52 protein-coding genes (1 of these 52 only partly in view) are annotated in these 54,506 nt (G+C 64.4%); 18 read left to right on the top strand and 34 right to left on the bottom strand.

The window, feature by feature from the left end; all coding sequences use genetic code 11:
* Positions 1-152: 152 nt before the first annotated feature.
* Together C7C56_RS28250 and C7C56_RS28245 are read left to right on the top strand one after the other, a co-directional pair.
* Entirely contained in the window at positions 153-1,328 is a 1,176-nt protein-coding gene (locus C7C56_RS28250; protein WP_146204520.1) for a hypothetical protein, read from the top strand.
* Positions 1,329-1,422: 94 nt separating this feature from the next.
* A complete protein-coding gene (locus tag C7C56_RS28245) occupies positions 1,423-2,469 on the top strand; it encodes a hypothetical protein (RefSeq protein WP_146204519.1) in 1,047 nt (348 codons plus the stop codon).
* Between the two features lie 607 nt (positions 2,470-3,076).
* On the opposite strand, the gene C7C56_RS16660 is transcribed toward C7C56_RS28245, so the two are convergent.
* From C7C56_RS16660 to C7C56_RS16645, 4 genes are all read right to left on the bottom strand, one after another.
* A complete protein-coding gene (locus C7C56_RS16660; RefSeq protein ID WP_106758494.1) occupies positions 3,077-5,527 on the bottom strand; it encodes an alpha/beta hydrolase family protein in 2,451 nt (816 codons plus the stop codon).
* A gap of 75 nt (positions 5,528-5,602) precedes the next feature.
* The gene (locus C7C56_RS16655; protein WP_106758493.1) at positions 5,603-8,434 is read right to left on the bottom strand and encodes an AAA family ATPase; all 2,832 of its coding nucleotides are present in this window, start codon (positions 8,432-8,434) and stop codon (positions 5,603-5,605) included.
* Positions 8,435-8,436: 2 nt separating this feature from the next.
* Positions 8,437-9,243, bottom strand: a complete 807-nt coding sequence (locus C7C56_RS16650) for a hypothetical protein (protein ID WP_229458824.1) — start codon at positions 9,241-9,243, stop codon at positions 8,437-8,439.
* On the bottom strand, positions 9,236-10,606 hold the full coding sequence (locus C7C56_RS16645) for a hypothetical protein (RefSeq protein ID WP_229458827.1): 1,371 nt from the start codon (positions 10,604-10,606) through the stop codon (positions 9,236-9,238). Before C7C56_RS16645 ends, C7C56_RS16650 begins: the two co-directional genes overlap by 8 nt.
* 362 nt (positions 10,607-10,968) lie before the next feature.
* Between C7C56_RS16645 and C7C56_RS16640 the strand changes: the two genes are divergently transcribed.
* Positions 10,969-11,367, top strand: coding sequence for a GntR family transcriptional regulator (locus C7C56_RS16640; protein WP_106758491.1), 399 nt, complete (start codon positions 10,969-10,971; stop codon positions 11,365-11,367).
* The gene (locus C7C56_RS16635) at positions 11,360-12,184 is read left to right on the top strand and encodes a hypothetical protein (RefSeq protein WP_146204518.1); all 825 of its coding nucleotides are present in this window, start codon (positions 11,360-11,362) and stop codon (positions 12,182-12,184) included. Before C7C56_RS16640 ends, C7C56_RS16635 begins: the two co-directional genes overlap by 8 nt.
* On the opposite strand, the gene C7C56_RS16630 is transcribed toward C7C56_RS16635, so the two are convergent.
* The gene (locus C7C56_RS16630; protein ID WP_181373207.1) at positions 12,141-12,938 is read right to left on the bottom strand and encodes a helix-turn-helix transcriptional regulator; all 798 of its coding nucleotides are present in this window, start codon (positions 12,936-12,938) and stop codon (positions 12,141-12,143) included. The two genes, C7C56_RS16635 and C7C56_RS16630, sit on opposite strands and share 44 nt — an antisense overlap.
* Positions 12,939-13,094: 156 nt before the next feature.
* Between C7C56_RS16630 and C7C56_RS16625 the strand changes: the two genes are divergently transcribed.
* The 4 genes from C7C56_RS16625 (at position 13,095) to C7C56_RS16615 (ending at position 15,360) form a co-directional block, all read left to right on the top strand.
* The gene (locus C7C56_RS16625) at positions 13,095-13,793 is read left to right on the top strand and encodes a serine hydrolase (RefSeq protein ID WP_106758488.1); all 699 of its coding nucleotides are present in this window, start codon (positions 13,095-13,097) and stop codon (positions 13,791-13,793) included.
* A 24-nt stretch (positions 13,794-13,817) separates the two neighbouring features.
* A complete protein-coding gene (locus C7C56_RS16620; protein ID WP_106758487.1) occupies positions 13,818-14,000 on the top strand; it encodes a hypothetical protein in 183 nt (60 codons plus the stop codon).
* 190 nt (positions 14,001-14,190) lie between these two features.
* Positions 14,191-14,358 carry a hypothetical protein gene (locus C7C56_RS28940; protein ID WP_181373206.1) on the top strand — a complete coding sequence of 56 codons (168 nt, stop codon included), beginning with the start codon at positions 14,191-14,193 and terminating at the stop codon, positions 14,356-14,358.
* A 213-nt stretch (positions 14,359-14,571) separates the two neighbouring features.
* Entirely contained in the window at positions 14,572-15,360 is a 789-nt protein-coding gene (locus C7C56_RS16615; protein WP_106758486.1) for a TorF family putative porin, read from the top strand.
* Between the two features lie 43 nt (positions 15,361-15,403).
* Here the strand turns inward: C7C56_RS16615 and C7C56_RS16610 are convergent, their stop codons facing one another.
* Complete coding sequence (locus tag C7C56_RS16610; protein ID WP_181373205.1) at positions 15,404-16,162, bottom strand: substrate-binding periplasmic protein; 759 nt, start codon at positions 16,160-16,162, stop codon at positions 15,404-15,406.
* 120 nt (positions 16,163-16,282) lie between these two features.
* Complete coding sequence (locus C7C56_RS16605; RefSeq protein ID WP_106758505.1) at positions 16,283-17,014, bottom strand: DUF3108 domain-containing protein; 732 nt, start codon at positions 17,012-17,014, stop codon at positions 16,283-16,285.
* A 411-nt stretch (positions 17,015-17,425) separates the two neighbouring features.
* Between C7C56_RS16605 and C7C56_RS16600 the strand changes: the two genes are divergently transcribed.
* A complete protein-coding gene (locus tag C7C56_RS16600) occupies positions 17,426-18,145 on the top strand; it encodes a PhaM family polyhydroxyalkanoate granule multifunctional regulatory protein (RefSeq protein ID WP_229458823.1) in 720 nt (239 codons plus the stop codon).
* A gap of 203 nt (positions 18,146-18,348) precedes the next feature.
* Here C7C56_RS16600 and C7C56_RS16595 read toward each other — a convergent pair whose 3' ends face one another.
* Genes C7C56_RS16595 through C7C56_RS16575 form a run of 5 tightly spaced genes read right to left on the bottom strand, consistent with a single transcriptional unit; the run spans position 18,349 to position 22,690 of the window.
* Positions 18,349-19,683 carry a sulfite reductase subunit alpha gene (locus C7C56_RS16595; protein WP_106758483.1) on the bottom strand — a complete coding sequence of 445 codons (1,335 nt, stop codon included), beginning with the start codon at positions 19,681-19,683 and terminating at the stop codon, positions 18,349-18,351.
* Positions 19,680-20,687: an FAD:protein FMN transferase gene (locus C7C56_RS16590; protein WP_106758482.1), complete on the bottom strand. Its 1,008-nt coding sequence runs from the start codon at positions 20,685-20,687 to the stop codon at positions 19,680-19,682. The genes C7C56_RS16595 and C7C56_RS16590 overlap by 4 nt, the downstream gene beginning before the upstream one ends.
* Positions 20,688-20,690: 3 nt before the next feature.
* Positions 20,691-21,494 carry a DUF4198 domain-containing protein gene (locus C7C56_RS16585; protein ID WP_106758481.1) on the bottom strand — a complete coding sequence of 268 codons (804 nt, stop codon included), beginning with the start codon at positions 21,492-21,494 and terminating at the stop codon, positions 20,691-20,693.
* Positions 21,495-21,510: 16 nt separating this feature from the next.
* A complete protein-coding gene (locus C7C56_RS16580; RefSeq protein ID WP_106758480.1) occupies positions 21,511-22,026 on the bottom strand; it encodes a DUF2271 domain-containing protein in 516 nt (171 codons plus the stop codon).
* 19 nt (positions 22,027-22,045) lie between these two features.
* Positions 22,046-22,690 (bottom strand): PepSY-associated TM helix domain-containing protein, encoded by a 645-nt coding sequence (locus C7C56_RS16575; RefSeq protein ID WP_106758479.1) that lies wholly within the window; start codon positions 22,688-22,690, stop codon positions 22,046-22,048.
* Positions 22,691-22,944: 254 nt separating this feature from the next.
* Here C7C56_RS16575 and C7C56_RS16570 point away from each other — a divergent pair, with 254 nt between their 5' ends.
* A complete protein-coding gene (locus C7C56_RS16570) occupies positions 22,945-23,496 on the top strand; it encodes a DUF4166 domain-containing protein (RefSeq protein ID WP_181373204.1) in 552 nt (183 codons plus the stop codon).
* Between the two features lie 6 nt (positions 23,497-23,502).
* Here C7C56_RS16570 and C7C56_RS16565 read toward each other — a convergent pair whose 3' ends face one another.
* The 3 genes from C7C56_RS16565 to C7C56_RS29960 all read right to left on the bottom strand — a co-directional run bounded on the left by C7C56_RS16565 (position 23,503) and on the right by C7C56_RS29960 (position 25,829).
* Positions 23,503-24,270, bottom strand: a complete 768-nt coding sequence (locus C7C56_RS16565) for a 2OG-Fe(II) oxygenase (protein WP_106758477.1) — start codon at positions 24,268-24,270, stop codon at positions 23,503-23,505.
* A gap of 582 nt (positions 24,271-24,852) precedes the next feature.
* On the bottom strand, positions 24,853-25,326 hold the full coding sequence (locus C7C56_RS16560; protein WP_106758476.1) for an RES family NAD+ phosphorylase: 474 nt from the start codon (positions 25,324-25,326) through the stop codon (positions 24,853-24,855).
* Positions 25,323-25,829, bottom strand: coding sequence for an Xre family toxin-antitoxin system antitoxin (locus C7C56_RS29960; RefSeq protein WP_229458822.1), 507 nt, complete (start codon positions 25,827-25,829; stop codon positions 25,323-25,325). Before C7C56_RS29960 ends, C7C56_RS16560 begins: the two co-directional genes overlap by 4 nt.
* Positions 25,830-25,978: 149 nt before the next feature.
* Between C7C56_RS29960 and C7C56_RS16550 the strand changes: the two genes are divergently transcribed.
* From C7C56_RS16550 to C7C56_RS16535, 4 genes are read left to right on the top strand one after another with little or no spacing between them, the layout of a single operon-like run.
* Positions 25,979-26,689, top strand: coding sequence for an SOS response-associated peptidase (locus tag C7C56_RS16550; RefSeq protein WP_106758475.1), 711 nt, complete (start codon positions 25,979-25,981; stop codon positions 26,687-26,689).
* 19 nt (positions 26,690-26,708) lie between these two features.
* Complete coding sequence (locus C7C56_RS16545; protein ID WP_106758474.1) at positions 26,709-28,055, top strand: cytochrome P450; 1,347 nt, start codon at positions 26,709-26,711, stop codon at positions 28,053-28,055.
* A gap of 41 nt (positions 28,056-28,096) precedes the next feature.
* Entirely contained in the window at positions 28,097-29,818 is a 1,722-nt protein-coding gene (locus tag C7C56_RS16540) for a B12-binding domain-containing radical SAM protein (protein ID WP_181373203.1), read from the top strand.
* Positions 29,815-30,429 carry a phosphatase PAP2 family protein gene (locus C7C56_RS16535; protein ID WP_106758472.1) on the top strand — a complete coding sequence of 205 codons (615 nt, stop codon included), beginning with the start codon at positions 29,815-29,817 and terminating at the stop codon, positions 30,427-30,429. Before C7C56_RS16540 ends, C7C56_RS16535 begins: the two co-directional genes overlap by 4 nt.
* A 4-nt stretch (positions 30,430-30,433) precedes the next feature.
* Here C7C56_RS16535 and map read toward each other — a convergent pair whose 3' ends face one another.
* Genes map through C7C56_RS16490 form a run of 11 tightly spaced genes read right to left on the bottom strand, consistent with a single transcriptional unit; the run spans position 30,434 to position 41,590 of the window.
* Positions 30,434-31,270 carry a type I methionyl aminopeptidase gene (gene map, locus C7C56_RS16530; protein WP_106758471.1) on the bottom strand — a complete coding sequence of 279 codons (837 nt, stop codon included), beginning with the start codon at positions 31,268-31,270 and terminating at the stop codon, positions 30,434-30,436.
* Positions 31,271-31,289: 19 nt separating this feature from the next.
* Positions 31,290-31,874, bottom strand: coding sequence for a TetR/AcrR family transcriptional regulator (locus C7C56_RS16525; RefSeq protein ID WP_106758470.1), 585 nt, complete (start codon positions 31,872-31,874; stop codon positions 31,290-31,292).
* Positions 31,875-31,901: 27 nt separating this feature from the next.
* The gene (locus tag C7C56_RS28935) at positions 31,902-32,789 is read right to left on the bottom strand and encodes a fatty acid desaturase family protein (RefSeq protein WP_181373202.1); all 888 of its coding nucleotides are present in this window, start codon (positions 32,787-32,789) and stop codon (positions 31,902-31,904) included.
* Between the two features lie 50 nt (positions 32,790-32,839).
* Complete coding sequence (locus C7C56_RS28930) at positions 32,840-33,634, bottom strand: hypothetical protein (RefSeq protein ID WP_181373201.1); 795 nt, start codon at positions 33,632-33,634, stop codon at positions 32,840-32,842.
* 18 nt (positions 33,635-33,652) lie between these two features.
* Positions 33,653-33,784 (bottom strand): hypothetical protein, encoded by a 132-nt coding sequence (locus C7C56_RS30330; protein WP_267874716.1) that lies wholly within the window; start codon positions 33,782-33,784, stop codon positions 33,653-33,655.
* A 9-nt stretch (positions 33,785-33,793) separates the two neighbouring features.
* Positions 33,794-36,526: an FG-GAP-like repeat-containing protein gene (locus tag C7C56_RS16515; protein WP_106758469.1), complete on the bottom strand. Its 2,733-nt coding sequence runs from the start codon at positions 36,524-36,526 to the stop codon at positions 33,794-33,796.
* Positions 36,527-36,551: 25 nt separating this feature from the next.
* Positions 36,552-37,649: a hypothetical protein gene (locus tag C7C56_RS16510; RefSeq protein WP_146204517.1), complete on the bottom strand. Its 1,098-nt coding sequence runs from the start codon at positions 37,647-37,649 to the stop codon at positions 36,552-36,554.
* The gene (locus tag C7C56_RS16505; protein ID WP_106758467.1) at positions 37,646-39,199 is read right to left on the bottom strand and encodes a GH3 family acyl-acid amido synthetase; all 1,554 of its coding nucleotides are present in this window, start codon (positions 39,197-39,199) and stop codon (positions 37,646-37,648) included. The genes C7C56_RS16510 and C7C56_RS16505 overlap by 4 nt, the downstream gene beginning before the upstream one ends.
* On the bottom strand, positions 39,189-39,950 hold the full coding sequence (locus C7C56_RS16500; protein WP_106758466.1) for a hypothetical protein: 762 nt from the start codon (positions 39,948-39,950) through the stop codon (positions 39,189-39,191). Before C7C56_RS16500 ends, C7C56_RS16505 begins: the two co-directional genes overlap by 11 nt.
* Entirely contained in the window at positions 39,922-40,572 is a 651-nt protein-coding gene (locus C7C56_RS16495) for a hypothetical protein (RefSeq protein ID WP_146204516.1), read from the bottom strand. Before C7C56_RS16495 ends, C7C56_RS16500 begins: the two co-directional genes overlap by 29 nt.
* Positions 40,556-41,590: a Rieske 2Fe-2S domain-containing protein gene (locus tag C7C56_RS16490; protein ID WP_106758464.1), complete on the bottom strand. Its 1,035-nt coding sequence runs from the start codon at positions 41,588-41,590 to the stop codon at positions 40,556-40,558. Before C7C56_RS16490 ends, C7C56_RS16495 begins: the two co-directional genes overlap by 17 nt.
* A gap of 127 nt (positions 41,591-41,717) precedes the next feature.
* On the opposite strand from C7C56_RS16490, the gene C7C56_RS16485 reads away from it, so the two are divergent.
* On the top strand, positions 41,718-43,901 hold the full coding sequence (locus C7C56_RS16485; protein ID WP_106758463.1) for a TonB-dependent receptor: 2,184 nt from the start codon (positions 41,718-41,720) through the stop codon (positions 43,899-43,901).
* 5 nt (positions 43,902-43,906) lie between these two features.
* Positions 43,907-44,587, top strand: coding sequence for a Fe2+-dependent dioxygenase (locus C7C56_RS16480; protein ID WP_106758462.1), 681 nt, complete (start codon positions 43,907-43,909; stop codon positions 44,585-44,587).
* A gap of 453 nt (positions 44,588-45,040) precedes the next feature.
* On the opposite strand, the gene C7C56_RS16475 is transcribed toward C7C56_RS16480, so the two are convergent.
* From C7C56_RS16475 to C7C56_RS16455, 5 genes are all read right to left on the bottom strand, one after another.
* Positions 45,041-46,144 carry an ABC transporter substrate-binding protein gene (locus C7C56_RS16475; RefSeq protein WP_106758461.1) on the bottom strand — a complete coding sequence of 368 codons (1,104 nt, stop codon included), beginning with the start codon at positions 46,142-46,144 and terminating at the stop codon, positions 45,041-45,043.
* A 187-nt stretch (positions 46,145-46,331) separates the two neighbouring features.
* Positions 46,332-46,547: a hypothetical protein gene (locus C7C56_RS16470; RefSeq protein ID WP_106758460.1), complete on the bottom strand. Its 216-nt coding sequence runs from the start codon at positions 46,545-46,547 to the stop codon at positions 46,332-46,334.
* Positions 46,548-46,635: 88 nt separating this feature from the next.
* Positions 46,636-48,315, bottom strand: coding sequence for a response regulator (locus tag C7C56_RS16465; protein ID WP_106758459.1), 1,680 nt, complete (start codon positions 48,313-48,315; stop codon positions 46,636-46,638).
* A gap of 212 nt (positions 48,316-48,527) precedes the next feature.
* Positions 48,528-50,195 (bottom strand): FAD-dependent 5-carboxymethylaminomethyl-2-thiouridine(34) oxidoreductase MnmC1, encoded by a 1,668-nt coding sequence (gene mnmC1 / locus C7C56_RS16460; RefSeq protein WP_106758458.1) that lies wholly within the window; start codon positions 50,193-50,195, stop codon positions 48,528-48,530.
* 4 nt (positions 50,196-50,199) lie between these two features.
* Positions 50,200-50,763, bottom strand: a complete 564-nt coding sequence (locus C7C56_RS16455; protein WP_106758457.1) for a DNA-3-methyladenine glycosylase I — start codon at positions 50,761-50,763, stop codon at positions 50,200-50,202.
* Between the two features lie 115 nt (positions 50,764-50,878).
* Between C7C56_RS16455 and C7C56_RS16450 the strand changes: the two genes are divergently transcribed.
* Both C7C56_RS16450 and C7C56_RS16445 read left to right on the top strand, forming a co-directional pair.
* The gene (locus C7C56_RS16450; protein WP_106758456.1) at positions 50,879-51,343 is read left to right on the top strand and encodes an OsmC family protein; all 465 of its coding nucleotides are present in this window, start codon (positions 50,879-50,881) and stop codon (positions 51,341-51,343) included.
* Positions 51,343-51,963 carry an FMN-binding negative transcriptional regulator gene (locus tag C7C56_RS16445; RefSeq protein ID WP_106758455.1) on the top strand — a complete coding sequence of 207 codons (621 nt, stop codon included), beginning with the start codon at positions 51,343-51,345 and terminating at the stop codon, positions 51,961-51,963. The genes C7C56_RS16450 and C7C56_RS16445 overlap by 1 nt, the downstream gene beginning before the upstream one ends.
* Here C7C56_RS16445 and C7C56_RS16440 read toward each other — a convergent pair whose 3' ends face one another.
* The 3 genes from C7C56_RS16440 to C7C56_RS16430 all read right to left on the bottom strand — a co-directional run.
* Positions 51,964-52,974, bottom strand: coding sequence for a LacI family DNA-binding transcriptional regulator (locus tag C7C56_RS16440; protein WP_106758454.1), 1,011 nt, complete (start codon positions 52,972-52,974; stop codon positions 51,964-51,966). It abuts the gene before it with no gap.
* Between the two features lie 72 nt (positions 52,975-53,046).
* The gene (locus tag C7C56_RS16435) at positions 53,047-54,309 is read right to left on the bottom strand and encodes a sugar MFS transporter (protein ID WP_106758453.1); all 1,263 of its coding nucleotides are present in this window, start codon (positions 54,307-54,309) and stop codon (positions 53,047-53,049) included.
* Positions 54,310-54,389: 80 nt separating this feature from the next.
* Positions 54,390-54,506: the 3' end of a glucokinase gene (locus tag C7C56_RS16430; RefSeq protein WP_229458821.1), read on the bottom strand. It continues 858 nt past the right edge of the window; 117 of the gene's 975 nt are visible here — the last part of the coding sequence; its start codon lies off the right edge, out of view — the gene reads right to left on this strand; it ends in the stop codon at positions 54,390-54,392.

The raw sequence follows: 54,506 nt of genomic DNA, 5'->3' as shown, positions 1-54,506 counted from the left end.
TAATTTCTCAAGTGGTTGATTGTAACCGACTTTTGGTGCGACAGCCCTGATAGAACCATAAATCAGCGTCCCATTTTGTGCCTGCTGCGTTAAAATAGAATTTTCAGAATTTTAAAAAACCCATGATTTTGAATAATTCGATCGGAATTTAAATGAAAGTTATATCAGTTATTGAAGATAACGTGGTTGAGGGAGCAAGTCATCTTCTTGAAATGCCAATTAGTGAATATTTGGATTTGGCCCGAGTAATTGTTGAAAAAAATGAATTTCAACGTAAGCGAGTAAAAACATCAAAAACAACATACTCACTGTTGAGAAAAGATTTAATCACCGGGTGTGTGATTCCACCTATTGTTCTGGCACATCGGCGAAACAATAAAAACCACAATGACGCTGTTGATATGGTGACAGCGCTCAACAAGAGTCCAGAAGAATTTATAATTTTAGACGGACTGCAGCGGAGTTTCACACTTATTGATATTGCGAGTGAGTTGGAAGGCGAGAAACTTGCTAGTTTTTTACAAAGACTTGTTCGTTGCGAAATATATGATGGTGTTAATAGAGCCGGAATTCTCTATCGTATGCTAACACTAAATACCGGCCAAACGACAATGTCCCTTAGGCATCAGATTGAAATAATGTATTTGGATTACTTGGATCACGACATAGATGGCGTTCAATTAATACGCGAAGTGGATGGTGTTTCTGCGAAAAAAATTAATGAGTACAATTTTCGGGAAATGATCGAGGGATTTAATTCCTATGTGGAACGTAATGAAATGCCAATGGACAAGGCGGATGTTTTGGATAACATCTCGGGATTGGAAAATTTGGCTCGAGAAGACAATGATACCGATCTATTCGCGGAATTCATATCAATTTGGAACGTATTCATTACGTCGATTTCAGATCTCGATATTGAAGCCGAAGTCGACGAGGATGATATCGAGGAAGATGACCGAGACGATGAAACAAAACGTGAAGAGATTTATGTATGGGCGAAAAATGGCGTCCGAATGTTTAAACGCCCTCAGGCCGTTTCTGGTTTTGGCGCAGCACTTGGATTATTAAAAGACGAAGAACAATTTGATCGCTTTGAAGAAATAGAAATTAATTTAGTAATTGGCTCTGAGCCTCAAAAATTCCTATTGGCTTTTAATGAGGCAATTGTCGCAATTAACGAAGAGGCACGAAAAATTGGTAATGCCCAACGATTATTCTTCAGAATGTATTTTAAGATTCTATTTATGAAGGACTCCGGTGCGTATATGAATCTCTACAAAACCATTGGCCTTGCCTTAAATGGGGCTCGCAGATTGGGTATATAGTATGTACCTCCCATATCGATCAGTAGCAGCGATTAATATTAAAATTGGTGTCGAACGAACAGCCATAGCGGTCCCTCAATTTAGTTGGAAGTACTTGAGCAAAGCTACGGCTTTCGGTGGTGTAGATCATATAGTCATTCGCCTACGTCGTAAGGAACGCCCTAAAGAAAATCAAATAATTGAATTAAAAAATAAGAAAATTACGGTAGGGTTTATTATTCCTGGAGCCGCGCTTTTATCGACCTCGCATAAATACGTGAGGAATGCAATGTTTGGTCCATTTGCCATTATTGCTATTGATCATATTATAAAAATGGCAGGGCAAGAGATTAGTGAAAAAATAAAGGAATTTCCAAAATATTTTGATGGAATGAAGCGTCCTTTAACTCTCGACCAATTTATTGATCAAAACTGTTTTTATTGTGTTTTTAATGCGGAATGCGAAGCAAAAACGGCTGAAGAGTTCGTCGATTTCTATTTTCCCCAACTTATAGAAAACGGATTTTTTGCAGACAGTCAGGCTTTCGCATTGGGAAATCGATCGACACGACAAGTAAGTATTTCTGATTCGTTGAATCTAAAAAAAGCTTCAACAGACTTTCCATTTTTACGGAAGGCGCTATTTGAGCTTATTCCTCACGAAAAAAACTCATTTTTTGCTTTTTTTTATGCATGGCAAGTTGTGGAATTTTTCATGCAAATTGAATTTGAGAGAAAAATTCAGATATTTGTAGAGAAATATAAAAATAGAACCAATATTGTGCGTGCAAGAAAATCGCTTGATGTAGTTAATGAATTTGCAAAAGAGAAAAATCGCGTGCGTAGCGTGTTCTCCAAAAATGATGAAATTCTTGTTGCTGCAATTAATCGCTTGCATAAAAAAATTGAATCTAATTTGGACTTTATCGATTCGCAAGAAAAAATTTCTGAGGTTGATAATGAAATGAATGAAACAATTAAAAATAACGAAGAAGCGGTCGATAGCATGCCTGATGACACGGATTTCGCGTCAAAGTTGTATTACATTAGAAACATAATGTTTCATTCATTTTCAAGCATCGATAAATTTAACGATTCTATGAGCGAAATGATGGAGTGTTTATTATTGTATTTGGCGAACAAATGTTCACATCAGGGGTAGGTAAAATCGTGGGCCCAATGCAGTTTCGATTGGAAATTGACAAGCTGCGCTTTGCGCCAACCAGGTGCGCGGTTGCCTACAAGTCGCAATGACAACTGAGTTTTCGGTGTGGTCAAGGGCGGGCGGAGCACAGCGCAGCGCACCCTTGAGGGCATCGAAAGTGCCTTTAGCTCAAAGGCTTAGGGGTGGATGCTGGTTGGTGATTAAGCTGGCTGGCGCTCTTTTATGAGCAGGTAGGTGCGCAGGATAACTGAAGGGCTCGTGGACTCAGGAGCATAGAGCCGAGGGGCACACTGACAGGTTCCGCAATCGCACATTCAGAAACACTCGCAACCGACGTCCCGCACGGAGGCGTAATTAATTAACAGCACGGCACAGGTCCCGCAATCGTACATTACCGTGGCGCTGTCCAAAGTGAGGCGGACAATGTCATTGTATTCCCGAGAAGGCTCCCGAATGTACTATTGCGGGCCCCTATGCCTCTGCTGGCGCCGCGCCCTCAAAAAAGCCGAGGACGCGGCCGCGCCGAGGCTGTGATTTGGCTGTGATTTGGCTGTGATTTGGCTGTGACTCGGCTGTGATTCGGCTGTGACTGCGCCGCGCGCCCTTACGGCTTGGCGTTCTTGACGTACTTGTCGAGCCAGACGTTGGTTTCGTACAGCATGTGCATGATCGACTCGCGCGCGCGGTAGCCGTGGCTCTCGTTGGGCAGCATCACCAAACGTGCGGTGCCGCCCAGCCCTTTGACGGCCTGGAACATGCGCTCGCTCTGCATCGGGAAGGTGCCCGAATTGTTATCCTGCTCGCCGTGGATGAACAAGATCGCGTCCTTGATTTTCTCCGCATTGTAAAACGGCGACATGGTCTGGTACACGTCCTTGGCCTTCCAGAACTGGCGGTCCTCCGACTGGAAGCCGAACGGCGTGAGCGTGCGGTTGTAGGCGCCGCTGCGGGCGATGCCGGCCTTGAACAGGCGCGTGTGCGCGAGCAGGTTGCCGGTCATGAAAGCGCCATACGAGTGGCCGCCGATGGCGATCCGGTGGCGTTCTGCGACGCCGCGCCGCACCACCTCGTCGACCGCGGCCTCGGCGTTGGCAACGAGCTGGGGCAGATAGCTGTCGTTTGGCTCGGCCTCGCCGGCGCCGACGATCGGCATCGACGGGTTGTCGAGCACCGCGTAGCCCATCGCCAGCATCGCCGCCGGCCCCCAATAGCTGACCGCGTTGAAACGGTGCGGCGAACCCGTGGTCTGGCTGGCCGCGCTGGCGCTCTTAAACTCCTGCGGATAGGCCCACATCAGCAAGGGCAGCGGACCGTCGCGCTTGGGCTCGTAGTTCGGCGGCAGCATCAGCGTCGCCGTCAGGTCGACGCCGTCGGCGCGCTTGTAGCGGATCTGCTCCTTCTGCACGTCCTTCAACTGCGGCGTCGGGTGCGCGAAGCTGGTCAGCGCGGTCAGCTGCGACGCGCCATCGCGTTTGAGGTCGCGCACATAGTAGTTGGGCCGCTCCTTGGGCGACTCGCGCGTGGTCAGCAGGCGGGTGGCGTCGGCGTCGAGCAGCGCGACCACGTTCTCGTAATACGTGCCGCTGCTTTGGAACAGCCGTTCCTTGGCCTTGGTGGCGAGGCTAAAACGGTCGACGAACGGCCGGTCGCCGGCGTCCGAGGCGCCCTCGCCCGACAGCAGGATGGTGTCGCCGGCGCCGATCAGCAGGCGCGGACGGCCCGCGCCGTCGGGCATGGTGACCGGCTCGCCCGGCTGCTGGTATCGGTCCTCCATCGAGTAGTCAAACAACAGCTCCTGCGGCGCGCCGGCGCGGTCGGGCTGCACGCGCCAGGTCTTGACGGCGCGCGTCTTGTACCAGGCCTCGGTCAGCAGGGCGACGTCGCCGCGGCCCCAGCTCACGTCGTAGTAGCGCATGCCCAGCTTGGCCAGCGGCGCCGGTTTGCCGGTGAACGGCGCGGCCTGGGTGTAGACGATGTCGCGCACCTCGGCCGCCTTGGCCGGGTCGCCGCCGTCCTGCGCCTCGGCCCACACCAGCGTGGCCGGCGCGTCGACCCGCCAGCTGACGCTGCGCACGCCCGCCGAGACCGCGTCGTTGCCGGGTGGCAGACCCTCCTCGAGCGGCTTGTCCGCCACCAGGTGGACCACCTTGCCGCCCAGGTCGCGCACCTCGGTGCGGCGCCCGAAGGCGCTGGCCGGCACCACGTACGAAAAGGGGCGCTGCATCGCGTTCGTCAGCAGATGCCTGCCGCCGGGCGCGGCCGACACCGACAGGAACAGGTCGGGCGCGCCGACCATGCGCGCCTTGCCGTCGAGCGCGACGAGCGCGATCTGCGAGGTCGCGTAGTGCTCGAACAGCTGGGCGTCGGCCTCGTTCTTGAGCAAGTCCTGGTAGGTGCGCAGCTGGCGCACGCCCACGCTTTTCTGGCTGTCCTGCAGGCTCGGCCCGCTCGGGATGCCGGTCGCCACCGGCGCCTTGCCCAGCGCGGCCGGGCGCAGCTGCACCAGCAGGGTTTTGGAGTCGGGCATCCAGCTGAAACCGGTGCCCGACAAATGCGACAGCGCGTGCGTGCCGAGCCGCCTGGCGCGCCGGGTGCCCACGTCGAGCAGCCACAACTGGACCTCGGACGCGGCGCCCTCCTTTTCGGCCAGCGCGACGTGGGTGAAGGCCAGGTGGCGCTGGTCGGGCGACCAGGCGCTCGCGGCCAGCCGCAGCGTTTGCGGCAGGCCGCTAACGGCCATCCGCTTGCCGGTGCCGATGTCGAGCAGCGCCAGGCCGCTGCCGAACGAGAAGCGGCTCGGCGAATAGGTGCGCGGATTGATGCGCAGGCCGGCCAGCTTGAGCTCGGGCTGGGCCACTTCGGCGATGCCCGGCAGCGCCGGCGAATCGACCATGGTGGCCAGGTCGCGCCTGGGCGAGAGCCCGACGCCGGGCGCGCGCGGCGCGTCGACCACCGCCTGCAATGGCGCGGGCGGCAACTGGTACTGCGCCTGCGCTTGCGACACCGCGGCAAGCAGGGAAAGGGTCAGCGGGACGAGCGATAAACGGTTGCGCATGGGGACCTCGATTGGGGTTGAGGTCGTATCTTGCGCACTTGCCAAATGCTTGTCAACGGGAACGTTCCCCCGTGTTTACGCGGCCGCCTTGCCCGCCGGCGCCAATCGCCGCTGGAGCACGAAGATCGGCTGCGCCCACAACATGTCCTTCTTCTTTTTGCTCGTGATGAGCGTCAGTTCGGACGGGTCGTAGACGTCGGTGTTGTGCGTCAGCGGCGTCGTCATCAAATACTGCGCCTCGGTGTTCTTGAGGAACTCGCCGACCAGCTGGATGTTGCGGATGTCGAGGTGGGCGAACGGCTCGTCGATGAACACGAAGCCGCCCGAGCCCTCCTCCGACTTGAGCAGGCCGATCAGCAGCACCAGCGACTTCATGACCTGCTGGCCGCCCGAGGCCTCGCCGTCGTTCATCCCGATCTGGTCCTTGCCGTCGAACTTGAAGCGCACGTGCAGGCCGGCCTGCGCCAGCTGCACGTCGTCGTTCTCGAGCCGCACCGGGTCGGCGTGCACCTCGATCCCGGCCAGTTCGCCGAGCTCCTTGATGTTCTTGCTGTAGGACTTGACCGTGTAGCGCAGGCGCTCGATGTAGGCGCCGCGCGCGTTGCCGGTGGCCTCGATCGCGCGGTTGTTCTGGTAACGCCGCTCGTCGGTCTCGTTCTGGCGGCCCTGCAGCTGGTCGCCCAGGCGGTGGTGCTGGTCGATGACGGTGGCGTCGAGCTCCCAGTCGTCACGCGCGAGGCTGTGCTGGAGCGACGACACGCGCAGGTCCACCTGGTGCGCGTTCTGGTGTTCGGCCACCAGCGAGGCGCGCCGCGCGGGCCGGCGCCAGCCCTGCGGCAGGTGGCGCCAGCTGCGGCGCAGCTGCAGCAGCGCCTTGGCCTGCTCGGCGCGCTGTTCGATCTGCTTCTTGTGGCCCAGGCGCAGGCCCGCCTCGGCCTCCGACAGCACCACGCGCGCGTTCTGCCAGACCGCGTCAGCGCGGGTGCGCGCAACCGTCGCGGCCTTGGTCAAGGCCTGCAATTCGCCGAGGCGCGAACCGACCTCGAGGCGCTCGGCCTTGAGCGGGGCGCTGTTGCGCGCGGCCTCCTCGAATTCGGCCTGGCGCGCCGTCAGCTCCTTGGCCGCGTCGACCCCGGCGATGCGCGCCTTGAGCGCGCCCACCTCGGCCGCCAGCTTGCTGATGGCGAGCGTGAGCACGTCCTCTTTCGACTCGAGCGCCGGCAGCGATTTTTGCAATGCCTCGAGGCGCTGGGTGCGCCCGGCCGAACCAAACCGGTAGCGCGCCGCCTCGACAAACAGCGAGCGTCCGCCGCGCCGTTCGCGGTGGTAGGCGTCGGGCGTGATCCATTCGTCCACGTTCGACAGCTTGAAGCCGGCGTCGACCGAATCGACGCGGCTGATGCGCGCGAGCTGGTCGATCAGCCACGACGGCGCCGGCGCCGAAAAGCGCACCACCGACAGCAGGCTGTCGTCCTTCGAATTGGGCGCGGCCACGCATTCGGGCACGATGAAGTGGCGATAGCGCTCGGTCTCGGCCAGCCGGTACGCGGCCGGCGCGTCCTTGGCCCGTTCGAGCAGCACCACCGAGGCGTAGCCGCCCAACACGCCCTCGACCGCGCCCTGCCACTTGGCGTCGGTCACTTCGACGATATCGGACAGCATCGCGTGCGCGATGCCGGCGTCGCGCAGCGCGCGCCGCATGCCGCGCACCGCCTCCGGCTCCGGCATCGCGGTCTTGCCCTGCAGCGCGGAGATGGTCTCCTGGTCGGCCCGGATCCGGTTCGACAGCGTCTCGCGCGCTTGCTTCTGGCGCGCCAGTTCGGCGTCCTTTTCCTCGAGCTGCGCGGCCACCTCGGCGATGTCGGCGCCCGAATCGGCCGCCAACTTTTGCAGGCGCTCCTTTTGTTCGAGCAGGCCGTCGAGCGGCTTGAGCTTGCCGTTGATCAGGGTCAGGCGGCTCGCCAGCACGCTGCCCTCCTGTTCGAGCAGCGTCTCCTGCTGCTGCGCGTCGGTCAGGGCGCGCGCCTGGGTGGCGAGCGCGTTGCGCTTTTCGATCAATTGCGAATCGGCCTGCGCCATCGGTTTGCGGGCGTCGCGCAGCGCGCGGCTGACCGCGGCCGCCTTTTCGCGCGCCTCATGGTACTCGAGGCTTGGCAGCACCTCCTCGAGCAGGTTGCGGCGCTCCTTGTGCAGGTCCTCCCACTGGTGGTAGTTGGCCACCCGCAGGCGCAGGCCCTCGAGGTTGGTGCGCGACGCTTCGAGCTCGGACTCGAAGCGTTTCAGTTCGGTCTCGGTGTCGCGCTGGTGGCGCTTGGCCTCGTCGTAGGCGTCGAGCACCTCCTTGTCGCCGAACACCTGGAACACCAGGTCGAGCAACTGGCGCGGCGCGTATTCGCACAATTTGTCGGTCTCGCCCTGCTCGAGCGCCAGCACCTTGGCCATCGCGGGCGACAGGCCCGCGTTGGCCAGGCGCTTGCGGTAGTTCTCGACGCCGAGCCAGTCGGTGGCCTCGCTGATGTCCTCGATCTGCACGCAGCCCGGGCGCATCAGGTATTGGCGCTTCCAGTCGCCGCCGTTTTTCTGGATTTGGCAGAACAGCGTGACCTCGTCGTCGCTGAAAAACCCGGAACTGCGGAACGGCCGGTTGGACAACTGGCGGCCGACCGCCTTGTTGTCGACCACGGCGCGGATCCACGCGGTCTGCTGCCCCGAGTGGCGCGCGTAATGCTTGTAGGTGCGCCCCATCGAGCAGTCGAGGCCGAACAGCGTGCGCAGCGCGTCGAGCAGCGTGGTCTTGCCCGAGCCGTTCTGGCCCGCGATGGTGATGATCTTGGCGTCGAGCGGGATGTTTTTGATCCGCTGCCAGTAATCCCAATGAACCAGTTCAAGCGATTTAATGTGGAACATGATCAGTCTCTGGTTGGGGTGTCGTTGGCATCGGGCGGCGCTTCGGGCGCGGCTGCGGGCGCGGCCGGTTCAAGCTCCGGCCCGGAAGCCGGCGCGGACTCCGGCGCGCTCTGCGCTTCAGCTTCCGCCGCGGCTTCCGTTTCGGCTTCCGCGGCGGCGGGCCGCCGCAGCGCGACCACGGTCGCCGGCGCGCGCTTGAACACGTCGGTCAGCGCGCCGTTGATGATGCGTTCCTTGAGCACGTCGGTGTCCATCATCAAATCGAGCAGCGGGCCCTCGAGGATCACGTCGCCGCGGCGCTCGATGAAGCCGAGCTTGGAGAGCGAGCCGAGGTTCATGTCCATGCGCGTTTTTTTGCCGAGCTTGTCGCCGAAGTCCGACAGCAGCGCGGTGTACGAGATGCCGATCGAGGTGTCCTCGGCGCGCGGCATCGGCTTGTCCTTGTCGAACAGGTCGTTCTGGTCGTCCTCGGCGTTCTGGTGCGACTCCTGGCGTTCGCGCTTGGGCAGGATGATCTGCGCCCACAGCACCACCAGCAGCGCCACGCCGTCGCGCGTGAGGCCAAAATTATTGTTCTGCCAGATGTCCTTGGCGCCGAAAATCTTCGGCTCGACAGAGCGGTGCAGCGCCAGCGTGACGTGGTCCGCGTAAACGTTGTCGAGCAGCTTGAGCCCCGACTCGAGCAATCGTTTGTCGACCTCGGCGCGGAAGAATTCGTCCGACAGCACGCGCTTGACCATCTTGTCGTCGCGCCGCAGGGTTTGATGCGTGAGCATGCGCGCAATCAGGATTTGGGAATCGTCATTCATCGTCCGGGGCGCTTTCGAGGTCAAGTGAGAGCGTAGCGATCGACATCGCCGCTACGTGCGGGTCGTTCAGTTGGATCATCTCGTCGACCGCCGAGAACGTGATCGGCAAGCGCGCCAGCTGCGCGGTCGCGCCCTGCAGGCTGGCCTCGGAGGCGTCGCCCAGCAAAGGCAGCAGCGAGGCGCGGTACGAGGCCACCGCGAAGCTGGCCGGCAGCAGCGAGTCCTGGATCGGGATCGACTTCGGGCCCTCCTCCGAAAAACTCGGAAAATTGCCCAGGTTGGCAAAGTCCGACAGCCGCGCGAGCCAGTCGTCGAGTTCGGCCTGCATCGCCGGCGCGTCGTTGACGGTCAGCGGCGCGTCCTGGCCCTCGGGCAGCCCCTCCTGCGCGACGGCGGCGTTGCGCTCGGCGAGCAGCTCGGTTTCGGCGACGTCGATCATCTCTGCCGGGGTGCCAAACAGCGGCACCACCGGACGGTCGATCGCGCCGACGGCCAGCTGCGACAGGTCCTCGTGCGCCAGCAGCCAGCGCTTGACGTCGGTCGTCGACAGGCCCGACTGGCCAAGGTGCACGCGCTGGCGCTCGATCTGGTTGAGCGCGCGCGAGAACATACCCTGCATGTTGAGCAGCGCGCTCTGGGCCCGGCCGATCGCCTGGGCCGCCTTGTGGGTGGCCGAATCGGCGCGCTCGTCGGAGGTGATCGCGCGCAGGATGAGCGAGCCCTTCTCGACCCAGTCGCAGGCCATGTGCCACTTCGCCTGCGAGGTGCGCAGCTTGAATTCGGAGCCCGAGGCGATGGCGTCGCGGAACTCCTCGGTCAGGTCGACCAGGCGCCCGAGCAGGTGCTTGAGCTGGTCGACGGTGACCCCGCCGACGGCCTGCGCGCCGGCCACCTGCGACAGCAAAAAGCCCATCTCGGCCTCGTCGTCGGCCTTGCCCATCGACAGCAGCGTGTCGAGCGCCGAGAGCACGTTGCGCGCCATCGGCGTGACGCGGTACACGCTGGCCTGGGCGTCCCACGCGAGCAGGCCGTGCGAGCGCAGGCGCATGAGCACCGTCTCGAGGCTCTCGGCGACGAGGTAGGACAGCTTGAGGTTGATGTCGGCGCGCGAGAACGCGGCCGTGCTGGTGTCGGCGGCCAGCTCGCGCAGCACCAGCAGGCGGATCAGCACGCCGTCGCTGCCGCCGTGGAACAGCGCCGTGAACGCCGTCAGAGTCGGTTGCGCGCGCTTGAGGTGGAACACCTGCTCGATCTCGTCGGCGGAAATGCCGGCGTTGAAGTGCGACTGCAGTGAATCGGCGTCGACCGGGCCTGTTGTGAGTGGGTCAGCGGCCAAAGCCGCACCTGCCTTTAAATCCATGATTGTGATCCGGTACCAAGTTCTAGCGCGAGGCGACGTCTCGCCGGCCGAAGCGCTCGAAAGTAAAAAATTTTCACCACGGCGAAATCGAGCTCGTTACACGGGGGCGTGGTACACCACGCCAATTCCCCCGTTCCACCCCTGGCACCCTCGCACCACCGGGCACAACAACAGCATCGCGGGGGCGTCAGTATATCAGCTTAGCCTTGGTGGCCAGAAAGGAAACGTCCCGCCACGCGGCGCGCAAGCCCCCAATTGCCAAAAAATCCACCCTGCGCCAAAAGAAATTCCGATATCGCTTGCGCGGCCGGGGCTAATCCGGCTATTCTTTGTACTACATTCAACTAGTACATGTGGTGGAAGACATGGAAATGACCGTCGACGTCGCCGGCGTTGAACCCGTGTACGAGCAAATCGTGCGCCAGGTGCGGCAAGGGGTGTTGCAGGGGGCATTGCGGGACGGAATGCCCATTCCGACCATCCGGCAGCTCGCGCACGACCTCGACCTGAACCCCAACACGGTCGCCAAGGCCTACAAGATCCTCGAAACCGACAGGGTCATCCTGACGGCGGGAAAGAAAGGCACCTTCATCAACCGCGATGCGCTCGCCCATATTCACACCCTCAACCGGCAACAGGCGGCGTATGCGATGGCCTCCCTTGTGGGATCGCTGCGCGAGCGCGGACTGTCGGAGACCGACATCGGTGCCGCCTTTGCGGCGGCAGTGGCCAAGCCAGAACAACAAGGAGAAAAAGATGACTGAATCGGCGACCAAGTTAATGATCCACATGATAGCGGCGAGCCAGATCGCGATGCTCTATTGGCTCACGGCGGCACGGATGATGCGGCTCGTCGACGCCACCTTCTTCCATAAAAATCCCGCCTGGCTGGCCGACCATCCCGAATTCAAACAGCGCCACGCGACGCCAAAAATCGCGCTTTGGAGCCTGTATGCGCTGGGTGCGGCTTGGTTCGCCCTGCTCGCCTATTCGGCGGCGCAATCCGACCGGCCCGACCTGCTCACCGTGCTCACCTTCGCGCCCACGCTGGCATGGGCAGGCCTCATGCTTTGCTATGCCGGGGTCGGGCACTACCGCGTGTACCGCAAAATCCCCCTGCCCGAAAGGCGCAGCGCGCAATTCGAGCGCAGGTCGCTGCGCGATTTTGTCCATCCCGCCTGGACCACGACGTGTTTCGCGCTGTACGCCGCGGCCATTCTCGCCTACCTCGCGGGGCACCACCTCGGCCTGATTGCGACCCATGTGCTGGCCGGCCGCATGGCGGGCTTCGCGGTCATTGTGCCGGTCGGCGTGGCGACGCTGCTGTACTGCGTGCGGCGCAAAAGGCAGCCCATCGACGACGCCTGGGGCCCCGCCTACCGGCAGATGGAAGTTAGGGGCAACGTCGTCGCCTTGTATGGCTGCCTGATCGTCGTCGGCTGGGGCATGTCGCAGGATTTCTTCGGCACGGCAGCCCTAAGCGGCGCGCTGTTTTTCACCGCCGTCAATCTGGCGATGCAGATAATCTGGCTCGGTTTCATGGATAGCCGGGCGGTGAAACTGATTCTGGACCGCGCTTAGCGATCGTGGCGCCGACCGTGGAACTGATCGTGGCGCCGATCGTGGCGCCGTTCCTGGCGGGCGGCGCGGGAAGGGCCAGATGCCGTTCCATGTCGTCGGACGTCATCTTGCGCCCGATGATGCCGAGCCGGGCGCGGATGTTCTGGATCACTTCGCGCACCGTGCTCGTGCTCAGCTGGAAGCGGTCGGCGATCGTCTTCGGCAGCAAGCCCTGCGCACTCAGAATCGCGATCTGCATCTCACGGCTCGTCAGCGGCAGCAGTTTCGACGGCAACTCGGTGCACACGCAGAGCCGGCACGCGCGCTGCCACTGGTACAGCAGGCCCGGCACCAGATACCTGGCCCACTCGGCGTCCTCCGGGGTGAACGGCTTGGCCGCGTCGTGGCGGTAAAAGGTGATCCAGGCCAACCCGTACGAACTGCCCAGCCCGGCCAGCATCAGGTGCTGGAAGCCGTATTTCTCGAGGTAGTCGGCCATTAAGCGCCCCGCGCGCGCGCCGGCCACGCTGCCCGTCTCGCGCTCGCCCAGGTCGCGGTAGTCGCACACCGAAATGGTCTGCACCGTCCGCGGATAGGCGGCAAACAATTGCCCCGCGACGTCCTCGTCGGCCACGTCGGCATACTCGGCGACAAAATGCGCGTCGATTTTGTGGCTGCCGAGCACTTGCGCCAACGTGACCACGCCGTCGGCGCCGCGGCGCCCCGCGCAAGCGAGCATGGCGTCGAAGTCGATGTGCTCGCGCAGGGTTTTCAATGCACTTTCCAACATGGTTCATTCCCTCATCTTTGGGGGTAGTTGCCCGAACTACCGGATGGGAAGATGCCAGCACCAATCTCAACGAAGGAGAAAAACACCGTAATTCCCGCCAACATTGGCAGTACGATCAAGTTTACGGGCGGAATTAGCCTGTTGAATTTGTTTGAAAGCAAAGATAAGACGATTAATCCGCGCGGCTACACGGTCGAGCAGTGGCTCGCCCAGCCGATCCACCCGTATTTCCCCGCGCTGTGGCAGCAGAAGATGGACCCGAGCATCAAGAAGATCACCTTCCGCCACCTGCTGCAGCACCGTTCGGGCTTCCGCTCGCTGGGCAAGGAAGACCTGGGCGCCGATCAACAGAAGCGCATGTTCGACTACCTGGCGGCCGGCATCGAAGGCGCCGATTTCGACCAGCGCAAATATGCCAACGCCAATTTCTCGCTCGTGACCTACCTGGTCCCGATGATCGCCCACCCGGACTTTCTGGCGCGCGTGAACCAGGAGGCCTCCGACAAGAAATGGCGCGCGGAGGGCATCGAGATCCACAAGCGCGTCGCCGACGCCTGGGAGGCGCATATGCACGGCAATATCTATGGCAGGATCACGCCGGCCATCAAACCGAGCTGCAACCCGACGGTCGAATACGCCAAGATCAAGCAGGCGTGGGCGCCCGACTACGCCTCCGCGGGCGACGCCGGCAACGGCGTCACCCACGACTCGCGCGTGATCAACGGCTATTGCCAGGCCCAGGGCGGCTGGTACATCGAGAGCCGCGAACTGGCCGCCTTCGTCGCCAACTTCAGCGCCGCCAAGACGCTGGTCTCGGGCGCCACCCGCGATCTCATGTAAGACGACGACAAGGCCGACGAGCGCGTGGTCTGGTCGTTCACGATCGCCGACCAGGACATCAAGAAAAAGTTCAAAATCAGCCAGCTCGCCTACATGGGCGGCGACCATGGCGGGGCCCATGCCTCGATCCTGATGTTGCCAAACGGGTACTACGCGGTCGGCATCATCAACTCCAACGACATGAGTTCGTACAGCCTCAGAGGCTGAGAGTTTTTCGGGCGTGCCCGAGCAACCCGCCAGAAAGCGGCAGATCGAGGCGCAAAGCACAGCCATAGCGGGCTATGGCGAGCATTTGCAACGACGAACTGGCGCTTTCTGGCGTGCTGAGCGGGCATGATCGAAAGACTCTCAGCCTCTCAGGCGGCTGCTGCTGCGCGCCTTCAAGACCGGGCTCGGCATGCCCGAGGACGCGCGCTGCCCGGCGGCGGCGCAGTCGCTCGCGGCCGCCGACGCCAAGGTCGGCCCGCTGCGCGTGGCGCTCAAGGAGGCGCAAAGCGAATTCAAGGACGCGGTCGAGGACGGCATCAAGGGCGGCCACTACGCCAGCGCCGTCAAGGTGGCCTAGGCCAAGCTCGCGGCGGCCCCGGCCAGAGCGGGCGCGCTGCGCGCCGAGGCCGAGAAGATGGTTTGTCTGATTTAAGCCACGACGGCGCCTGCGAGCGGGCGCCGGCAGTGTGGTTTTCCGATCATCAACAGCGCGCTCCATTTGCCTATGGCAAATTTGCTGTGTAGTATCAATTCACGGGCTATTGTGAAATGGATTGAGGGGACGCTGGTGATGAAGCCGACTTTGAACACGTTGATGCTCGCGCCGGTGCTGGCGCTCGCTGCCGCCTTCGCGCAGGCACAAACACCGGAACCGGCGCCTTCCGCCGAGCTCGCCACGACGACGGGCAACGTGACATTGGCGAGCCAATACATTTCGCGCGGTTACCAGCAAACCTGGGGCAAACCCGCGCTGCAGGGCGGGCTCGATTATGCGCACCCGAGCGGCTTTTCCATCGGCACCTGGGGCTCGACCATCAGTTCGAAAATGATCGAGGGCGGTTCGCTCGAATTGGATCTGTACGGTGGCTATGCCGGCAGCATGAGCGACATCGGCTACACCGCGATGGTGTACTACTATATTTATCCGGGCGCGAAAATCTCGTCGGTCAACGTCAAATACGACTACGGCGAACTCTCGCTGGGCGTGAATTACAAGATATTCAGCGCCAAATACAATCACACATTCACCAAAGACTACTTCGGCTTCAGCGATGCGCGCGGGACCGGCTATCTGGACCTGAACACCAACTTCGACGTGGGATCGGGTTTCGGCCTCCAGTTCCATTTCGGCATGGGGCGTGTGCGCAACTGGCCGGACTACGATTGGCGCGATTACAAGATCGCCCTGACCCGCACATTCAGCAACGGCTGGATGGCGATGGCCGCGGTAACCAAGGGCAATGCGCCGTCCGGCGTGTACGACAATTATCCGGCCACCACGCCCAATTCTTCCGGCGTGACCGAGATCTCGCAACCGCTCAAGACCAACGCCGTCATCAGCGTCACGAAATCATTCTGATCGCGGCGCCCGCGCGGCGCCGGTTATCAGACCTGGCCAAGGTTCACGTCCCGCTCAAATCGAGCTGCTTCATGTAGTCGCCACCGATTTTTTTGATGTCGATTTTTTGCAGGCCGGCGTCGAATGCCTCCTGCATCTCCTTGCCCGCCGGCGTGCGCTTGAAGCACACATGCAGCGTCAGTTCGCCCAAAGGTTTCGGACTGAAGACCGTCTCGTTGCGCATGGGCGAACGCAACAGCAGATAGCGCAACACCTCGCGGTCGATCGCGATGGCGGGCACTTTCTTGGAGATCAAGCGGCGCAGATTGAATGTGTCGCTCGCGGCATTCTCAACCGGCTGTTTCCCCTGCTTGACCATGGCATCGAATGCCTCGCCGTTCGAATAGCCTTCGACCACCCCGATTTTGACCGCGTTAAGGTCACTGAGCGCGTTCCATTGCACCGGCGTGTCTTTCATGGTCGCCAGGCCGAGCATACTGGTGCCGATCGACTTGGAAAGGTGGCAAGCCTTGGCGCGTTCCTCGGTGTAATACTCGGGGAAGTAGCCTGCGAAAGCGGGATCTTTCTCCCCCTTTGCCAAGGTCACGGTCCACTCGAAATAGTCCACGGATAGGGAGTACCCGGCGTTTCTGGCGGCAGCGGAGGCAATGACGGTGGATAGGCCGTCTTTCGGGACGATTTTGCCGACGTAGGGCAGCCATTCGAGTGTGGCCAGACGCATCGGTCTGGGGCCGCTGTCGGCGCCCGCAGGCAGGCAAAGCAACAACGGAAAACACAGTCCCAGCGCGCGCGTGATATGCATGACGTCTCCCCGGTTTGACTTCATTGACGCGCCGTCGTGGCGGCGGGTCCGTTCCATCCAAGCCTATCGCAAATCATGTCAACGCTCAATAACAATCCGAGTACTGTGTTGCCGGGGAAGCTATTTCTTGACGATTTTGTCGAGAATCTGCTCGATGCGTTCGCCCTCGTTGTCGGCGAAGCGCACGCGCACGGGATACCACTCGTGGCCCGGGGCGAGCCACAGGTCGATGGTCTGGTCGTGGCCGTCGGGCGATTGCAATTTGCTGAGGTGGATTGCCGCCACCGGGCCCATGCCGGTGCGCACGGTTTCCTGCTTGATTACCTTGAAGGTCCAGGTCTCGGCGTCGCGCCGGCCGGCGACGAAAAACGTCCATTGCGAGCCGGGCGTGAATTTTTCGGGGGCGGCGCGCGCCACCGCGGCCAACTGCCACTGCGCCGTGTTGCGGTCCTGCTCGCCGCCCTTGAGCGGGTAGGTCTGCTTGCTCAGGGAGAAACTGAGCCGGTTGCGCTGGCGGTCGAAGGTCGCGGTCCACGGGTCTTTGCGGATGCGCTTTTCGTAGAACTGGTCGGGGGCGATGCCATAGCTGTCGATCGTGCCCGCGCTCTTGTCTTCGAGCACGGTGCCGAACATCATCGCGCGGGTGACGGTGTCGAGCGTGTACTTGCCGTCGGCCACGCGCCATTTGGTGAGCGCCTGGCCGGAGATCGAAAAACCCTTGTGGCGCGCCTGGATCTTGTAATGCAGGTCGGCAGATGGTGGCAGTTTGAATGCGCGCTTGACCGCGCTGTCGTCGTGCGCGCAGGCGAACGTGAGCGTGCCCGCCAGCGCCACGCCGAGCATGGCCCGCATGAATAAATTGCCGTTTTTTCCCGCACCAGCCATATCGCTTTCCCGCATCCGTGATTTCAATTTTAGTGACAGTATGGTGCAAATACCGCGCGCGCCGGGTTCCCTTGGTCTCGGAGCCTGTCGGACTTAGGATCGTCGGCTGCAAAAAGTGCTGGACGGTCCAAATTTCGCCGCTTTCTCGGCCAATAGCTCGCTGGCACTGCGAAATCGTCAAAATCTGTCCTCGTCCAGCATTTTTTTTGCCTCGACCGTTTCGCTTCGACTCCCTAAGTCCGACAGGCTCCTAGTGTAACGCGTGGCGCTGTGTTTTCGCCGACGCGCCGGATGGGTCCAAACGGCAACGCGCACAACAAGCTTTGAACGCATGTTAATTTTCTGCTACGCTAAAGCCTCTTAACAATGGAGAGTGCCATGCTGAAACCCCCTATGCCCAACATTCCCGGCGTCGGTGCCGTGTCCGACACCCTCGATTTCGTCAAGAATCTGTGGGGCAGCATGAGCGTGCCGGGCATGAGCATTCCAGGCATGGCGGCGCCGACGCTGTCGGTCGAGGACCTCGACAAGAAAATCGCCGACCTCAAGGCCGTCGAGTCATGGCTCAATGTGAACACGGCGATGCTGCGCGGGACCATCCAGGCGCTTGAAGTGCAGCGCGGCACGATCTCGACGCTCAAGTCGATGGGCGCGACGCTTGCGGCGGCGGTCAAGCAGCCGGGCGCGAACGAGAAATCAGTGCTCGAGGCGGCGCCGTTCGCATCGGCCTTCTTTGCCCAGCCGGTCGCCGAGGCGGTCAAGGAGCGCGACGAGGCGCCGCCGGCGGCCAAGCCGGACGCCGCGGGCGCGCCGGCGCTGCCCAACCCGAGCGCGTGGTGGAACATGCTGCAGGACCAGTTCAAGAGCGCGGTGAGCACCGCGATGTCGTCCGAGGCGATGGCCAACGCCAGCGCGATGGCGCAAGACGCGGCGGCCAAACTGGCGGCGGCGTCGGTGCGTCCGGCCGAGCAATTGTCGAAGGCGATGGCCAAGGCCAAGCCGTCGGCGTCGGCGGCGGCGGCGCCGGCCAAGGCGCCGGCCAAAAAACGCGCGGCGGCCAAGCCGGCGGCGCGCAAGCCAAAGGCGCCGAAGGCCTGAATCAGTGGCGCGGAGTCTGCCGCCGAGCGGCGTCAGACTCCGCGCCAAAAATACATCGACACCAAAAACCAACATCGTCCTCGCGGAGGCGGGGACCCATAGAACCGTTGCTTATCGCTAACGTTCTATGGATCGACGCGGGGGCGCCGAGCCCTCCGCGAGGACGATGTGGTGGTAGTTTCAGCGTTGGCGGTTATGCCCAGCTAGTAAACATCGCGCCGATACCGCCCCTCGTCGGCCAACTGCTCGAGCTTCGCCTTGCCCAACTCGGCCTCGAGCACCTCGTGCACGCCGGCCGCCATGGTCAGCAAACCACCGCACACATAGATCGCCGCGCCCCGCTCGACCCAGTCGCGCAGGGCCGCGCCGGACTCGCGCAGCACATGCTGCACATAGCGCCGTTGTTCCTGGTCGCGCGAAAACACCCCGTCGAAACGCACCAGCGTCGCCATCGCGACCGAGGCTTCCACGTCCTCCCGATAATGGAAATCGCTCGCCTCGTTGCGCTCGCCGAACACCAGCCAGCAGTCGATCGCACGGAAATCGCGCTCCTTGAAATGCGCGCGCAGGCCGGCCATGCCGGTGCCGTTGCCGATCAAGATCAAAGGACGCCACCGATTCTCGCCGATGCGAAAGCGCTTGTGCTCGCGCACCCGCAGCGCGATCGGCGCCGCCAGCGGCGCATGCAGGCACAAAAAGCCCGACGCCGACCCGTGCGAGCCATCGGCGCGCCGGTGCAGCCGCACCAGCAGCTCAAGGCGCCCCTCGGCGGGCAGCGAGGCGATCGAATATTCGCGCGGCAGGCCCGGCTCCCCGGGCACGCTGACCTGCGCCAGGTCGCCCGCCTCCCAGTCCGGAAACACCCCGTCGGCCGGCGCCAGCGCGACCCGGAAAACCGGTTCGCCGGCACTGCCCGCATTGATCTCGGCGCGCTCGACGATGCGCCAATCGGCGTACGCCGGCTCGCTCCAGTCGGGCGCGTCGACCGCGCCGGCGAGGTGGCACAGATGCTCCTGCCACGCCGTGATGGCGGGCGCGGCGCCGCGGTCGACCTCGATCCTATCGAACAGCGGGTTCGCGCCGCAGGCCCCAAGCCACTGGTCGAGCGCGCGGCCGAAGCCGCAATACTGGGCATAGCTGCTGTCGCCCAGCGCCAGCACCGCGTAATGCAGGTGGCCGAGCCTGGGCGCGCCCTGCATTTCGGCGCGCACGAAACGCAGCGCGTTGTCGGGCGGGTCGCCCTCGCCGTAGGTGCTGACGATGAACAGGATGCGGTCCGACTGGCGCAACTGCGCCGGTTCGAGCTCGGACAGGCTGCAGTCCAGCGCCGACAAGCCGGCCGTTTTGAGCGTGGCCACGGTCAGCTGCGCGAGATGGTCGGCGCTGCCGGTCTGGCTGGCATAGGCGACGATCCATTGCACCGGGCGCGTAGCCGCGCGTTGGCTAAGGCGCCGCCGCAGCACGATCGCCGCGCACAGCAGCAGCCATGCGAGCAGCATCGCCGCGGCGCCCCACAGGCGGACCGGGTCGGACGTCATGCCAGCATCCCGCGCATGCGTGTGCTCAGGTGTTCTTGCATCTGCCGGCCGTCGCGCACCAGCATGCGAGCGGCAAAGCCGGCGCGCTCTGCGTAGGCCATGCCCTCGACCGGGCCGAGCACGGTCAGCGCGGTCGACAGGGCGTCGGCCATCATGCATTCGGCATGCACCACGGAGACCGAGGCGACGCCGTTTTTTATCGGCCATCCGCTGCGCGGATCGATCGTGTGCGCGTGCCGTGCGCCGCCGGCCTCGAAGTAGCGGCGGTAGTCGCCCGAGGTCGCGATCGACAGGCCGTGCAGCGCCAGCGCCAGTTCGCCGCCGTCGCCTTCGCCCTCGATCGGTTCGAGCATCACCCACCAGGGCTGGCCATCGGGCTTCATGCCGGACCCGCGCAATTCCCCCCCCACCTCGACCAGATAGTGTTCTACGCCGAGCGTAATCAAATGATCGGCCACGCGGTCGACCGCGTACCCCTTGGCGATCGACGACAGGTCGAGCGCGACCCCGCCCGGTTGCAACAAGCGGCGCGCGGCGTGGTCAAGCGTGGCGCGGTGCGCGCGCGCGCGCCCTTGCACACGTTCGACCGCGGCCGCCGTTGGCGCGCGAAATCCGGCCTCGTCGAAGCGCCCATGGGCCCCGAAACCCCACAGGTTGACCAGCGCCCCGGCGCCCGGATCGAACGCGCCGCCGCTCGCCCGGGCCACGTCCTCGGCGCAGGCGAGCACCTTGTAGAACGCGGGCGGCAGCGCGTGCCAGCTGCCCGGCGCGGCGCTGTTGAAGCGGCTCAGGTCGGACTGCGGAACCCAGTGGCTCATCTGCTCGACGACCAGCGCGAGCTGGCGCGCGATGCCCAGTTCGAGCGCGGGATCGGGCCTGCCCCCGGCCCCGAACAATTGCACCGACCAGCTGGTGCCCATGCTGGCGCCGCCAAAGCGGTGCAGGCTGCTCGTGGCGGCGGGCGGCTGCCCGCTGATCTCGGCCGGTACCAGTACTCGTCGCATCGATTACTGCGACTGGATCTCGAGAGTGGCCGCGTACAGCAGTTTGCGCGAGGCGGCAGGCGCCGGTTGCGCGGGCGCGTCCGGGAAGCCGGCGTTGAGCCAGTACATGCCCGCCTCGGGCAGCGTGACCGTGGCCTCGCCCTTGGCATCGGTGCTAAAGCGCAGCTCGCCGAGCAGGCCGCGGTGGCGCACGCCGCCCGGCACCAGGCTGAAGCCCAGTTTGGCGGCCGGCTTGCCGTCGATCAGAAAACGCCAGCGCGCCTGCTCGCCGGCCCGCAATTCGTTCGGGTGGGTCAGCGGCTCCATCTCGATGCCGACGCCCGACAGCTTGAACGGCGTGCCGCCCGAACGGCCGGCGGTGACGTAGGTCTCGACGCGGTTGTGCGTGTTCACGACCCGCAGTTCCTCGGCATTGGCCGGCACCTCGGCCGCCATCGCCTCGGCCTTGCCGCGCCAGCGCTTCGGCTCGCCGTTGAGCTTGTAGTTGGCCATCGTGATTTCGCTCACGAGGCTGGCCTTGTAGGTGCCCGGCTTGCTCAGCTTGAGGTCGAACCCGTTGCGCAGCTTGCCGCTGAAACGGTTCTCCGGCGCGACCGCGGCGCCGTCCGGGCCGGTGACCACGAGAGCGGCCAGGTCGAGCGCGACGGCGTCGAAATCGAACAGGTTCTCGGAGTTGGCGGCGTCGATCGTGACCCACGGGTCGCGCCCCTCGATGACGGTGGCGGACGGCAACAGCCAGCTGCGCGCGGCCAGGGCGTTGAGCGACAGGCCCGCGAGCATGGCGAGCAGCAGGGTTTTCTTGATCATGTTCAGGTCCTCGGGCTTAGGGTTTGACTTGCAAGGTGGCGCTGCGCAGTTCTTCCTTGCCTTTGGCCGGCACCGACAGCGCCTTTTTCACGGGCCACTGCATCGGCATGCGCACCAGTTCGCGCCCGCCTTTTTCGCGCGCCACTTCAAGCACCACGGTGTAGGCGCCCGCGGGCAGTTTGTCGAGCGTCGCCTTGGCCGTGGCAAAGGTCAGCGTCGATTCGCCGGGCGCGCGCGTGGCGCCGCTGACGCCGTCCATCGGCATGGTCAGGTCGCGCCCGGTCTTGCGCCACCACTGGCGCACATCCTTGAGCCACTTGGTGCCGCCGTTGTCTTTCTTTTTCACGTCGTACAGCACCGCCAGATTGGCGACGACGGCCTGGTCGGCGCCCTCGAGCCAGACCGCGATGTACGGGCGGTGGTACTCGGCCACGTTCAAGCGCGGCAAATCGATCTTGAGCGTCATGTCGGCCGCCATGGCGGAGCCGCCCAGCAAGGGGAGTCCCAGTGCGATGGAATACGGAATTTTCACGGAGTGCCTTTTTTATTAATCAATGAATGAAGAGCATGGCTATCATTGCCGGCAACAACAAGCCGAAGCCGACCAGTGGCCATGTCACCGGCCGGTTCTGCGCATGCAGTTTGAGGATCAGGAAACCGGTGACCGCGAACACGAGGCAGGCGAGCGCGAACAGGTCGAGGAACCAGCTCCAGGCGACGCCCGTGTGCCGGCCTTTGTGCAGGTCGTTGAGCCACGAAATGGCGCCGCGGCTGGTGACCTCGAATTCGCTGGCGCCATCGAGCAGGCCGATGCGCATCCAGGCGTCGCCGCCGGGGCGCGGCAGCGGCAGGTAGATTTCGTCGGCGCTCCATTCGGCTTCGACGCCGCCGACGTCGCGGCCCCAGGTGCGTTCGATCCACTGGGTCGCGCGGGGCGGCAGCGCGGCGCGTTTGCCGTCGTGGGTCGCGGCCAAAGCGCCCAGCTCGGCCACCAGGTTCTTGGGCGCGACCGCCTTCTGGCTCACGACGACAGGCTTGGCCTCGATCTGGCTCGCATGGTTGAGCGTGATCCCGGTAACGCTGAACAGCACGATGCCGACCAGGCACAGGGCCGAGCTGATCCAGTGCCATTGCAGCAGGGTCCGCAGCCAGCCGGCGCGCTGCGTGCCCTGGGCCACATTCGGGGCGCCGCTCACGGGAAGGTCCGCGCGGCGCGCGTCGGTTTAATATGGTCCAGCATCATGCCAAATCGCCTTGCAAAAGAAGCCCCGGTCGGCCGCGCTCGCACTACTTCCGGGTATGGAGGAATAGCTTAACATTGCTGAGCTGGTTTGTAAATGAGAATTGTTCTCAATGGCGGATGCAAAAAGATCCGTCGAAATTTCTACTTACCAACATAATATCGGGATCGAGCAAAAGGGATATCTCATGTGTTCACGTGTGGCCTGACATGACCGCAACGCTGGTAAGCGACTGGTTCGGTGCGCGTTTTGACGACTTGCACCCTTTGCTGCAGGCGCTGCACCGCGGCGGCGGCACCTTGCGCGGGCCGGTCGAGGTTGTGTTCGAACCAGGCTTGCGCGGCGCCATCGGGCGCCTGCTGGCAAGGCGGTTTCGCATTCCGCTCATCGGCGGCAGGCACGCGTTGGTGGTGACCATTTCGCACCAGACCGATGGTTTGCATTGGGAACGGCGTTTCGCCGATGGCGGCACGATCACCTCGATTTTTGCGCCGGTCGGGCGGCTGCCGGACGGGCATTGGATCGAGCGCACCGGGCATCTGACCATGCTGCTCACGGTCGACACCGACGGCGGCGGCTGGCATTGGCGCCCGCTCGCCTATCGCCTGTTCGGGCTACGCGTTCCGGTGGCCATGCTGCCCAGGGTGCGGGCCGGCAAATGGATAGAGGACGGCAACTACCGCTTCAGCGTGACGGTCGGCGTGCCGCTGCTTGGAAAAGTCCTGTCCTACTCGGGCCTGTTGCGGATCGCATCCGCCTAAAGGCTGCTAAACAAACAGCCCTTCCCGCAGCCACTTGTTGGCAACGAACTTGACGCCGCTGAGCACCGGCATGCCGCCATGGAGCGTGAACGGGTCGGGCACGCCGTCGGCGGTCACATTCGAAAAGAAAACCGCGCCACCTTTCTTGGGCGACACCTCGAGCCCGAGTTTGGGGAAATTGGTGCCGCCGCCGCTTTCGACGTCGTTCAGATAAAGAACAAAGGTGCCCACGCGCTGGCCGCCGCGGTCGAACAACCTGGCCTGCCCGGGCTGCGCGCGGTCGAACCAATCGAAGTGGGGCTTGTATTCGGCGCCCTTGGTGTAGCGCAGGATTTGCAAGCCCTCGCCGCGCTCGACGGGCCACTGGGCGATGGCCGCGAGGCGTGCCTCGAGCCGCGCCGCGACCTCGATTTCGCCGCGCGCGATGAACGAGCCGCTGCTGGTGCGGGCGTCGTGCAGGACGTTGTCGCCCTCGGTGCCGCCGACGACCCGCGAAGGCGCCATTTTTGATTCGCTGTAGGCCACCAGGATGTCGCACTCTTCATCGCTGAGCACATTTCCGAGCACGACAATGCGCGGGGCGTCGATGGCCAGCAGGATGCTCACTTCGCGGTCCGGCGTGCTGATGGTGTTTTTACTGGTGTCGATCTGGGGGCGCGCCATGGCCCCGGTTCTGGCGGCTTCGGCGATCGCGAGCGGCCGGCCGGCGGCTGCAAGCCCGGCTTCGATCGCCTCGCAAGCGACAGTGCGGCTGAATTGGCCGTCGCGCATCATGATGGCGATCAGCTCTTCAACGATGCAGCCACGACCGAGGCCATCGGCGATCCAAGCCTGCCAGTTGTCGGGGACCGACCCGCTTGCGACGCTTTGCGCCGGTTTTCTCGCTACAACCGCTGGCGGGTGTCCCGTCCGTTGACTCTAGGCTTGCGCATAGGTTTCCTGTAAATTTGATCGCCGGCGAGAAAGGCGTTTGTTACGAGCTCGGCATTTAGACCCAAGCACCGCCCAAGAGTTCCATTTGGATAAATTACCGCGTGTCGCCTGCCGAGGGCAATTAAAAACCGCCCAGAATGGGTGCAACCAAAAGGTTCACGCATATCGCAACCGGGGTCTGACCCCGATAGCGAAATTAATTGGCATTAATCCACGGCCAAGCCCTTGAGATGCCCCAGTTTCGGCAATTACTTTCATAAGTGGGGTCAGACCCCGGTTACGAAATTCTATTCAATGGGGCAAGCGGCGTTCGCCACAGAAAGGCGCCGAGGCGCGGACAGGCCAACCATTTGATTGAACACGAATCCGGGAGCAATTCAGAGGTAAGGGGGCAGACCCGGGTTACGGGTCGACGGAACAATATCAAGGGAAAAACCGCGGGTCGTAGATCCAGCGTTTGAGGGTCGTGGCGCCGATAGCGGCGGCATCCCAGTGCTTCGGATTGATCAGCACATTGTATTCGTCGGGCACGATCACGGAGAGAACAAGCAGGAGCGCCGAGGCCCCCGAGGCGATCCAGGCGTCGCCTACCCGCTTGGCGGTCAATCCGCCCGGAATCGCATCCCAGCCGCCTGGGAGCGCGTCGAGCATCTGGCGCCGTTCCCATACCGGGTCCGGGACGTCGATGCGCACCAGGTAGCGATTGAACGGCAGCGTGCCGTTGCGCAGGCAGTGCACGGTCTCTAGGGTGGCCAGCGCGATGTTCATGGCGCAGTAGACGACGGGGGTGCCCTTGCTGTTCCAGCGCCCGCCCGTCAGCTTGGCGCCAGTACCGCTCAGATCATCGGCAGTGTATGTCGGGGCCTCAACTGCGATCCGCCAGACCGGAACGCTCACGCGTACGCACCGCTCTGGCTCATCGAAAGCAGTTCGGCCACCAGTTTCTGGCCCTCGAACGTGTCCATGTAGCTCGCTGGCGTCGCACCGGCCAGCGCCGGCAGTGGCTTGCTCAGCCAGTCGGCAACCCAGCGCGCCGCGTCGAACCCGGTTGGATGGCCAGACTGCTCGACCATCGCCTGCACCATTCCGATCAGCATTTCAACGCCCAGAACGCGTTCCGATTCGTCCTTGGACAACACCGTGGCGTCTTTTTCCTTGCGGCTGATCGTGGCGCGGGAGAGGCCGAGGCTGGACAACAAATTTTCCTTGCTCATGCCCATGCGCGACGAGAGACTGCTGATCGACGACGCGGGTATGCCCTGCCGGATCACGGCAATGCGCGCCCCGGGATCGAAGCGGTGAATTTGTGTAGCATCGACAAAAACGGCGTGCCCGGCGAATGTTGCATCGGCGGCGCGGGCCGCTGCCGCTGGCTTCGCGCTTGCTTTGGAATTCGGCATATTTGCCTCCTTTAAGACGTAAGTGTAGCTCAAATGAGGCGAGGCGCAAGCGGCGCCCGAGTTGCCGTATCGCGCTTTCCGCAATGGTCGACGATGCCCGCCCGCCCCTGCTATCATCGGCGTTAGCGATCAATGTTTCAAGGTAGACCATGTGCATCAATTTCCGCCCTCCTCCCCCTGAACTGCTCGAAGCCGTCGTCGGCGCGCTGATCGATGTGTACCGGGACTGGGACTGGCCGAGCGAGACTTGGAAGGACTATCCCGCGCCCATCATCCGCGCCAACGGCGACGGCGCGCGCGAGTTGTGCCTCGCCACCTATGGCATGGTGCCGCGCAAGCACATTCCCGAGGGCGTCAAGGTGTTCGACACCATGAACGCGCGCGCGGAAACCATCGGCGAGCGCCGTTCGTTCGCGCCCGCTTGGCGCAAGGCGCAGCTGTGCGCGGTGCCGATGACGTGTTTCTTCGAGCCGGGCTACGAAAGCGGCAAGGCCGAGCGCTTCGGCATCGGCAAGCACGACGACGGCATGTTCTCGGTGGCGGGCCTGTGGCGCGAGTGGGGCGGCGCCGACGGCGTCATCGGCACCTCGTTCACCCAGCTGACCATCAACGCCGACGAGCATCCGCTGATGCGGCGCTTCCACAAGCCCGGCGACGAGAAACGCTCGCTGGTCGTGATCCCCGACGACGAGCTCGATGCCTGGCTGACCTGCCGCGACCCCGAACTGGCGCGCAGCTTCCTGCGCCCCTTCCCGGCCGAAACAATGAAGGCTTGGCTCGCGCCGCTGCCGCCGCGCGTGCCAAAACCAAAACCGCGGCCCATCGCGACACCGGCACCGAGCCCAGGCGAGCTGTTTTGAGCCTTGCGCGCGTGCCGCCATGCTGACGCGGATCCGCACCGGCCTCGACTGGCTGCGCGCGCCCTGCGCCCTGCTCGACGCCAGGCTCGCCAAAGGCGGGCTCACGTTCCGCCTCGACTTGCCGGTCATGGGGCGCAGCCTGCTCACGGGCGATCCGGCCTTGATAGCTGGCATCGTGCGCAACAAGGAGCTGATCGGCGGGCGCGGCACGCAAGCCCTGCGCCCCGTGGTCGGCGACCACAGCCTGATCGTGCTCGAAGGCGCCCGGCACGAACGCCACCGCACGCTGATGCTGCCCCATTTTTTTACCGGCGACATGACCGCGCACGACGTGCTGACGCGCAAATGGGTCGCGCGCGCGCTAGAGGCGCAGCCGCCGCTGTCCTGCTTCTCGGGCATGAAGTTCACGGCCGACATCACGCTCAACATCATCATCGAGGTGCTGTTCGGCGCGCTCGGTCCCGCGCGCCATGAGCATGCCGTCGGGCTCGTGCGCAAGTGGCTCGGCTCGTTCACCAATCCGGCGATCCTGTTCCTCAAACCCTTGCAGATCAATCTTGGCGAGCGTTCCGCCTGGGGACGTTTTTTGAACAACCGCACGGCGCTTCACCGCTTCATCGAGGACTTGCTGGCCAAGCCCGACAGCGGCGGCGTGCTCGGCACCATGATGCGGCAACGGCGCGCGGGAACGGCCGATGTCAGCGATGCCGAACTGGTGTCGCAAATGGTGACCTTCCTCATGTTCGGCCACGACACGAGCGCGGCGGCGATGGGATGGTTCTTCCACCACATCTTGCAGGACCCGCGGGCGCTGGCCGATGTGCGCGGCGAAATCGACCTCTGCCGCACCAACGCATCGAATGCGCTGGCCGACCCTGAGCAACCCGACCTTGAGCAACCCGACCCTGAGCAACCCGACCTTGAGCAACCCGACCTTGAGCAACATGTACTGCTCCGTTCCGCCATCCACGAGAGCATGCGCCTGTCCCCGGTCGTGGTGCACCTGACCCGCCACGCGGTCGCCCCAACCGCCGTGGGCGACTACCAGATCGCCGCCGGCGAGCGCGTGCTGCCGTGCATGTACCTTGCCCAGCGCAACCCAGCCGTGTTCGACCAGCCAGATCGCTTCATCGCGCGGCGCTTCGTGAACCCGAAGCCGGAATGGCGCCATTCGTATTTCCCCTTCGGCCTCGGCAACCGCCTGTGCGCCGGCATGCCGTTCGCGCTGCGGCAAATGGTGTTGATCGCCTCCGAGATGCTCGGCAATTGCAACTTCGAACTGGCCAATGCCGCGCCCGCCAAACCGGTGCGCAATATGGTCTTGATCGTCCCCTCGGGCGGCCCCCTGCTGCGGCGGCTGGCATGATACCCGGGGCCGACAAAGTGCTCGTGGTCACTGGCGGCCTATTGAACGAGAAAGAAACCTCGGTCATCCGCGCGGCCCGCAAGCAGTTGCTGCAATGGCGCGCCGCCGAATCGGCCTGGCTCGACCTCAAGATCAAACTCGTCATGGCCGAGTCGCTCGTCTGTGCCGAAGTCGCGCGCCGCATGGCCGGGCGGAACCTCCCGGAGAAAGTGAGCGCCTACTTCAACCGGGCGGCGTCGCAAACGGGCACGCCCGAACTGACCGAGGTCGTGCTCACCACCTTGCTGCGCCAGGAGCAAATGCCGTACGCCACGGCGACCGTCGATGAAGTCTTTGGCCAAAGCCCAAGCTTCAGGCAACAACTTGCCGAATGCAACACCGTGTTCCTGTCGGCCACCCTGCTGCGCGACCTCAGCGAAGTCGTTCCCCTGCTCAAACTGCTGAAAACCCCGCACAACCGCATCGTGCTCGGCGGCGCGCTGGCGAACCTGCTGGCCGACGAGTGGCCCGGCGTGCCCGAAGTGGACTTGCTCGCGGCCGGCTACGGCGAGTTGCTCGTTCCGGCGCTGGTGCGCTACATCCGCAGCGGCTTCACCGACTTGGTGGCGCCGCCGACGGGCCGCATCGAGCGGCGCGCGCACACGCGCGTGGTGCGCAGCGGCGTGCCCGACAGCCGCGACCTCGACTTTTTACCCACGCCCGACTGGGCCCAGGCCGAGCGCGACTACGGCCGCCGCTTCGACATGCTGTATTACGAGAGCGTGCGCGGCTGCCCCTACCGCTGCAACTTCTGCAACTACCCTTACTTGTTCGACGACACGCGCTTCCGCTACAAGAGCGCGCAAAAAATCGCCGACGACTGGCAGCGCTACACCGAAGATACCGGCGCCAAATACATCACCTGCCTCGACTCGCTGTTCACCATGCCGCGCGCGCGCCTGAGCGCGCTGTGCAACGAACTGGTCAGGCGGCGCATCGACGTCAAGTGGATCTGCTACGCGCGCGCCGACGACATCGCGCACGAGGACATCGTGCGCATGATGCGCGAGGCCGGCGCCCATCAGGTTCAAATAGGCATCGAGTCGGGCGACCAGCAACAGCTCGACAATATGGACAAGCGCTGCACGGTCGAGGCCAACCACCGCGCGCTCGAAAATTGCCGCAAGCTGGGCCTGACCTCGATCATCTCCCTGATCGTCGGCTTTCCAGGAGAAACCGCGCAAACGCTGGAGCACACCTACCGCTTCCTCGAGGCGACCCCGCCCGACTTCTACTTTTTGGCCACCTTCAGCACCCGCGTGGCGAACGTGCCCATCCTGAGCGAGAAGAACCGCCGCCGCTTCGGCCTGCGCACCGACAACAATCCGAACACAGTGGCGCCGTATTGGGAACACGACACGATGTCGTCGGCCACCGTCGGCAACCATGTGCGCGCCCTCAACGAGCGCCTCATGCAAAACCGCATCGCCCTGAACGCGCCGATGTTTTACTCGGGCATGCTCGGCTACGACATCGCACAGCGCGAGGCCTTGCTCGCATTCCAGCACGGGGCCGCCACCGGCCATGGGGTGCTCAAGGGCGGCTTCGACCTGGCCAACCGCTGGCTCGACCGCAAGCTGGCGCGCAGCATCGAAAAGAACCGGCTGGCCTGGCCGGAAAACGCCTCGGCCCACACCAGCGTGCTGACCGAATTCTCCGGCCCCGATTCGACCAAGCTGCGCAATCCGATCGCCTTGCACCGCATCGCGCCCGAGAAACCATGAGCACGCCTTCGCTGCCCACGCGCCAGGCGTTGCGGCTGTACGTGAAGATGTATCTCGGGCTGCACGCGCTGTTCGCCGTGGTCTACGGCTGCGCCAACTGGCTGGCCGCACGGCATGCCGATCCGATGCGTTATTACGCGTCTTGGGAGCAAGACATGCCCTTCGTCCCCGTGATGATTTACCCGTATCTATCGATAGCGCTGCTGTTCTGGGCGCCACTGTTTTTGCTCGACCAGGCGCGCATGCGGCGCCTCGGGCTTGCCGCGGCCGTCTGCATGCTGATCGCGGGCGTGTGCTTTGTGTTGGCGCCGGGCATATCCGCATTCGCGCTAGCGCCCGCGATGCCGGCCGCCGGCACGCTCGAGGCGAGCCTGTTCGCCGGCCTGCGCGCGCTCGACCAACCCTACAACACGGCGCCGTCGCTGCACGTGGCGCTAAGCACCCTGTTCGTGCTGGCCATGCGCGGCGGCAAGCTGTCCGCGCTGTTGCTGGCATGGCTCGGGGCGATCATGGCCTCGGTGCTGCTCGTGCACCAGCACCATCTTGCCGATGTGTTCAGCGGCGCCCTGCTTGGCGCGGTCTGTTACGTTGCGTTTTGCCGCACGGAATAAAAGTTCAAGCGGCACGCACTTGGGCGTCTTCGCCAGCTGCCAGCCCGGCCCGCTCGGCGGCCGACAGCGTGAAAATTTCGACACCGCTATCGGTGACCGCGACCGTATGCTCGAACTGCGCCGACAGCTTGCGGTCTTTGGTCACGGTCGTCCAACCGTCCGGCAACACCTTGACATGGTGGGTGCCTACGTTGAGCATTGGTTCGATCGTGAAGATCATGCCCGGCTCGAGCACGATGCCGGTACCGGCGCGGCCGTAGTGCAGCACTTGCGGCGCATCGTGGAATATTTTTCCGATGCCGTGCCCGCAAAAATCACGCACCGTCGAAAAACCCTGCGCCCGCGCGAGCGCCTCGATCGCCGCACCAAGGTCGCCAAGGGTTGCGCCGGGCCGGACCGTGTTAATGCCGGCAAACATTGCTTCGTAAGTCATCCTGACCAGCCGCTCGGCCAGGATCGAAACAGTGCCGACCTTGAAGGTGCGGCTGGTGTCGCCATGCCAACCGTCCATCAAGGGCGAAATGTCGATGTTGACGATGTCCCCCTCGCGCAAGAATTTGACCTTGGACGGCACGCCATGGGTGACCACATTGTTGACCGAAATACAGCTCGCGTGCTGGTAGCCGTGGTAGCCGATGGTGGCGGGAATGCTGCCGGCCTCGCGCATGCATGCCTCGCACAGCGCGTCGAGCTCGGCGGTGGAAACGCCGGGTTTGACATGCGGCGCGATCATGTCGAGGGTGTCGGCGGCGACGCGGCAAACAAGGCGCATCGCCGCGAAGCCGGCCTCGTCGTGCAGGGGGATGCGCTTGCCGTGGTCGGCCTGGAGGGAATAAATCATGGGTTCGCTTTGACGTGGATTAGGCGGCCTTGCGCGCCCAGGTGCAGACGGCGTCGTGCGACGAGCGCAGCACGGCATTGATGGATGCTGGAATCGGCAGGTCTTGGTTCAGGAAAGGTTTGACCATGGCCACCGGCGCGCCGATCAACACGAAGCGCAGCACATGGCCGGCATCGTCCGCGCCTGGAGGCAAGGTTTGCACGCAGCGCGTGAAAGCGGCGTCGAGTTCGGCCTGGTCGGCCTCGAGCTCCTCGCGCAGCGGCGCCGACAGCTCGCCAAAGTCCGGGGCCTCGTCCGATTGCAGCATGAAGCGCGCGTACACGGGCTTGTCGCGGCACCATTGCACCAGCGTCTCGACGGCGCGCCAGGTATCGCCCCGCGCCCAATGGCAACTGACCTCGGCCCGAAAATCGGCCCTGACCTTGAGCCAGGCGCGCGCCAGCACCGTGTTGCGCGAATCGAAGCGGTGATACAGGGAACCGATGGGCGCCCCCGCATTGGAGGCGATCGACGCCATCGACACCGCGCCAATGCCGCACTGGGCGGCAATCCGGATCGCGCTCTCGATAAACCCGTCTTCGTTGTATTTAGCTAATCTGACCATTCAAATAGAATATAGATTCTATTTGAATCAGTCAAGCCCTTTGCTTGGCACCGGCGGCGTGTTGGGCAAACGGTTGGGGGCTGGTTCGGTCACCGGAATCGGGCCGCGCCACATGCGCCAGTATTGCGGCCAGAAACCGACCGGCGCCACGCTGCGCTTGCCCTGCTCCTCGAGCGCGGTCCACGGCAGCCAGGGTTTCTGGTGGTGCACCAGATCCCAATTGCTGTAGAGCAGAATCGCCGACATGAACTTGCCCGAACGCAGATTGAGCGCGCCGTTGATGACATCGCGCGGCGTGAACGCGTGGGTGGCGTATTGCCGCGTCGACCAGTGGAAGGCGAAGCAGGCGTACATGATCAACAGCGCGCTCCAGCGCAGATCGAGCAAATGGAACAGCGCGGTCCAGAACGCGAGCATGGCCACCACCTCGCCCCGGATCCGGTTGATGCCATGCTTTTCAAAATCGTCGAACAACACGGCCGTGGTGCGCGCCTTGCGGAACGGCGCCGTGCGCAGCAAGGCCGGGAAAGTCGCCAGCAGCACGGTGCCGACCGGAATGCATGGCCAGAACCAACCGCACATGAGCCCGTACCACTGCCCCAGCTTGAGGAACATGTTGTCGCCGGGATAGTACAGATCGAACATTTCGTGGTCGGTGCGGTTGCAGCAATGGTGCACGGTGTGCGTGACCTTGAACATCGAAAACGGCATCGGGAACAAAAACCCGGCCAGCACGCCGAGCCGCTGGTTCCATGCCGGATCAGGATGCAGATTGTCGTGCGAGGCCTCGTGCATCAGCGCGTAATTGTTCAGCAGTACGAACGAGAAGATTATCCCGACCGGCAACGCCCAGATCAACGGCAGGTGCGCGCCGAGCCACAACAGCCCGAGCGCGGTGGCTTGCACGGCAGCCACGAGTAGCACGTTCAGGCGCGTATGGATAAGCGGCCTCTGTCTGGTCGTCATTATTGTCCACGTAAAAAGCTGAAGAAGCGGTACAAGAGGGGGATCACTTCGGGGCTGCGGAAAAAATGGTCCGCGCCCCACACCGGGTAGGCCGGGCCGCCGTCGAGGATGGCGTCGCGGCACACCACCATGCCGTCGTTGGGGCCAAACGGGCTGATCGCGCGGTAACGCTTGATCAGCGTTTTTTGAATGTGCGCGCCCAGCGGAATCGCCACGAAGCTGAACACTTTCATGTGCTCCGGCAGCACGATCGGCTTGCGCCAGTAAGGATGGTCGGTGCGCATCTCGCGTATCAGGTCGTAGCCGGCGCCGAACAGGCGGCAGATGGCGCCGTACTTGAAGGCGCCGAACCGGGTCCTGGTGTTGTGGTCCGCCACCTGCGAGCCGGCAACGACGCCGCACACATTGATCCAGCCGCGCAGGCGCGAAATCGCCGCCGCGTTCGGGTAGAGTTGCAGATACGCGCGGAAGTCGGCGTTGCCCTTGCTGATGCCAAATATCCAGATCTGCGATGCGGTCTCGTGTTCGAGCGCGTCGCGGATGATGCGCGCGTTCTCGGTGCTCGTGCCAAGGCTGCGGATGGGAATGGTGCCAACCGCAAAGCCGCATTGGCGCGCGATGTCGGCGGCAAACTTGCCGTCGGCGCCCGTCTCCGGATAGTGCCCGTGGAACAGGGCTGGAATGATCAGTATCTTCGCGTCGATCGGGGCGTGGCTGGTCGATATTTTCTCGCTCTCGACGGCGGCGATGAACGCCGCGTGCGGGGGCGACGCGTGCACGGCATGGAACAACACCAGCGTGGCAAAATCGAGTCAGTGGTCGGCGGCCAGCCGCCGCAGCGCGTCGGCCGAGGGCAGCCTGCCGCCGAGCGCGTCGACGTGCGGGCGGGTGGCCTGGCCGAGCATGACATCGTCGACCGGCGCCGAAATACAAAACTTACCCATTTGCTGACATCAGTTTGCCTGTGAGAGCGAATGGTAGCGGCCGGCGTCGATCACCACGTCCTGCGCCTCGGCGGCGCCGCACCAATGGATCTTGGCCGCCACTTTGGCGGGTGCTTTCTCGCCAAGGCCGAACAACAGGCGGCGGTCGTTCTGCGCCGAAAAGCCATTGATCACAAGCACTTCGCGCCACTGGCTTTTTCGCACGCCGCCTTGTTCGTCAGAAATCACGACCCTGGTTCCCACCGCATCGCGGTTGCAGCGTGTGCCGTTGCCGCGCAGATCCAGCCCGACCCAGCCATTGGTGGCGGTTTGCGCCTCGTTGCGGTAGATCGACACCGGTGCGAACTGGCGCGTGATGAGCATGTCGAGCCGGCCGTCGTTGTTAAAATCGGCCAGCGCCACGCCGCGCGAATTGCCCTCCTGCGTCAGGCCGACCTGCGCCGCCACGTCGACAAAATGCTGGCCGCGGTTGAGATAGACCCGGTTGCGTTCGTGTGGAAAAATGCAGCGTCCGCGCAAGTCGGCCCAACGGTCGGCAAAGCCGTGCACGTCGGGGCGGGTCAACGCGATCTTGTCGTTCCAGTACCAGTAATCGGGGCAACCCTCGGCCACCTTGTCGTAGGCGTTGTCGACCATGCCATTGGCCTGCACGATGTCGAGCTTGCCGTCGAGATCGAGGTCGCCCGCCGCCGCGCCCCAGCCGAAACGTTTCTCGTTGAGCGCGTTGCGGCCCGCCGCATGGTCGCTCCAGCCCGCGGGCGTGCCCGGCTTGCCGCTGTTCATCCAGAGCAGGCTGCCCTCGGCCTGCAGCTTCTCGTGCACGTTCGAGATGTAAATGTCGGCGAATCCATTGTTGTCGAAGTCGGCCAGCGTCGCATTCATGCCCTTGTAGGTGTCGCGCCCGATCTGGCCCGTGATGCTGCCCTTGACCATCGCGAATTTTCCGTTGCGCTGATTCAGCAGCAACTGGTCGGGGCCGAAATCGTTGGCCGCGTACAAATCTGGCCAGCCGTCGCCGTCGAGGTCGCCAAAGCCGATCGAAGTGGTCCAGCGGTGTTCGCCGGCCAGCCCGAGCTGTTCGGGCGCTAGCTTGGCAAAGCCGCCGCCCGTGTTGCGCCAGAGCGCCATGCCACCGCCATTGTTGGCGTCGTGCCAGGTGCGGTGCATGAAGTCGAACATGCGCCGATCGCCCGCGTAGGCGGGCGCGGGCAACTTGAACAAATTGAATGGCACCGGCGTGTCGTAGGCGCGCAGGGTCGGGCTGGTGACGTTGGCGATCACCATGTCGAGCCTGCCGTCGTGGTCGTAGTCGGCCGCGTTTGCGGCGATGCTGACCGTGTACTCGTTCAGGCCCACCTGTTCGCTGACGTCGATAAAATCGAGCTTCCCCGTCCCGATCAACTGGTTTTGCAACAAGCGCGTCTTGCCATAGCCGATGGTGACGAGCAGATCCTGATCGCCGTCATTGTCATAGTCGAGGAACATGCCGCCCGAAGGCAGGCCATGCGCCTCGGGATGGGCGGCGATGTCGCCCAGCACCGGCACGGCGATCCGCTCGAAGGCGAAGTTGCCCAAATTGCGGTAGAGGGCCACGCGGTCGTCCGCGTGCTTGAGCGGCAGGGTCAGGAACATGTCCTGCAAGCCATCGTTGTCGATGTCGGCAACGACGGCCGCGTCGCCCACCGACAACAACCACTTGCCGATATGGGCGATGCGCGGATCGACCCGGGTGAGCACGTCGCCCTGGCGCGCGGCAACATTGGACTGTGCCTGCGCGACCTCGACCAGTTTGAAATTGGCACGCTCGCCCTGCTCCACCGCCGCGATGCTGTGCGCGCCGAACCACAGCAAGCCCCCGGCGGCGCCCAGGGTGGACCAGCGGCGCGCGCCGAAACGCAGCCGCCCCTTGAGGCCGGCCCAGCCTTCGCGCAGGGCGTTGGCGTGATTCCACAGGAACATCAAGGTCGCGAAAATGAATGCCGCGAAAAAGAAGGTGTACAGGCTCTCCTTCAAGTGCAGCAAGAAGTCGAACGCGGCGATGGCGAACCCGGCCAGGATCTGCTTGGGCCGCGGCCCCGGCGAGGTCTGCGGGTCGGTGATCATGAAAAAGGTGAACAGGTAGAACGTGGGCGCGGTCAAGGCGCCCATGAGCCAGGTTTCCGGCGGCACATGCCAGCGCGTGAGCCAGGCGCGCACCAACAGGCCGATGGTGTAAAAGCCGAGGAAGGAAATGATCAGCGCCATGCGCTGGATCCGCATCGCAAAGAAAAAGATCGCCAGCGTCGCGACAAACGCGGCCACCGCGTAGGAGCCGCCCCACTGGTAGGCCGGCGCCGGGCTGATGACGTCCTCCATCAGCAAGATGCAGCTGACCACGCCGAACAGCGCCGGGTTGTAGACGTGGCGTCCGCGCCAGGTGATCAGGTATTTTGAGGCGATCGCGAACAAGGGCGGGATCGCGGCGAGCCAGTAGCCGTGGGCGTAGTTGATCAGGATGCTCAGGCCCATGCCCGTGATGAGCGCGCTGAACGGGAACAACGGCGGCCCGCCGACGAAAAAGCGGTGGAACAACATGTCGAGGCCGATCGCCGTGAGCACGGTGATGGCAACCTGCAAGGGACTGCGGTTGAAGCCGAGCACCGTCATTCCCAACACCAGGTAGACGAACAGGATGCCCGCCACGGGAACCCGCGGGTCGCTCAGCAATGGAAACCGTTGCCAGCGGGTGAGCGCGAGGATCATTGGATCGCCGTCGGATGAAGGATGATCATGCGAGTGCCATTTCTATATAGGGAACGCGGTCGTCGAGTTCAAAAGGGCTGCCGAAATCGACCTTGTGCAAAACGCCGGCCGCCGCGATCGCGCGGTATTCGCCCAGCACCGGGGCCAAGGGGTCGCGCTCGTGCAAGCCGGCGATTGCGTAATGCCATGGTCCGGTGCGCAGCGCGTTGTACGCAAAGCGCATCAGCACGCGGAACAGGGGCGGCGCGTCGCCCGCGATCGCGATGCAGCTTAGATACAGATGGGGGATCCGGCTGCCGACCGGCGGCAGCGGCTTCAGCGGACTGACCGCGCTGGCGATCTGGTAAAACGGACGCAGCAGGCGCAGCATGGGTGAGTAACGCTCGATATGCGTCTGCCGGATGGCCGCCTGGTCCCATGCGGCAATGGTGCCGACGATCTCGCCGTCGCGCAGCGCGAGAAAAAAGTCATCGGCGCCGAGCCCGGTGCAGCGCCCGCCCGCCAGGAAATCCTGCTCCCGGTAAACGGGGGCGAACTGGCGCGAGCAAAGTTGCCCGTTTAAAAAGGCGACGATGGCGGCCAGTTCGTCGCCGCGGGCGCGCCGCAATTGCACGCCCGGCAAATCGATCGCCGGCTTGGGCAGGTCGAGGTGGAGCGCCGGCGTCAGGATGCGGCCCATCGGCACATACGAGGGCAATCCGGCGCGCCCGCCGACGAGGTTGCGCAGCGCCACCGCGTTGGTGTCGTAGATCACCGTGTAGTACACGGGCAACAGATCATCGTCATGCAAGCTGCGCAGCAGACGGTAGCCGCGCGCCAGCAAGGTGCCCTTGCGGTACTCGGGATCGCCGCGCAGGTCGGCCAGGTAGCCGGCGCGCGTGGGCTTTCCGTCAATATACATGGTGCTGCTGCAACGGCTGCCGAGGCCGACGATCTTGTCGCGCCCGAGGTCGCGGCAGACGATCACTTGCGCCGTGTCGCCCTGCAGGCGGCAGCCGGCAAAGTAGCTCGGCTCGCGCCGGAAGCTGACCGCGATGTCGCCATCCATCCAGTCTTGCGCCATGCGCGCGCGCAACTGCGCGTCGTCGCCAGGTTCGGCCAGGGTGAACAGGTAACGGCTCACGCGGCCGGCTCCGGCGCGGCCACGCTCACCCATGCGCGCCATGCGGTGTTGCTTAGCAGCGCGGGCTGTTTGATGTCGCCGAGGCGCTGCCCGCGCGCCATGCGTTCGGCGAGCCAATCTTGCAGGGGATGGAGGCAGCGCACGGAAACCACCGCGTCGAGCTGGCCGAGCTTGCGGGCGTAGGCGTATTGCGGGTTGTCGTGCAGCGAGCGTTCGAGCGCGGCGGCGGCGGCGTCCGCCCGCGCCGCGTCGCCGGCGGCCGCGTCGAGCAACAGCGCATAGCGCTGGCGGCCATCGCCGGCATCGGGCGCGAGCATGGCGAACGGTTGTCCGAGCGCGGCGATGCGGCCCGCGACGAAGGCGTCGCTCAGTTTCTCTCCGCACAGGTCGCTGGTGGCGCCGCTGCGGCCGATGAATTCGAGCAGCGGCGTGCGCGCCGCGTGGCCGCGCACCACGACCTGGTCGCCGAGCGCGTAACGGTACAAGCCGGAATGGGTCGTCATCAGCAACTGATACTGCTGGCCCTGGGCCAGGTTGTGGGCGCCGAAGCACACGCCCGCCGCGTCGACAAACTCGAAGTAGCCCGAGCGCAGCGACAGCGCCGGGTACGCGAAGCCGGCCAGCGGAATGGTCACCAGGCCCTCGGTCGCCAGCAATCCCTTGCCCTGCACCAGCACTTGCGGAAACATGGTCCGCAGCGTGGCGGCGCCGACCGCGGCCGAGGCCTGGTCCCAGCAACTGATCACTTGCAGACGCGGCCACAGGCGCCGGTAGTCGGGCGCGGCGCGGGACAGCTGCGCCAGCACCTCGGCCGCGCGCGCCGGATCGTCCTGCGCGATCCGCCGCGCCAGCGCCTCGCGTCCGATGACCGCGTAGCGCAACAATTCGGTGAGGAAGGACGGGCTCCACACCGAGATCATCGACATGTTTGTGCTCGCAAACAAGTGCCGCAGCGTGCAGGCGCGCCATTCGTCGACGTCGGAGATCGCGCCCACGTCGGCCGGCACGGCGAGCATCTGCGCGACGGCCATGCCGACCTCGGCGCCAAGGTAGGCGGCGTCGGGCATGCCGACCGGTATGCCGCCCGCCGTCGCGCGCGCGGCGCGGCAAGCCGGCGAGATCGCCCAGTAAAACGGGCCCTCGCCGAGGCCGGGATGGTGCGTGCACAGGTCGTCGAGCCAGGCCAGCAAGCCATACTGGAAGCCCGCTAGGCCATCGGCGGTGTAGGGGATCAGCTTGCCGCCGTCGCTGCTGCCGCCGGTTTCTTCGAACGCGAGCACGTCTTGCGTGGTCAGAATATTGGTCTCGCCTTGCGCCTGGCGCGCGATATCCGCCGCCAGCGCCTCGTACCGCGCCACCGGCACGGCGGCGGCATACGCCGCCCCATCGCCGATCGCGCAAAAGGCGTGCCGCCGGCCGAATGCCGAATCCCGGTTCTGCCTCAAGATCGATTGCAACACCTCGGCCTGCACCCGCGCAGGATCGGCGAGGTCGGCCCGGAAGCGCTGGCCGGCGCCGTGCAACAAGGGACCGAGGTCCTTAGGCGGCATCGACCGCGCCTTCGCAGCGTGCTTCTTCGACGCCAAGGCCTTCGACAAAGGCGCGGCGCGCGACCGAACGCAGGTTCGGCTCGTCGAGCAAGGTGATGCAGGCGAGCTCCTCGCCCTCGGCGAAGCGCGGGTTGCGTTCGAGGAAAAACCGCACTTCGGGCCGCTCGAGCAGGTTGTCGCGCACCTGCGCCCAGTCGGGCCGCAGATGGCCGCGCGACTCCGGGAAGCGGATCACGCTGCTTTGGGGGTCGTAAAACTCGCCGAATTTTTTCGTGGCAAGCGCATCGAGCACCTGCTTGAACGCCGGCGGCGCTTCCCCGCGGTGGCTGGGCCAATACTGTTTGGAGAAAAGATGCAGGTAGCGGTAGGTGCGGTAGCCCTTGGAGATGAGGAACCAGTAAAGCGGCAACTGCGGCTGCTGCGCCTTGACCTGCCCGGCAAAGTGGCAGAACGTCAGCGCCAGGCTTTGCTCGCCCCAATGGTCATGGTGGATGATGGTGTCGCCCGAGAAGATCGTGCGCGCCACCGGGCCGGGCGCGCCGGGCACCGGCTCGATCAGGGTCAGCGTCGAAAAGCCGCACAGCTTGCCTTCGGCATGCAACACGATCGCATGGGTTTTTCCGGCAAGATCGGCCTTGAACATCGCCGCGCTCGTGCCGCCGTAGTAATCGACGAACAAGGCGTACATGGCGGCGATGTCCTGTTCGCCTAGTTGCGCGCGTTCACGGACGGTGGCGGAGAGTTGGGCCATGAAACCAGAATCCTAAGAACAGCGGTAAATAGATCGCCAGCGCCGCGACGACGCCAGCCGTGACGTTGAGCACGTGCCGGTGTTTTTCAGCATCGGGAACGAAGTAAATCGCCTCCCCGCCCATGGTGCCAAAGTTGGTGTGCATGTAGTAGGCGAACCATATTTCCGGCACGAACATCAATGTCGTCACGATACCATGTAAAGACAGGGTCGAGGCCAGCTTGCCGCCCCGGTGCTCGCCTTCGCGCCAGGCCAGCGCGAGGAAGTAGGCCAGCACCGCCGCGCACAGCAGGTCGTGCGCGATGCCGTAATGCGGCGACCAATTATGGAACACGTACAGCATCACCAGTTCGACCACGCCGCGCGCGGCCATCAGCGCCAGCAGCGAGCCGAAGGCCTGGGCCAGCCGCGGCGGCGTGCGCGGGTCGCAGATGATGAGCAGGGGCAGGCCGAGCCAGAACAGCAGCGCGAAGCAAAGCCAGGCCAGTTTGGCCGGCGCGATCTCGCCGCCGATCAGGCCGGCCACGTTTTGCAGGTACCAGAACGCGGCCGCGAACAAGGCCAGCACGGCGACCGTGGCCGCCGTGGCGCGCATCAGCGCCCGCTCAGAGGAAAATTTCATGGTCGCGCCGCTGGCCCGGGGTGGGCGGATCGGTCTTGTCGAGCATCGACTTGCGCCACATGACGATGTGGGTGCCGAGCAAATCGGCCTCGGTGCTGCACATGGGCGCCCTGGCCTGCCCGGGGCCGAGGTTGCGCTGCTGCAGGCCGAGCATGGCGACGTCCTGCCGGATGATCCAGCGCGACAGCGGCTCGAAAAACAGGCGCACCAGCCAGCCGATGCGCTTGTAGCGGAAGGTCATCACGGTGATCACCTCGGTCTCGAACGCATTGATTGGATTGCACACGGAGGTGATGATGTAATGCAGGCCGCCCGGAAACACGTAGTCGACCCGGCTGGTGTTGGGCGCGATGAAGCGGTCGACATGTTCCATCTTTCCCTCGCGCGGGGCGAGCATGCTCCAGACCACGCTTTTCTCGCGCGGCTCCTCGAAAAACTCGGCCTGCGCGCCGTCGCCGAGCGTCGTCACGACCGCCTTGACCGACTGCTTGGTCGGCGCCCGGAACCAGTATTTGTGCACGAAGGTCGCGTGCGGGCAATCGAGGAAGTTTTCGAGGCACGAGTCGACGCCGGCCTTGAAGCGCGTCTGCATCACGAAACTGGTCCAGCCCGGGGCGCGGTAGTTGGCCATCGTCGGCGGCGCGCCGGGCGCCCCGCCCTCGCCGCTCCAGATCCAGACGAAGCCCTCCTGCTCCACGCTTGGCCACGCCCGCACCCTCGCCTTGTTGGCCGCGTTGGCGCACGCCGACAGGGCCGGCACGTGCGTGACCTTGCCCTGCGGGTCGTATTGCCAGCCGTGGTAGGGGCACTGGACGGTTTCGCCGCAGACCTTGCCCTCCGACAGCGGCACCGCGCGGTGCGCGCAACGGTCCTCGAGCACGCCGAGCTTTTTGTCCTTGGTGCGGAAGGCGACCAGCGCCCGTCCCGCGTGCATGAAACGCTTCGGCGCGCGCCCCAACTGGCGCGCGCGGCAAAGGATGTACCACCCGGGCGGCACGGCGAGGTCGGTCTCAGTCATGCACCAATTATAAGGTGAAACATAGCCTCAAAAAACACCATCGCAAATGCGAATGATTCTCATTGATAGTGAGAACGATTCGCATTTACAATCCGTCGCACTTTTGACTCGACCGGAAAAACCCACAATGAAACACCGCCTCAATCCGACCGCCACCGCACTGCTCGCCGCGTTTGCCATCCCCGCCGCCCTGCCGCAGTTCACTTCTGCCCAGGCGGTCGCCACGACGTTGCCCGAAGTAAAGGTCGAAGCCGAGGCGAACAACGACTTCGCGCCCGCCCAGAGCACGGTTGGCGCCAAGGCGCCGCTGGCCCTGCGCGACATCGCCGGATCGGTCACCGTGATCAACCGCGCGGTGCTCGAATCGCAGGCGGCGACCTCGATGGTCGAGGCGCTGCGCAATGTGCCGGGCATTACCATTTCGACCGGCGAAGGCGGCAATATCGGCGACAACATCAACCTGCGCGGTTTCTCGGCGCGCACCGACATGTTCATCGACGGCTTCCGCGACCGCGGCCAGTACTCGCGCGACACGTTTTTTCTCGAGGCGGTCGAAGTGCTCAAGGGCCCGTCGTCGATGCTGTTCGGACGCGGCTCGACCGGCGGCGTGATCAACCAGGTCAGCAAGAAACCTGGCCTGAAGGCCAGTTCGGAGGCCAGCGCCAGCATCGGCACCGATGACTACTACCGCGCCACGATCGACCTGAACCGCCCGCTGTCGGACACCTCGGCCCTGCGCGTCAGCGCCATGGCCTCGGACATCGGCTCGACGCGCGACGTGGCCACGGCCAGGCATATTGGCGTGGCGCCGTCGCTGCGCCTGGGCATCGGCACCCCGACCGAAATCAGCCTGTCGGCGCTGATCCAGCGCAACCGCGACCTGCCCGACTACGGCTTTCCATTGCTGGGCACGGGACCGGGCAAGGTAGCCAAACCGATCAACGCCCCTGGCGAGCGTTTCTATGGCTTCACCGACGACAAGAACAACCAGGACGTCGACGTGCTGACCGCCAGCGTGCGCCATAAACTGAGCCCGAACGTCACGCTGTCGAACCGCACCCAGTTCAGCCAAACCGAAACCGCGGCCTCGCCGACGCCGCTGAGCGCCGTGACCATGGTCGCGCCAAATTCAGGCACGCCGAGCCGCGACACCCCGCTGGGCCAACTCCAGGCGCCGTACAGCACCCGCGACCGGGTGGCCAGCGACCAGACCCTGTTCAACCAGACCGACTTGATCATCAAGGCGGTCACGGGCGGCGTCAAGCACACGATCACCGCCGGCGCCGAAATCGGCCGCGACAAATTCCACAACGACGTCTACACCTGGGCCGGACTCGGCAACGTCAACCTCGGCGCGCCGAACTACGGACCGAAGCCGGCCACCGCGACCCGCACCCCCGGCGCCGTCACCGACACCAGCGCCGACACGCTGGCCGTGTACGTCAACGACCAGCTTGAGTTGAACAAGCAATGGAAACTGGTCGGCGGCTTGCGCTGGGACCGCTTCTCGGCGGACTACAGCACCAAGACCAGCCCGGCGGCTAGCCCCGTGCTGCGCAGCCGCACCGACAAGATGTTGAGCACGCGGCTGGGCGCGATCTGGCAGCCGAGCGATACCCAGTCCTACTATGTTTCCTATGGCACCTCGTTCAACCCCTCCGCCGAGGCCATGTCGCTGACGGCGGCGACCGAAGGCTTGAGCCCGGAAAAGAACCGCTCGCTCGAGGCCGGCGCAAAGCTTGACCTGCTCGACGGCAACCTGACCTTCAACACGGCCGTGTTCCGGGTCGAGAAAACGGACGCGCGCACCCTCGACCGGGCCACCGGCTTGACCACCCTCGACGGCAATATCCGGGTGCAGGGCATGGAGCTCGGCGTGGTCGGGCGCATCACGCCGGCATGGCAGGTGCTTGCCGGCTACACCTGGCTCGACGGGAAGGTGGTCAGTTCGTTCGACCGCACCGGCTCCGGCACGGCCGCGAGCCCCTACCTCTATGCCCAGGGCAAGACGCTGGCGAACACGCCGGAGCACAGCGCCTCGCTGTGGAGCACCTACAGCGTCATGGGCAATTGGGAGGCGGGCGGCGGCGTGGTCTATTCGTCGGACCGCTTCGTCAACAATTTCGAATCGGCGCAAATCGACGGCTACACCCGCTTCGACGCCACCGTCGCCTACAAGCAAAAGAACTACGACCTGCGCCTGCACCTGCAGAACGTGGGCGACCAGCGCTACTTCGAAACCGCCTCGGCCGGCCGCGCAACCCCGGCGAAAGGACGTACCATCATCGCTTCGGTTAACTATCGCTTTTAATCACCATGCTGATCACCATTCCAGACCTGTTGACGCCCGAGCAAGTGCTGCATTTCCGCGAAGCGCTCGCCGCAGCCGACTGGGTGGACGGGCGGGCGACCGCTGGCTACCAGGGCAGCCGCGTCAAGGACAACAATCAATTGCCGGAAGCTTCGGTGGTCAGCCGCGCGTTGGGGGATTTATTGCTGCAGGCGTTGGAGCGCCATCCCTTGTTCATCAGCGCCGCGCTGCCGGCGCAGGTGTATCCGCCGCTGTTCAACCGTTACGATGTGGGACAGCAGTTTGGCGACCATATCGACAACGCGGTGCGTTTGCTGCCAGGCACTGGCACCAAGTTGCGCACCGATATTTCGGCGACGCTGTTTTTGGCCGGGCCGGGGGACTACGACGGCGGCGAGTTGCTGATCGAGGACACGTATGGCGAGCACTCGGTCAAGCTGGCGGCGGGCAGCCTGGTGTTGTATCCGTCGTCGAGCCTGCACCGCGTCACGCAGGTGACACGCGGGACGCGGCTGGCGGGATTTTTCTGGGTGCAAAGCATGATCCGCGACGACGGGCAGCGCACCTTGCTGTTTGACCTTGACACGGCCATCCAGCGGCTGGGGCAGACCGGCGGCGACCCACGCGCGCTGGTGCAACTGACGGGCAGTTATCACAACCTGCTGCGGATGTGGGCCGAGGTCTGAACGACGTCCGGGCCAACGTCCTAACCGACGTCCTAGCCGACGTCATCCTCGCGAATGTATCCGCGCCATTCGAACTCAACGTCATTCCGGCGAAAGCGCAAACGCATGCGTTTGCCCCAGCATGAGCATGCTGTCACGCGCCTTCCAAAAATTTTGACGCACAGTTCCCGGGCCTGAAGGTTCTATATTTCCCGTGTAGGCAAGCTCAGCATGGGGCAAACGCATGCGTTTGCACCTTCGCGGGAAGTCATTTCTGCCAATGGCAGGAATGACGTTGGGTATTTTATTGATGAAGTTCGATATTTCGATAGCTTGATTTCTGTCGCGTTAAACACCAGTTTTGCACTGGTTCCATGTCAAGGAAATTATTCCGGACAGCAGTGCGCCTACGCGGGGACGACGGGTTGGTACGCGAAGTTCGCTTAACTTTGCCACGCTGACGACTGGCACACCTTAGTACATCAACCCCCCGCTCTGCTTGAGCATGGCGATATCGACAAACTGCGACAAGTTGCCCCCCTGCCCACCGGCGACGATCGACATGCCGCCCAGATCGATCGCTTTGACCGGCCCGCCCGCATAACCGACCGGATCGCGCTCGATCGCCCTGGCCAGCGTCTTGGCAACGGCAAACCCCTCGAGCGTCATCGACGACATCGGCTCGTCGCGGAACTTGCGCATCATCGCGATGTGCTCCGACTGCAAGGGCGACGCCGCCACCTCCGGATTGGGCACCACCTGCGAAAACACGGTCCACGCGGTCGCCTTCGACCCCGCGATCTGGCTCAGCGTTTGCAAATTGATCAGCGACGTGCCCGCCACGAAGGTGGTGCTGTCGTGTTTGCGGAACGTCTTCAAGAACACGCTCGACGCCGTGGTGTCGGCGATCGTGAGCACCATTTTCGCGCCCGATTTGCTCAAAGCCGCCACCCTTCTGGCGTTCTCGGCGTCGCTGCCCGACATGTTCGCGCTGCCCGCCAGGCGCATCTTGCGCCGCGCCATTTCGGTCAACACGAAGCGGTAGGTCTTGCTGTTCTGCGCGCTCTGCTGGTACGCCACGCCGACGGTCTTGATCCCCAATTTCTCGAAGTAGCCCAGCAGGAAGCGCAATTCCTGCTCGATGCCCGGACGCCAGAACAGCACCCGCCCGCCCGGACTGGCGAACGAGTCCGCCAGCGGCGCGAACAGCACCTGCCGCGTCTGCGCGAAGGCGGGCGCGGCCAGGACCGCCTCGGTCGATTCGGCGCCGATGCCGCCGAGCAGGTGGACCGCGCGGTCCTGCCTGATCAGCTCGCCCACCAGGCGGGCCGTCTCGGCCGGCTCGCCGCGGTCGTCGCGCACGATGTACTGGATCTTCCTGCCCTTGATGCCGCCTTTCGCGTTGACGCTGTCGAAATAGGTCGTGATCCCGGCGACGTAATCGCGCCCGATGCTGCCGTTGCTGCCCGACAGGTCGATGGCCTGGCCGATCACGATGGCCGGACCGGCGGCCAGCGCGGGCGCGCCGGCGGCGGCCAGCGCGAATAGGGACCAAGAAACGATAGCGCGAAATTTCATCTGGTGCACTCCATGTCGAAATGCGCAGATGATAGGAGATCGTTATGACACGGTCATGACTTGTGGCTTGAGGGATTGTTGCCGACCGACAGGTGCGGGGCGGCTGCGCCGGCGGACTGCGGCGATGCGGGAGGGTCGTCCGGGCGCGCCCCATTGCGGCGCGCGCCTTGTGGCTCAGTTTTGTGGCTTAGGACAGGCGCTGGATCCGGATCGCGTCGATCAGGCCGTCTTCCTGCCGTTTGACGGTCGAGATGGCGATGAGCCCCTCTTCGGCCATTTGCTTGACTTCATCGTGCACCGATTGAAACGACGGCACGGTGTCGCCCTTGGCCGCCACGGGGCGGATCCAGGCACTATTTCCAACTCTCATTTTTTCGTAGACTTCCCTGGCGATTTCGCGCATTGATGTCCCTTTCCAGTAGTGATGCGGATAGTCCCGCGCAATGTACAGTTTATCACCAGCAAGGCGCGTGCACGCGTGGACGCGTGTTTTAAGCCACAACTTGGCCCTCGCCCTTGGTCGGGGTCAAGGGAACCACCTTGGCCAGCTGGTCCATCAGCAGCGAAAAACGCCGCTGCCCCGGCGCGATCCGGTCCACGTGCATCAGGATCTCGCCGGCCTCGTTGGCCAGCTCCTGGTCGAAGCCGCTTTGCTGCAGGTGCGACACGAGGATCTGCGCCGCGTTGAACAAGATGCGCAGGTTGTCGGGCAACACGGTGCGCGCGTTGCGCATCCAGGCCAGGGCCTCGAGCGCCTTGCCGGTCTTCCACAGCAGCACGCCCCGGTTCATCAGGTCGGTCGCCTCCTTGCGCGCCGCGGCGATCAAGGCCTCGCCCTCGCCGCGCATGCTGGCGCGCTCGAACACCCTTTGCACCTCCTCGATCAGGGAGGAGTTGTCGTGGTTGTTCCTGGTGATGTAGCGCAACTGCTCGACGGCGGCCTCGCGCAGGCCCACGGCCAGCATCAGCGAGGCCATCTCGATGCAGCTGACCATGTCGGGCCGCTGCGCGCCGCGCCGCAGCATGTGCTCGAGCTCTTCGCCGACCAGGCGCGCGCCCGGCGCGTTGCCGCTCTCGTGGTGCACCAGGCCCTCGGCGATCTTGACGCGCAGCTCGATCCCGTCGCCGGCGAAGTCGCTGCGGGCCGTCGTGAGCAGGCGCATAGCCTCCTGCGGATCGTTTTTGAGGCCGCACACGCGCGCCAGCCCGAGGTAGGCGTCGGGCGATTTCATGATCGAATGCTGGCCGACCGCGATGCACTTGCGGAAAGCGCGCTCGGCCAGATTCATCAGGCCCAGTTTGAGCGACACCTGGCCCAGGCTGCGTTGGCGCGCCACCGAGTTGGGCGACAGGATCGTGGCCCGTTCGAGCACATCGCAGGCCTGCCGCGACCGCCCCATGTTCTGGTGCGCGATCGCGAGCTGGTCGTAGGCTTCGATGTAAAGGCGGTTTTCCGCGATCACGCTCTGGAACATCTGGCACGCCTGTTCGAATTCGCCGTTGGCCATGCGGATCTTGGCCAGGCCGGCGCGCGCCCACTGGTAGCCGCGCCCGAGCAGCACGCGCTCGAAGCATTGGCGCGCCATCTCGGCCTCGCCTCCCTTGAGCAGCAGGCTCGCCTTGAGGCGCAGCAGCTCGGTCTCGTGCGGGAGGTTGGCGGCGATCTGGGTCTCGCATTCGTCGGCCGCGCCCCTGTAGTCTTTTTCGGCGAAGGCGGCGTCGATCGGCTTGAACAACCGCTTGGTTTGCCAGATCAGCGCCAGGCGCGCGATCACGTCGCGTTCGGTCAGTGGCATGATCAGGTAGGCGTCGGGCTGTTGTTCGGCCACGCCCATGATGGATTCGGTGTTCTGTTCGGGCGAGAGCATCACCCACACGCCGCTGGGCAGTAGCAGTTCGCGTGCGCGCGCCTCTTCCAGCACCTGCTGGCCGTCGCTGCCCTCGCCGAGGTGGCATGCGCACAGCACGACATCGAACCGTTTTTTGATCAAGAGGGCGATCGCCTCGCGGCCCGACGAGGCGTAGTCGATCGTCGTCGCGCCGAGCTTTTGCAGGCTGGCGCGCAGCACATCGCGCAGGCTGGCAAGGTCGTCGACGATCAGGTAGCGCTTGTGCAGCCAGTGCGTGCGGTCGCTTTGGCGGGCTTCGTTTAACAGTCCGTGTCCACTCATGTCCACCCTCGCATGGGAGGCCTGCCTTGCATGGCAGGCCCGTTACGCAGGGATGCGGCATGCCGCATCAATTCCCTGCTCCACCGTCGTCCAACAGTCCATGTCCACTCATCGGCGGCACTCCGGAATGCGGTGCCGGTTCCGGGCTGAAGCGGGCAAAACCTCCATCGTCAGCTCCCTTCGAGCCAGTGCATTGCGTTGTCTTTTGGAAATTATACTCCGCTTCCCGCGCCGTTTTGGCCGCCCGCGCCGGCCCTGCGTCGTTCCCGCAACAGGAAGCGGGCCGGGTCGAGCGCGCCGGCCAGCGCCGTCTCCAGCGGCAGCGGCTCGCCGTCGAGGCGGGCGGCCAGCAGTTCGGCGCACAGCGGCGCCCAGGTCAGGCCGCGCGAAGCGTAGCCGAGCAAGGCATGCAGGCCGTCGTGGCGGGCGACGTCGCGCAGGCGCTCGACGCGGCCCCGCCGCGCCGGGTCGGGCAGCGCGCCGACCAGCGGCAGCCGGTCCGGCGCCACGCAGCGCTGGCCGACCCGCCCGCGCAGCGGCGCGCCGAAGCCGGCGCGCGCGTCACCGAGCAAGGCGCGGATGCGCGCCAGGTTCTGGTCCTGGCTGGCCGTGCGCAATTCGGGATCGGGGTCGGCGTCGTAGCTGGCGCCGGCGCAGTGGATGCCATGCGCCGCCGGCGTCAGGTAGGCTTCGCCGCACAGCACGAAGGGAAGCGCGCGCACGCTGCCTTCGGCCAGATGGGTGACCTGTCCGCGCACCGGCGTGAGCGGCAGCGTGGCCGCCTGCGCCAGGCTCACGGCGCCGGTGCCGTTGGCCAAAATCAGGGTCGGCGCGCTGGCGATGGCCGTGCCGTCGGCCGCCAGCGCCGTCCACCGGCCGTCGGCCTCGCGCCGCAGCGTCACGTCGCCCACCCCGAAGCGTTGCGTCAGCTTGGCGCCGCACGCCGCCAGCATGGCCGCGCACACGCTGGCCGGATGCGCCCATCCACCTTTGCGGAACAACCAGCCGCCGTCGGGCGCGTTCGATCCGAGCATGGCGCTGGCGGCCGGCGCGTCAAGCCATTCGGCGAAATCCAACGGCAACCGGCCCTGGCCGGCGATGGCGCGCTGGACGCCGGCGTGTTCCGGCCCGCGCGCCAGCTGCAGCACGCCGCAGCCGGCGCCCTCAATCGCCGCGCCGATGCCGCCGAGCCTTTCCCAGTAGCCGAGCGCGAACAAGAAGGCGGCACGCGACAACCGGGTGCCGACGTTGTCATCCTTCGACAGCAGCGGCATGTAGATGCCGGCCAGGTTGCCCGATGCCTCGGTGGCCGCGTGCGCGTGGCGCTCGACCAGCGTGACCTGCCAGCCGCGCGCGCACAGGCGCTCGCACGCGGCGGCGCCGGCCAAACCCGCCCCCAGCACGATCGCATTGCGCGGCGATTGCAGTTGCGCGCCCGCCTGCGGAGCACGCCCGGCGAATACGCCTTTGAAGGCGCCACCGTCGCCCTCGCACACGAAGCCGGCGGCGGAAAACACCTCTTGGAGCGAGTCGGAGGCGAACAGGCGCGCGCCGGGCGCCGCGAGACGGGCGATCGCGCGCGCGGCGGCGCTGTCCGCCACGCCGTGCACGACGGCCGCGTCGATGCGCGCCTCAAGCTGCGCCAGTGCCTGCGCGAGCGGCACGCACAACAGGTCAAGCGTGACATTCGAATCGGCTTGGAGCCGGCGCCGGAAACCCGAAGGCGACCCGCGCGCGAGCGCTATGTAATGCAGGCGCCCGGGCCGGCGCGGGTCGGCGTGCCAGGCCTTGAGCGCGGCATCGAAGCCGGCGCCATCGACGGGGCGCGCGTCGAACACGACAAAGCGCTCACGCCCGCCCCAGTGCGCCCGCCAGTCCACGCGACTAGCGCTCCGCGTGGCGGAAGCACTTCACATCGTGGTCGTCGACCATGCCGATACCCTGCATATAGGCGTAGATGATGGTCGAGCCGACGAACTTGAAGCCGCGCTTGATCAGGTCCTTCGATATCCGGTCCGACAGCTCCGTCTTGGCCGGACGGTCGCCGGCGCCGAAGCTGTTGATGATCGGCGCGCCGCCGACCCAGGCCCACAGGTACTGGTCGAGCGACTGGCCCTCGGCGCGCAGGCGCAGGTAGGCCTGGGCGTTGGTGATGGCGGCCGCCACCTTGAGCTTGTTGCGCACGATGCCGGGATTGGCCAGCAGCTCGGCGACCTTGGCGGCGTCGTAGCGCGCGATTATTTCGGCGTCCCAGCCGTCGAACGCGGCGCGGTAGCTCTCGCGTTTGTTGAGGATCGTCTCCCAGCTCAGGCCCGCCTGCGCGCCCTCCAGATTGAGCATCTCGAACAGGCGGTTCTCGTCGTGGCAGACCACGCCCCATTCCTGGTCGTGGTAGGCCAGATAGCGCGGGTTGGCCGGATTGGCCCAGGTGCAGCGGGTGACGGTCATGGAGTCGGGCTCGCGGGGATGGAAGCAGGCAGTATAAATGATCGGGACGGGCCGCGCCCCGCGCCGCAGCCGCAAGCATTCTATAATGACAATGCGAGATAACCCGGGAGAAGACATGCAACAGTTCGAGGCGGGCATCGCCTGGCAGCGCGGCGAGCACGAAGGCTTTACCGACCAACGCTACAGCCGCGCGCACGAGTGGGCGTTCGACGGCGGCCTGCGGGTGCCGGCGTCGTCGTCGCCGCTGTCGGTGCCGCTGCCAATGTCGAACCCGGCAAATGTCGACCCGGAGGAGGCGCTGGTGGCGGCCGCGTCGAGCTGCCACATGCTGTTCTTTTTGTCGCTCGCGGCGCAGGCGGGCTTCGTGGTCGACAGCTACCGCGACAACGCGCTCGGCACCATGGAAAAAAATGCGCAGGGCCGCATCGCGATGACAAGAATCGCGCTGCGCCCCGTGATCGTGTTTCGCGGTGAGGGGCCCGACGCCGCCAAGCTGGCGGCGCTGCACCATAACGCGCACGACAAGTGCTACATCGCCAATTCGATCACGGCCGACGTCGTCGTCGAGGAGGCATCCTGATGTACGGGCCCAAACACTTCGACGAGTCGCACATCGACGTCATGCACGGCCTGATCGGCACCCATCCGCTTGGCACGCTGGTCATGCATGGCGCAGCGGGGCTGAGCGCCGACCATATTCCGTTCGAGATCGCGGCGCCGGCCAGCGACGCGCCATTCGGCGTGCTGCGCGCGCACGTGGCGCGCGCCAATCCGCTGTGGCGCCAAGGGGGCCAGCAGGCCCTGGTGGTGTTCCAGGGACCGGGCGCCTACATCTCGCCCGCCCACTACGCCGAAAAGGCGATCAGCGGCAAGGTGGTGCCGACCTGGAACTACGCCGCGGTGCACGCGCACGGCACGCTGCGCGCGATCGAGGATCCGGCCTGGCTGCTCGCGCTGCTCGAGCGCCTCACCGCGCGCCACGAAGGCACGCGCGCGATGCCATGGTCGGTGCACGACGCGCCGCGCGACTATGTCGACCAGCTGCTCAAGGCGATCGTCGGGATCGAGATCCCGCTCGAGCGCATGCAGGGCAAGTGGAAGGTCAGCCAGAATCGTTCGCAGCAGGACCAGGACGGCATCGCCGCCGGCCTCGCGGACGATCCCTTCGCCGCCCTGATGCGGCAGCGGCGCGGCGCCTGATCAGGCGCGCGCCGGCCCGAGCGAGGCGCGCTGCGTCACGCCGAGCGGGAACACCCGTTCGACCGGAAGGGCGGCGCCGTAGCAGCGGTTGAGCAGTTCGTGCACGGCGTTGCGCGTGAGCTCGCGCGAGGCCGTGTTCACCGAGGTCAGGCGCGGGGCCGAGAACTCGGCGGCCGGGGTGTCGTCATAGCCGATCACCGAGACGTCGCCCGGCACGGCCAGGCCGGCCTGCTGGAAGTACGACAGGGCGCCCAGCGCCATCTCGTCGTTGGCGCAGAACAGGGCCGTGAACGGGTGCTTAGAGGCGAGCAGTTTTTCGGCCGCGCTCCAGCCGCCGGCCGGCGAGAAGTCGCTTTCGGTGATCCACACGCCGGCCTGGTCGATGCCCGCGCGCCCCAACTCGTCGATGAAGCCGTTGATCCGTTCGACGTTGTCGGGCGCGTTCGACGGGCCGGCGATGACCGCGATGCGCCGGTGGTTCCGCTCGAGCAGCGCGCGCGCGGCCAGCGCCCCACCCTGCACATGGTCGGGGCAAAAACACTGGTCGGCGATGCTGGTGTACACGTCGTTGAGCACCACCAGGCGCGACTGCTTGGGGCCGAGCGCCACGAGGTCGTCCTCGCGCAGCGAGTTGCTCATCACGATGAGGCCGTCGCAACCGCGTTCGGTCAAAAATTCGATGCCCTCGATGCTCTGCGCCCGCGCGTCGCCCACGCCCACGCCGAAGGCGAGCACCATGTGCAGGCCGGCCGCGCGCAGTTCGGTGTCGATGGTCTGCAGGATCGGCATGTAGAACGTGCCCTTCAAGACGGGCACGTACACGCCGATCATCTGCGATGAACCCGACAGCAGCGAACGCGCCGCGTGCGAGGGGCGGAAGTCGAGCTCCGCGATCGCCTTCCTGACGCGTTCGACCGTCTTGGGCGCGACCGAACCGCGACCGCTCACCACGCGCGATGCGGTGCCGAGGCCAACTCCCGCCAGGCGGGCCACGTCTTTGATTGTTGCCACGGTTGTCTTCTCAACGTCGGTAAGACTGGAGGATACTGCATCCGTGGCCCGCTGCGCAATCCTACCGCGGCATCACGCCTTCCCGTCGCGGTACAGCCCGGCAAAACGCAGGCCGTAGTACAGGATGAAGATGTAGCAGGCGGCCGGCACGAAGAACGACCATTGCAACCCGATCGAGTCGGCCATCGCGCCCTGCGCGAACGGCACCAGCGCGCCGCCCACGATCGCCATGCACAAGATGCCCGAGCCCTGGCCCGTGAATTTGCCGAGCTTGTGCAGCGCCATGCTGAAGATGGTCGGGAACATGATCGAGTTGCACAGGCCGACCGCGAGGATCGCCCACATCGCCACCTGACCCTTGGTGAAGATCGCCGTCAGGATCAGCGCGATCGAGCACAGCGCGTTGAAGGCGAGCGTCTTGCCCGGGCTGACATAGCGCATCACGGCAAAGCCGATGAAGCGCCCGACCATCGCGCCACCCCAGTAAAAACTGACATAGTGGGCGGCGGTCGCGGCCGACATGTTGGCGATATCGGGCTCGCCGAGGAAGTTGATCAAAAAGCTGCCGATGCTGACCTCGCCGCCGACGTACAGGAAAATGCCGACAGCGCCCAGCACCAGGTGGCGCTGCGACATCGCCGAGGTCACGCCGCTGTCGGTGGCCAGGGCCGCGCTGTCATCGGCGTGGCTGATTTTTGGCAGCCGCGCCAGGGCGAACAGCACCGCCAGCAGCAGCAGCGCGCCGGCCAGCGCCAGGTAAGGGCCCTGCACCGACGCCGCCTGCTCGAGCGGGGTCTGCGCCAGCACGGCCGCGCCGCCGCCCAGGATCAGCAAGCCGCCCAGCGCCGGCGCCACCGTGGTGCCGAGCGCGTTGAAGGCCTGCGTGAGCGTGAGCCGGCTCGAGGCGGTGCTCGCCTTGCCCAGCACCGTGACATACGGATTGGCGGCGACCTGCAAGATCGTGATGCCGGAGGCCAGCACGAAGAACGCGAACAGGAACAGCGCGTAGCCGCTGGTCGAGGCCGGATAGAACAGCGCGCAGCCGGCGGCGGCGATCAACAGGCCGGTGACGGCGCCGCTCTGGTAGCCGATTTTACGGATCAGCATGCCGGCCGGCAGCGACACCACGAAGTAGGCGCCGAAGAAGCAGAACTGCACCAGCATCGCCTGCACATAGGTGAGCGTGTAGACCGCCTTCAGGTGCGGGATCAGGACGTCGTTGAGTGAGGTGAGCAGGCCCCACATGAAAAACAGGATCGTGATGATGATCAGTGGCCCGGTGTTGTTCTCGGCGCCGGTCCGGCTGACGGTGATTGGCTGTGCTGCGTGTTCCATGCTGGTCTCCTGGTCTGTGCTTGTTCGAACTGTGCGAACTTTTTGTGGTGCGAACTTCTGGTGTGAAACTTCTCGTTTTCCTACTGGTGCGCCGTCTGTTCCGAAAGCATGGCCGAAATCCCGACAAAGGCCGGGTAGGCCGCCGTGATCAGATAGGTGGGAATGCGCGCCATGTAGGGCGAGAGCCGGCCCTTGTC

It is taken from the genome of Massilia glaciei, assembly GCF_003011895.2.
Lineage (GTDB): Bacteria > Pseudomonadota > Gammaproteobacteria > Burkholderiales > Burkholderiaceae_D > Telluria_A > Telluria_A glaciei.
This window is presented reverse-complemented; position numbering and strand designations above follow the sequence as displayed.

Excerpts from the sequence above, each read along its gene's own strand:
- C7C56_RS28250 (WP_146204520.1), top strand. The coding sequence starts at position 153 with ATGAAAGTTATATCAGTTATTGAAGATAACGTGGTTGAGGGAGCAAGT.
- C7C56_RS16660 (WP_106758494.1), bottom strand. The coding sequence starts at position 5,527 with ATGCGCAACCGTTTATCGCTCGTCCCGCTGACCCTTTCCCTGCTTGCC.
- C7C56_RS16655 (WP_106758493.1), bottom strand. The coding sequence starts at position 8,434 with ATGTTCCACATTAAATCGCTTGAACTGGTTCATTGGGATTACTGGCAG.
- C7C56_RS16650 (WP_229458824.1), bottom strand. The coding sequence starts at position 9,243 with ATGAATGACGATTCCCAAATCCTGATTGCGCGCATGCTCACGCATCAA.
- C7C56_RS16640 (WP_106758491.1), top strand. The coding sequence starts at position 10,969 with ATGGAAATGACCGTCGACGTCGCCGGCGTTGAACCCGTGTACGAGCAA.
- C7C56_RS16635 (WP_146204518.1), top strand. The coding sequence starts at position 11,360 with ATGACTGAATCGGCGACCAAGTTAATGATCCACATGATAGCGGCGAGC.
- C7C56_RS28940 (WP_181373206.1), top strand. The coding sequence starts at position 14,191 with ATGCCCGAGGACGCGCGCTGCCCGGCGGCGGCGCAGTCGCTCGCGGCC.
- C7C56_RS16615 (WP_106758486.1), top strand. The coding sequence starts at position 14,572 with ATGAAGCCGACTTTGAACACGTTGATGCTCGCGCCGGTGCTGGCGCTC.
- C7C56_RS16610 (WP_181373205.1), bottom strand. The coding sequence starts at position 16,162 with ATGCATATCACGCGCGCGCTGGGACTGTGTTTTCCGTTGTTGCTTTGC.
- C7C56_RS16605 (WP_106758505.1), bottom strand. The coding sequence starts at position 17,014 with ATGCGGGCCATGCTCGGCGTGGCGCTGGCGGGCACGCTCACGTTCGCC.
- C7C56_RS16600 (WP_229458823.1), top strand. The coding sequence starts at position 17,426 with ATGCTGAAACCCCCTATGCCCAACATTCCCGGCGTCGGTGCCGTGTCC.
- C7C56_RS16595 (WP_106758483.1), bottom strand. The coding sequence starts at position 19,683 with ATGACGTCCGACCCGGTCCGCCTGTGGGGCGCCGCGGCGATGCTGCTC.
- C7C56_RS16590 (WP_106758482.1), bottom strand. The coding sequence starts at position 20,687 with ATGCGACGAGTACTGGTACCGGCCGAGATCAGCGGGCAGCCGCCCGCC.
- C7C56_RS16585 (WP_106758481.1), bottom strand. The coding sequence starts at position 21,494 with ATGATCAAGAAAACCCTGCTGCTCGCCATGCTCGCGGGCCTGTCGCTC.
- C7C56_RS16570 (WP_181373204.1), top strand. The coding sequence starts at position 22,945 with ATGACCGCAACGCTGGTAAGCGACTGGTTCGGTGCGCGTTTTGACGAC.
- C7C56_RS16565 (WP_106758477.1), bottom strand. The coding sequence starts at position 24,270 with ATGATGCGCGACGGCCAATTCAGCCGCACTGTCGCTTGCGAGGCGATC.
- C7C56_RS29960 (WP_229458822.1), bottom strand. The coding sequence starts at position 25,829 with ATGCCGAATTCCAAAGCAAGCGCGAAGCCAGCGGCAGCGGCCCGCGCC.
- C7C56_RS16550 (WP_106758475.1), top strand. The coding sequence starts at position 25,979 with ATGTGCATCAATTTCCGCCCTCCTCCCCCTGAACTGCTCGAAGCCGTC.
- C7C56_RS16545 (WP_106758474.1), top strand. The coding sequence starts at position 26,709 with ATGCTGACGCGGATCCGCACCGGCCTCGACTGGCTGCGCGCGCCCTGC.
- C7C56_RS16535 (WP_106758472.1), top strand. The coding sequence starts at position 29,815 with ATGAGCACGCCTTCGCTGCCCACGCGCCAGGCGTTGCGGCTGTACGTG.
- map (WP_106758471.1), bottom strand. The coding sequence starts at position 31,270 with ATGATTTATTCCCTCCAGGCCGACCACGGCAAGCGCATCCCCCTGCAC.
- C7C56_RS16525 (WP_106758470.1), bottom strand. The coding sequence starts at position 31,874 with ATGGTCAGATTAGCTAAATACAACGAAGACGGGTTTATCGAGAGCGCG.
- C7C56_RS30330 (WP_267874716.1), bottom strand. The coding sequence starts at position 33,784 with ATGGGTAAGTTTTGTATTTCGGCGCCGGTCGACGATGTCATGCTCGGC.
- C7C56_RS16515 (WP_106758469.1), bottom strand. The coding sequence starts at position 36,526 with ATGATCCTCGCGCTCACCCGCTGGCAACGGTTTCCATTGCTGAGCGAC.
- C7C56_RS16505 (WP_106758467.1), bottom strand. The coding sequence starts at position 39,199 with ATGCCGCCTAAGGACCTCGGTCCCTTGTTGCACGGCGCCGGCCAGCGC.
- C7C56_RS16500 (WP_106758466.1), bottom strand. The coding sequence starts at position 39,950 with ATGGCCCAACTCTCCGCCACCGTCCGTGAACGCGCGCAACTAGGCGAA.
- C7C56_RS16495 (WP_146204516.1), bottom strand. The coding sequence starts at position 40,572 with ATGAAATTTTCCTCTGAGCGGGCGCTGATGCGCGCCACGGCGGCCACG.
- C7C56_RS16490 (WP_106758464.1), bottom strand. The coding sequence starts at position 41,590 with ATGACTGAGACCGACCTCGCCGTGCCGCCCGGGTGGTACATCCTTTGC.
- C7C56_RS16485 (WP_106758463.1), top strand. The coding sequence starts at position 41,718 with ATGAAACACCGCCTCAATCCGACCGCCACCGCACTGCTCGCCGCGTTT.
- C7C56_RS16480 (WP_106758462.1), top strand. The coding sequence starts at position 43,907 with ATGCTGATCACCATTCCAGACCTGTTGACGCCCGAGCAAGTGCTGCAT.
- C7C56_RS16475 (WP_106758461.1), bottom strand. The coding sequence starts at position 46,144 with ATGAAATTTCGCGCTATCGTTTCTTGGTCCCTATTCGCGCTGGCCGCC.
- C7C56_RS16470 (WP_106758460.1), bottom strand. The coding sequence starts at position 46,547 with ATGCGCGAAATCGCCAGGGAAGTCTACGAAAAAATGAGAGTTGGAAAT.
- C7C56_RS16465 (WP_106758459.1), bottom strand. The coding sequence starts at position 48,315 with ATGAGTGGACACGGACTGTTAAACGAAGCCCGCCAAAGCGACCGCACG.
- C7C56_RS16455 (WP_106758457.1), bottom strand. The coding sequence starts at position 50,763 with ATGACCGTCACCCGCTGCACCTGGGCCAATCCGGCCAACCCGCGCTAT.
- C7C56_RS16450 (WP_106758456.1), top strand. The coding sequence starts at position 50,879 with ATGCAACAGTTCGAGGCGGGCATCGCCTGGCAGCGCGGCGAGCACGAA.
- C7C56_RS16445 (WP_106758455.1), top strand. The coding sequence starts at position 51,343 with ATGTACGGGCCCAAACACTTCGACGAGTCGCACATCGACGTCATGCAC.
- C7C56_RS16435 (WP_106758453.1), bottom strand. The coding sequence starts at position 54,309 with ATGGAACACGCAGCACAGCCAATCACCGTCAGCCGGACCGGCGCCGAG.